This is a genomic window from Kitasatospora sp. NPDC101183, from assembly GCF_044767945.1.
Lineage (GTDB): Bacteria > Actinomycetota > Actinomycetes > Streptomycetales > Streptomycetaceae > Kitasatospora.
In genome coordinates, this window is the sequence record NZ_JBIWOW010000009.1 from 55,181 (window position 1) to 110,019 (window position 54,839).

Sequence of the window (54,839 nt, forward strand, 5' to 3'; positions counted from 1 at the left end):
ATGGGCGGCGGCTTCCCCGCGGCGGCCTTCGGCGGCCGCGCCGACGTCATGGCCCACCTCGCCCCGGCCGGCCCCGTCTACCAGGCGGGCACCCTCTCCGGGAACCCGATCGCCACCGCGGCCGGCCTGGCCCAGCTGCGCGGCTGCACCGACGAGGTGTACGCGACGGTCGACAAGGTCTCCGCCGAGATCTCCGGCCTGGTGACCGAGGCGCTCGCCAAGGAGGGCGTGGCCCACCGCCTCCAGACCGCCGGGAACATGTTCTCGGTCTTCTTCACCGAGGCGCCGGTCACGAACTACGACGAGGCGAAGACCCAGGAGGCGTACCGCTTCACCGCCTTCTTCCACGCCATGCTCGCCGAGGGCGTCTACCTGCCGCCGTCCGCCTTCGAGTCCTGGTTCGTCTCGGCCTCCCACGACGAGCGCGCGATCGAGCGCATCGCCGCCGCCCTCCCGGCCGCCGCGCGCGCCGCTGCCGCCGCCACCGCGTGACCGAGAAGGAGTACGGAAGAGTGAGCGCCAAGGAGATCACCGTCGTCCACGTGATGCGGCACGGCGAGGTCCACAACCCGGAGGGCGTCCTGTACGGGCGGCTGCCCGGCTACCACCTGTCCGAGCTGGGCCGGCGGATGGCCGACCGCGTCGCCGAGGACCTGGCCGGCCGGGACGTCACCCACGTGGTGGCCTCCCCGCTGGAGCGCGCCCAGGAGACCGCCGAGCCGATCGCCAAGGCGCACGGCCTGGAGATCGCCGCCGACGCGCGGCTGATCGAGGCGGAGAACATCTTCGAGGGCAAGACCTTCGGCGTCGGGGACGGCTCGCTGCGCAACCCGGCGTACTGGAAGTACCTGACCAACCCGTTCAAGCCGTCCTGGGGCGAGCCCTACCTGGACCAGGTCGTGCGGATGATGGGCGCGATCGGCGCCGCCCGGGACGCCGCGCGCGGGCACGAGGCGGTCTGCGTCAGCCACCAGCTGCCGATCTGGATCCTGCGCTCCTTCGTCGAGCGCCGTCGGCTCTGGCACGACCCGCGCAAGCGGCAGTGCTCGCTGGCCTCGCTGACCAGTTTCACCTTCGAGGGGGACAGGATCGTCTCGGTCGGCTACCGCGAGCCGGCCCGCGACCTGCTGCCCGCGCACCTGGTGGGCAAGGGCAAGAAGGGCGACAAGCCGGTGGGCAAGAGCTTCGGCGCCTGAACGCTACGCCAGGCCCGCGTAAACGGTGGGTAAGTATGATCTCGGGCCGCCCGGTGACCGCCGGGCGGCCCACTTGCGTCCCAGGTCAGAAGGGGTGCGGCGCGCAGGGCGGGACCCCGGCGAGACCGCCCCGACCTCCATGCGAAACTTTTCACATGTCTGCCATGACGCGCCCCCGTCCCCGTGTCGCCGCAGCAGCCGCCGCCACCGCGGCCGCCGCCGCGCTCGCCCTCACCGGATGCTCCTCCTCGGGCTCCTCGGGCAACGGCGCGGACCAGGTGGGCTTCGTCACCGTCAAGGGCACCAACATCTCCAAGGCCGAGCCCGGCGACCGCAAGGACGCCCCGGACATCGCCGGCGAGACCCTGGACGGCGCCCAGGTCAAGCTCTCCGACTACCGGGGCAAGGTCGTGGTGGTCAACATCTGGGGCTCCTGGTGCGGCCCGTGCCGGGGCGAGGCGGACGACCTCCAGCGCGTCTGGGAGAAGTACAAGGACCAGGGCGTCCAGTTCCTCGGCATCAACACCAGGGACTCGGAGAAGGTCAACGCCATCCGGTTCGAGCAGGAGAAGGGCGTCACCTTCCCGAGCATCTTCGACCCGGCCGGCACCGAGCTGCTCAAGTTCCCCAAGGGCGCGCTCAACCCGAAGTTCATCCCGACGACCCTGATCGTGGACCGCGACGGCAAGCTCGCCGCCCGCGCCTTCGGCGGCACGGTCGACGACGCGCTGGAGTCGATGCTGCAGCCCGTGGTCGCGGAGCCGAAGAAGTGAGCGCCCATACCGCCGCCGCCCACACCGTCGCCCTCGCCGACACCTTCACCACCGTCCAGAGCGGGGCGCTGCTGTTCGCCGCCCCGATCGCGGCGGCGGCGGGCCTGCTGTCCTTCTTCTCGCCCTGCGTGCTCCCGCTGGTGCCCGGCTACCTCTCGTACGTGACCGGCTTCTCCGCCGCCGACCTCGCGGACGCCCGCGGCGCGCGTCGCGGCCGGATGCTGGCCGGCGCGGGCCTGTTCGTCCTCGGCTTCACGGCGGTGTTCGTCTCCACCGGCGCGCTGTTCGGCCAGTTCGGCGACACCCTCCAGCAGCACCAGCGGATCATCTCGATCGTGCTCGGCTCGGTGACGGTCGTGATGGGCCTGGCCTTCATGGGCCTCGTGCCCGGCCTGAGCATGCGCGAGGTGCGCTCGCACCGCCGCCCGGCGATCGGCCTGCTCGGCGCCCCCCTGCTGGGCGTGGTGTTCGGCGTCGGCTGGACCCCGTGCATCGGCCCGACCCTGTCGGCCGTCCAGACCCTCGCGATGAACCAGGCCGACGCGGCGCGCGGCGCCCTGCTGATGACCTTCTACTGCCTGGGCCTCGGGCTACCGTTCATCCTGGCCGCGCTGGCCTTCCGCCGGGCGCTGGGCGCCTTCGGCTGGGTCAAGCGGCACTACCCGCTCGTCATGCGGATCGGCGGCGGCATGCTCGTCGTGGTCGGTCTGCTGCTCGTCACCGGGGCGTGGGACGCCATGGTGAGCGACATGCAGTCCTGGACCGGCGACTTCCAGATCGGAATCTGAGCGTGAGCAAGACCACGACCGAGGCCGAGCAGCCGCCGGCACCGGAGGACACCGCGGCCGAGCGGCTCAGCACCGCGCCGGTCGAGTCGGACGGCCCCACCGGCATAGGGGTGATCGGCTGGCTGCGCTGGACCTGGCGTCAGCTGACCTCGATGCGGGTCGCCCTGATCCTGCTGTTCCTGCTCTCGCTGGCCGCCATCCCCGGCTCGCTGCTCCCGCAGAACGGCCAGGGCAGCCAGGCCGCGCTCAAGGTGACGGCCTGGAAGGCGCAGCACACCACCGTCGCGCCCGTCTACGAGAAGCTCCAGCTGTTCGACGTCTACAGCTCGGTGTGGTTCTCCGCGATCTACATCCTGCTGTTCGTCTCGCTGGCCGGCTGCATCGTGCCGCGCACCTGGCAGTTCGTCGGCGTGCTGCGCTCCCGCCCGCCGGCGGCGCCGAGCAACCTGACCCGGATGCCGGTGTACGCGGCCTGGCGCACCGGGGCCGACGCGGAGGCGGTGAACACCGCCGCGCACCGGCTGCTGCGCCGGCGCGGCTTCCGGGCGCACCTGTCGGGCGGCTCGGTGGCGGCCGAGAAGGGGTACCTGCGCGAGGTCGGCAACCTGCTGTTCCACCTCTCGCTGTTCGCCCTGCTCGGCGGCTTCGCCTGGGCGAGCCTGGCCTCCGGCACGGCCGGCAAGCTGATGATCGAGGGCGAGGGCTACGCCAACACGATCACCCAGCTCGACGACTTCGACGGCACCCCGTTCTACGGCACGGACGACCTCGACCCCTTCTACCTGAAGCTGGACAGCTTCACCGCGCGCTTCCAGGCCACCGGCTCGCAGGTCGGCGCGGCCCGGCAGTTCACCGCGAACGTCCAGTACTCCACCGGCAGCGACCCGACGAAGACGAAGCCCGGCAAGATCGAGGTCAACCACCCGCTGGAGATCGGCGGCAGCAAGGTCTACCTGATCGGCCACGGCTTCGCGCCCGTGGTGACCGTCAGGAACGCCAAGGGTGAGGTCGTCTACCACGGCGCCACGCCGTTCCTGCCGCAGGACGCCAACCAGACCTCCACCGGCGTGGTGAAGGTGTCCGACTACGGCACCGGCCCGGACGGCAAGAAGACCCAGCTCGGCTTCACCGGCAACTTCCTGCCGACGGCGCCGGACAGCTTCGAGCGCACCGGCCCGATCTCGCTCTTCCCGGACGACGCCAACCCGATGCTGGTGCTCAACGTCTGGGCGGGGGACCTCGGCAACGACGCGGGCCGGCCGCAGAACATCTACCAGCTGGAAACCCGCAAGATGACCCAGCTGATGCAGGACGGCCAGCCCGCGAGGGTCCGGCTCAAGCCCGGCCAGGGCTGGGACCTCCCGGACGGCTACGGCACCCTCACCTTCGACGGTTACAAGCGCTTCGCCAGCTTCAACATCTCCCACCGCCCGGGCAACGAGGTCGCCCTGACCGGCGGCGTGCTGGCGATCCTCGGCCTGATCGGCTCGCTGTTCATCCAGCGCCGCCGCATCTGGGTGCGGGCGGTCGTCCTGCCGGGCGGGGGCACCCAGGTGGAGCTGGCGGGCCTCAGCCGCAGCGAGTCGGCGAAGATCGCCGAGGAGCTGGCGGAGCTCGCGGTGGACCTCCAGGACGACGCCCCCGCGACGGACGACGAGGACGACCCCTCGACGGACGAGGCCCTCGAACCACCCACGACGGACGACGACCCGAGCCCCGATCCCGAGGCCCCGGACGCACCCGCGGAACCTGCCCCCGCCGACCAGAACTCCAAGGAGTAGACGGTGCAACTCGCCTCGGTCGACCCACAGCTGGCCGATCTTTCCAACAAGCTGATCTATTCGGCCATGGTGGTCTACACCCTCGCCATGTTCGCCCACATGATCGAGTGGACCTTCGGCAGCAAGGGCGCCGTCGCCGTCCGCTCGAAGGAGCAGTCGGGCAGCCTGTCCGAGACGGTGGCGGAGAGCACGGGGAAGGGCGCCAAGAAGGTCACCGTCACGGTGGCCGGTGCGGGCGGCCGGACCACCACGCTCACCCGCACCGCCGTGGCGGGCGAGGGCGCGACGGTCGTCACCAGCGGCCGCGGCGCGGACGAGGTGGACGGCCCGGGCGCGGCCGGCACCAGCGACCGGGCCGACCTGGCCGGCCGCATCGCCGTCTCCCTCACCGTCCTGGCCCTGCTGCTGCACGGCGCCGGCATCGTCTCCCGCGGCCTGTCGGTCTCCCGCTGGCCGTGGGGCAACATGTACGAGTTCTCCTGCGCCTTCGGCTTCGCCATGACGGCCGCGTACGTGGTGCTGCTGGCCGCCGGCAAGAAGGTGCGCTGGCTGGGCCTGCCGGTCGTGCTGGCCGTGCTGCTGACCCTGGGCATCGCCACCACGGTGCTCTACACCGACTCCGAGCAGCTCGTCCCGGCGCTGCACTCGCCGTGGCTGGCGATCCACGTCTCCACCGCGATCTTCTGCGGCGGCGCCTTCTACGCGGCCTTCATCGCCACCCTGCTCTACCTCGGCAAGGACTCCTTCGAGAAGCGCATCGCCTCCGGTCTGACCACCGGCCCGCTGGGCACCTCGGCCTCGATCTGGCGCCGCCTGCCGGCCGCGTCCACCTTCGACAAGCTGTCCTACCGGATCAACGCGCTGGTCTTCCCGCTGTGGACGTTCACGATCATCGCGGGAGCGATCTGGGCCGAGGCGGCCTGGGGCAAGTACTGGGAGTGGGACCCGAAGGAGACCTGGTCGTTCATCACCTGGGTCGCCTACGCCTGCTACCTGCACGCCCGCGCCACGGCCGGCTGGAAGGGCCGCAAGGCGGCCTACCTGGCGCTGGCGGCCTTCGGCTGCTGGCTCTTCAACTACTACGGCGTGAACATCTTCGTCACCGGAAAGCACTCCTACGCGGGGATCTGACCGGAGGCGCCCACACCCACCGGCCCGGCTTTCCGAAGGAGATAGCCGGGCCGAGTCGTGACAGGGGTGTCAGGGGTGCCAGGGGTATCAGGAGTATTCGCACCGGCCGCCGGCCGGTGCGGGAGGGACTTGAGGAGGAGATCGCGCAATGGAGTGCGACGAGGTCATGCTGACCGTCCGAATCACCGCTCGTGAGCAGCTGCTGCTCCGGCGGCTCGCCCAGGGGCACCGCAGCGACGTGTCCGAGGTGGTGGCCGACGGCCTGCTGGACGTCATCCCCACGCTCAGCTCGCCGCAGGACGCGTACCGGCTGCTCGGGGCCCTGACGTCGCCGGCGCCCTGCGCGCTGACGGTGTGGCTGCCGGCCCCGCTGGCCGACCTGCTGGTGCCGGGGGCGGCCCGGATCGCCCAGGTCACCGAGGTCCGGATCGAGTCGGCCAGCGCGATGCTGGGCGCCGCCCTGCGGCTCTGGCTGGCCCAGGACCCGGTCCGGCTGGCGGCGAACCTCAGCGTGATGCACGCGGGCCGCCCGGCGGCCCTGGCAGCGGCTTAGACAGGGCCTAACCGGCCAGGGGGAGGCGGGCGTCGGATCCGGCCGGCTCGACGAGCAGCCGGCACTCCGCGGCCGTCCTCCCGTCCTGGACGAAGCGGACGAGCACCGGCCCCCGGCGGCCCTCGCGGGGCAGGCCCTCGTGGACGGCGCGGACGAGGCAGGGCCGGTCCGGCTCGATGTAGCGCTCGAACGAGGTCACCAGCTCCACGGGCACCACCGGCTCGGGCCGCAGCAGTTGGGCGGCCTGCCGGGCGGCCTCCAGCACCAGCATCCCGGGCACGTGGTCCTGCCCGGCGTCGAAGAGCACCGGGTGCTCGGCCTCGGGCCGCAGCAGCCAGGTGTCGGGCCGCAGCGTCGGGGCGAGCACCGCGCCGCCCGCGCCCGGTTCGGCCGCGGCGGGGCGCAGGGCCGGGCGGGGGCGCAGCAGGGCGTACGAGGCGGGGGTGAGCACCCGCAGCTGGCCGTCCCCGTGGCCGACGGGGCGGCCGTCCCGGGTGATCTCGGCGCGGACCCTCAGGGAGGCGAGCCGGCCCTGGTGCATCCGGACGTCCTCGCAGCGGGCGGCGAGCATCAGCGAGGCCGGGCCGGGGGTGACGGCGAGCCCGGGCAGGCCGCCCTCGCCGAGGCCGTACGAGAGGTCGGTGAGCGCGAACCGGTGGTCCCGGGGGACGCCGAACCCGGCGTGGCCGATGAGCAGCGCGGCCTGCCGGACCGTCTCGGCGATCAGGACGGGGTCGTGGCAGCGGCCGCCGGGCAGCCGGTAGTGGCCGTGGAGGCGGGGCCACTGGGCGCCGAGCAGGAAGTCGTACGGGCCGGTGGCGCGCCAGCCGGTGAGCAGGACCTCGGAGACGCAGGCGCGGTGCACCAGCTGCCGGGAGACCGTCCGGTCGTGGAAGTCGTAGACCGTGGACGCGTTGCCGCCGGGGTGGGCGTACGGGTCCGGGGCGTCCGGCTCTACGATCGGTGGCATGACTGGCTCCCCGGTCAGGGTGTCGGTCGAGCGTCCGCTCCGGACGCTCGGAGCAAAACATACATACCACCCGGTATGTGTTCTGTGGCTGGGGTCACCTCGGTCGAGAAGTTCTACGTACCCCCTCTGGTCTGCGAAAACGCTGGTCGGGAGACCCCCGACCTTGGGTGGGGGGCCGTCCCCGCTGAACGGCGGGGTCGACGGGGGCGCTAGGTTAGATACCAACCATGCGGTTTCGGCCATCGCCGTGCGCATGCGAGGCGCTGCTCGCCGCAGTCGACGGCGTGCTGACAGCAGCCGGACGGGGTGGGGATCGCGTCCGGCCGAGTCCAAAGGGGCGGGGGCCAGTGGTCAAACAGGTACGCGCGGAACGGACCAGGAGCGCCGTGTTGGTCGCGGCGGCGAACACCTTCGCGGAGGTGGGCTTCGAGAGCGCCAGCCTGGTCGGGATCAGTCGCCGGGCGGGCGTGAGCAAGGGGGCGCTCTACTTCCACTTCGTCTCCAAACAGGCGCTCGCGGACGGCGTGCGCGCCGCCGCCGGGCGGGAGATCGGCTCGGCCGCGCTGCGCGCCCTGCGCACCGAGGGGCGACCGCTCCAGGGGCTGATCGACCTCTCGCACGAGCTGGCCGGGATGCTGCGCGAGGACGTGGTGGTCCGGGCCGGCGTGCGGCTCGGGCGGTACGCGGCCCGCCACGAGGGGCTCTGCCCCCAGGGCGGGGACGCCCCGCCGGGCACCGACTCCACCTGGCGCAGCCTCACCGCCGTCGTCCACCGCCTGCTGGAGCGGGCCCACGACGCCGGGGAGCTGTGCCCCGGGGTGGACCGGCGCGCCGCCGCCGAACTGCTCACCGCCGTCGCCGCCGGTCAGGTGCTGCTGGCCGGGGGCCGCCCGGAGCGGCTCGGCCCGGAGGGCGTCCGCCGGGTCTGGACGGCGCTGCTGCCCGCCCTCGTCCCCCTGGAGCGGGTGGGCGCCTACGCCTACTGAGCGCCCGCCGTGCGGTCGGCCACGCTCAGCCGGGCGAGCGCGTGCGGCTGGACGAGGCCGGGCAGCAGCAGGGTCCACATGGAGGTCATCCGCTCGACGAGGTCCTGCCGGTCGGTGAGCACCTGGGAGCTGAGCTGGATGCCGGTGACGGCCCCGGTGATCACCCCGGCGGCGGCCGCCGGCTCGATGCCCGGGTGGAGGTCCCCGGCGGCCTTCGCCTGCCCCAGCAGCTCGGCCACCAGGTCCATCCAGCCCTGGTAGGCCGCGCGCTGGGGCTGGGTGAAGCTGCCGTGCTCGATGGTGAGCCGGATGCTGCCGCGCACCAGCGCGTCCTCCTGGAGGGCGTGCGCGAAGGCGTACCCGAGGTCGATCAGCCGCTGCACCGGGCCGTCGGAGTCCGGCTCCCAGGAGGCGATCCAGATGCCCTGGCCCTCGATGACGGCCAGCGCCAGCTCCTCCTTGGAGCGGAAGTGGAAGTACAGCGCGCCCTTGGTGACGCCGGCGCGCTCCAGGATCTCGGCCATCGTGGCGGCGGCGTAGCCCCGCTCGTCGAAGACCTCGGCCGCCGCGAGGAGCACCGCCTGGCGGGTCGCCAGTGCGCGGGCCTGCCTGGCCATCGCAGCCTCCCTGGTAGTTCCGGTGCCCCGGCCGCCGGTCCGGGGGTCACCGGTCCGGGGGCGGCCGGCGGTGCGGTGTGGCCGCGGACCGTCCGCTAGGCATCCTACCGAGCCGGTTCCGCTTGTCGGGGCCGGTTGTACGGGCGGTGGACGCGCTGTGCGCGCGGGCCCGCACGCCGAGACGGCCGGCCACCCGTTACGGGGTGACCGGCCGTCCGGAAGGCGGGATCAGGCGGCCTGCTGCCAGCTGACGGGGGAGTAGTACGCCGGGCGGCGCTCCAGGCGCTGCCAGTTGGCGATGGGCTCGACCGGTGCGGAGGCCGCGGCCTGCTGGGCGACGGCCGCGCGGGCGGCCAGCACGGCGGTGAGGGCGGCGAGCTCCTCGACGGACAGGGAGCCGCGCACGATGCGGACGAGAGGTTCGGCGGAAGCGGTCATGATCTGGTTTCTCCCCCGGTGGCGGTTGGTGTGTGGTGGCACTCGGAGCGGCCCGCGGCGCGGTGGCGCCGTGCTACATCGGCGGGTTGCCGTGCTTGCGGCTGGGCAGGTCGGCGTGCTTGGTGCGGAGCATCGCGAGGGCGGAGGCGATCACCTGGCGGGTCTCCGCCGGGTCGATGACGTCGTCCACGAGGCCGCGCTCGGCCGCGTAGTACGGGTGCATCAGCTCGCTCTTGTACTCCTTGATCTTCTGGGCGCGCATGGCGTCCGGGTCCTCGGCGCCGTTGATCTCGCGGCGGAAGATCACGTTGGCCGCGCCCTCGGCGCCCATGACGGCGATCTCGTTGGTCGGCCACGCGTAGGAGAGGTCGGCGCCGATCGAGCGGGAGTCCATCACGATGTACGCGCCGCCGTAGGCCTTGCGCAGGATCAGCGAGATGCGCGGCACGGTGGCGTTGCAGTACGCGTACAGCAGCTTGGCGCCGTGGCGGATGATGCCGCCGTGCTCCTGGTCGACGCCGGGCAGGAAGCCGGGCACGTCCAGCAGGGTGACGATCGGGATGTTGAAGGCGTCGCACATCTGGACGAAGCGCGCGGCCTTCTCGGAGGCGTTGATGTCGAGCACGCCGGCCAGCGACTGCGGCTGGTTGGCGATGATGCCGGTGACGTGGCCGTCGACGCGGGCCAGCACGCAGAGCACGTTGGTGGCCCAGCGCTCGTGGACCTCCAGGTACTCGCCGTGGTCGACGATCTCCTCGATCACCTTGCGCATGTCGTACGGGCGGTTGCCGTCCGCCGGCACCAGGTCGAGAAGGCTGTCGTTGCGGCGCTCGACCGGGTCGTCGGTGACGACGACGGGCGGCATCTCGCGGTTGTTCTGCGGGAGCATCGAGAGGAGGAAGCGGACCTCCTCGATGCAGGACTGCTCGTCGTCGTAGACGAAGTGGGAGACGCCGGAGACGCCCGCGTGGACGTCGGCGCCGCCGAGGCCGTTCTGGGTGATCTTCTCGCCGGTCACGGCCTGGACGACGTCCGGGCCGGTGATGAACATCTGCGAGGTCTCGCGGACCATGAACACGAAGTCGGTCAGCGCGGGCGAGTACGCGGCGCCGCCGGCGCAGGGGCCGAGCATCACCGAGATCTGCGGGATGACGCCGGAGGCCTTGGTGTTGCGCTGGAAGATGCCGCCGTAGCCGGCCAGGGCGGTGACGCCCTCCTGGATGCGGGCGCCGGCGCCGTCGTTGAGGCTCACCAGGGGCGCGCCGGCCGCGATGGCCATGTCCATGATCTTGTGGATCTTCTGCGCGTGGGCCTCGCCCAGCGCTCCGCCGAAGATCCGGAAGTCGTGGGCGTAGGTGAAGACGGTCCGGCCGTGGACGGTGCCCCAGCCGACGATCACACCGTCGGTGTGCGGCTTCTTGGCCTCCAGGCCGAAGCCCTGGGCGCGGTGGCGGCGCAGCGGCTCGACCTCGTGGAAGGAGCCCTCGTCCAGCAGGAGCTCGATGCGCTCCCGGGCGGTCAGCTTGCCCTTGGCGTGCTGGGCCTCGGTGGCCTTGTCGCTGGGGCCGCGGAGCACCTTCTCGCGCAGTGCGTGCAGCTCGGCGACCCGCCCGCGGGCGTCGGCCGGGGTCTCGGGGACCTCGTCGCCGACCGGCGCCTCATGCACAACCGTCATCTCGAACCACTCCAAGGGTGAGGGAACTGTCCGACAGCCAACGTCTGCTGTGCCCCCGGCTGCGAATCACTTTCTTCACTTATGACTGTACGAGGGGCCGAGGGTCGGTTTCGGCGTCGATTCCGTACAAGGTCGGGTTCGTTTAGCTGTGGCTCCTGCACAGAAGCGGACGGGCCGGAGTGTGAGCGGTCGGTGTCCGTTCGAATACGCGGGGTTGGCGCGAAGATGATGGTCTGATGATCTGAGCATGAAGGAACGTGCAGGTCAGCGCCGTCCGGACGGGCCGTGGGCTGGGGTTTCGGGGTGTCGGCGCCCGTCGGCCGTCGACCGCCGCCCGAGTCGGGGCGATGCGGGCCGAAGGGCCCCCGATCGTAGGGAAGCGCCAAAAACGCCACAGCCCACCCGGGGCCGTCCGGGTGGGCTGTTGGAGGGAGTGGAGGTCAGGGCTTCTGGCCGTCCTCGGGCTCGTCCCTGCCGCGCAGCTCACGCTCGCGGCGGCGCAGATCGGCCTCCCACTCCTTGAGCATCTCCTCGTGGTGCTCGTCGCTCTTCTTCAGCTCGTTCAGCGAGGCGAGGAACGCGGGGTCGTCGTCCGGGGCGACCTGCCGGGCGCCGCGCCCGGCGGGGTGCGGGGAGCCGTCGGCGGTGGCCGGCGCGGTGCGCAGGAAGCCGCGCTGCTTGCCCGCGATCAGCCAGGCGATCGGGCCCAGCGGCGGGAAGAGCAGCACGATGAGCACCCAGACGACCTTCGGCAGGTGCTTGACCTCGTCCTCGGGGGTGGTGAGGCAGTCGATGAACGCCCACACCCAGAGGGCGAGCGGAAGGACGATGGTCAGAAGAATCCGCAGCATGGCGGCGATCTCCCCCCGAACGACGGCGGTGGTGGGCGGCGGCGGGCGCCCGACCCGGGCCCCTGACCGGGCCAGGCTATCTGGTGGCGGATACTGACAGGCATGGCATACGACGATCTCCGCTCCTTTCTGCGGGCCCTCGACCGCGAAGGCGACCTCAAGCGCATCAAGGCGGAGGTTGACCCCCACCTGGAGATCGGCGAGATCGTCGACCGGGTGCAGAAGGCCAAGGGCCCGGCGCTGCTCTTCGAGAACGTCAAGGGCTCCTCGATGCCGCTGGCGATGAACGTCTTCGGGACGGAGCGCCGCCTCGCCAAGTCCCTGGGCCTGAAGGGCCCGGAGGACATCTCCGAGAAGATCGCCGGCCTGCTCAAGCCCGAACTGCCGCAGGGCTTCACCGGGTTCCGGGACGCCTTCGGCAAGCTCGCCTCGATGGCCCACGTCCCGCCGCGCAACGTCAAGGACGCGCCGGTGCAGGAGGTCGTCCTCACCGGGGACGACGTGAACCTGGACGACCTGCCCGCGCTGTTCACCTGGCCGCTGGACGGCGGCTCCTTCTTCAACCTGGGCCTCACCCACACCAAGCACCCCGAGACCGGCATCCGCAACCTGGGCCTCTACCGGCTCCAGCGGCACGACCGCCGCACGATCGGCATGCACTGGCAGATCCACAAGGACAGCCGCAACCACTACGCCGTCGCCCAGAAGCGCGGCGAGCGCCTGCCCGTCGCGATCGCCTTCGGCTGCCCGCCGGCCGTCACCTACGCCGCCACCGCGCCGCTGCCCGGGGACATCGACGAGTACCTGTTCGCCGGGTTCATCGCGGGCGAGCGGGTGCGGATGGTCGACTGCAAGACCGTGCCGCTGCAGGTCCCCGCGGACGCGGAGGTGGTGATCGAGGGCTGGCTGGAGCCCGGCGAGATGCTCCCCGAGGGCCCGTTCGGCGACCACACCGGCTTCTACACGCCGCAGGAGCCGTTCCCCGCGCTGACGATCGACTGCGTGACGATGCGGCGCCGCCCGATCCTGCAGTCCATCGTGGTCGGCCGGCCGCCGACGGAGGACGGCCCGCTGGGCAAGTTCACCGAGCGGTTCTTCCTGCCCCTGCTCAAGATCATCATCCCGGACATCGTCGACTACGACCTGCCCGAGGCCGGGGGCTTCCACAACTGCGTGATCGTCTCGATCGACAAGAAGTACCCCAAGCACGCCCAGAAGACGATGCACGCCATCTGGGGTGCGCACATGATGTCGCTCACCAAACTGATCATCGTGGTGGACTCCGACTGCGACGTGCACGACTACCAGGAGGTCGCCTGGAGGGCCTTCGGGAACGTCGACTACAGCCGCGACCTCACCGTCGTCGAGGGCCCGGTCGACCACCTCGACCACGCCTCGTACCAGCAGTTCTGGGGCGGCAAGGCGGGCATCGACGCGACCCGCAAGCTCCCCGAGGAGGGGTACACCCGGGACGGGGGCTGGCCGGAGATGGTCTCCTCGGACCCCGAGACGGCCGCGCTGGTGTCGCGCCGCTGGAAGGAGTACGGGCTGTGAGCACGGCCGCTGTCGAAACCCCGGGGCGCACCAAGGCGTTCCTGCGCCTGGTGATGATCGAGCACTCGGTGTTCGCCCTGCCCTTCGCCTACATCGCGGCGCTGACGGCGATGTTCCTCGCGGACAGGCGGGTGCACTGGGGCCAGCTGTTCATCGTCACCGTGTGCATGGTCGGTCTGCGGACCTTCGCCATGGCGGCCAACCGGATCATCGACCGGGAGATCGACGCGCGGAACCCGCGGACGGCGGGGCGCGAACTCGTCACCGGCGCCGTCTCGTTGAGGACGGCGTACATCGGGTCCGCGGTCGCGCTGGTGGTCTTCCTCGGCGCGGCGGCGATGCTCAACCCGCTCTGCCTGGCGCTCGCGCCCGTGGCCGTGGTGCCGATGGTCGTCTACCCGTACGGGAAGCGGTTCACCAACTTCCCGCAGGCGATCCTCGGCCTGGCGCAGGCGATGGGCCCGGTCGGCGCCTGGCTCGCGGTGACCGGCAGCTGGTCCTGGGACGCGGTGGTGCTGGGCGCGGCGGTCGGCATCTGGATCGGCGGCTTCGACCTGATCTACGCCTGCCAGGACGTGGAGTCGGACCGCGAGCACGGGGTGCTCTCCGTCCCGGCCCGCTTCGGCGTGCCCGCGGCCATCCGGGGGGCGCGGGTCTGCCACCTCCTGACGACGCTGCTGCTGGTGTGGTTCGCCGTCCTGACCCACGCCGGGGTGGCCTTCTGGCTCGGCCTGGCCGTGGTCGCGGGCGCCTTCGTCTACGAGCACACCATCGTCCGGCCGAACGACCTCTCCAAGCTCAACCGGGCGTTCTTCCAGACGAACAGCTTTGTCGGCGTCTCGCTGTTCTTCTTCGCCCTGCTGGACCTGCTCGTCCGCGGTCTGGGCGTCTGACGCCACCGGCCGGGGTGAGGGACGGCTCTCCCGGCCGACACGACTGGCTGTTCGATTGCTGTGCGTGAGCGATCCAACGCATGATGTGACGCCCCGTCAGATTGAACCGTGTGCGAAAGGGCGTCCATGCACCCCTCCCTCAACCCTGCCGTCCTCGCCGGGCTCCGCCGGCCCCGGCCGTATCCGGCGGTGTCGATCCTGATGCCCACGCACCGGCGGGAGCCGGACAACGCGCAGGATCCGATCCGGCTGCGCAACCTGGTCGCCGAGGCGAAGGAACGGGTCCAGGCGGACCCGGCGGTCTCGCGGGCCGACCGGATCGACGTGCTGGAGCAACTGGACCGGGCCGTGGCCGAGGTCGACCTCGTGCACTGCGAGGACGGCCTGGCGGTCTTCGCCGCGCCCGGGGAGCACCAGGTCTGGATCTTCGACCGGACGGCCCCCGCCCGAGTGGTGCTGTCGGACACCTTCCTCACCAGGAACCTGGTGTCGGCCCAGGCCGCCCAGCCGCCGTCCTGGGTCCTGGCCGTCGCGGCCGACCGGGTGGTGCTGTGGAGCGCTGACCGGGAGCGGGCCGTCGAGGAGCACGGCCACGGCTTCCCGCTGGAGCGCGTCTACGACGAGCCCGACCCCGAGCGGCTGGAGCGTACGGGCGGTGCCCCGAGCACCTTCCGCGAGGAGGCGACCCGGACGTTCCTGCGCCAGGCCGACGCCGAGCTGGGCAAGGTGCTCGCCGCCGACCCCCGCCCGCTGTACGTGGTCGGCGAGGCCCCCGCGCTCGCCCTGCTGGACGCCGTCGGCACCATCGCCCAGAAGGCCACCGCCCAGATCCAGCACGGCGGCCTCGCCCAGGCCGGCGCCGAGGCCGTCCACCAGGTCGTCGCGCCCGCCGTCCGGGCCCACGCGGAGCGGCAGGTCGCCGACACCCTGGCCCGGCTCGACAAGGCCCGGGGGCGCCAGGAGTTCGTCGCCGGCCTGGACGAGGTCTGGCAGGCCGTCGGCACCGGCCGGATCGCGCTGCTGGTCGTGGAGGAGAACTACCGCCGCACCGTCCGCGACGACGGGGAGCACCTCGTGGACGCGGAGGCCGAGGAGCCGGGGGCGCGCGAGGACATCGTCGACGAGGTGATCGAGCGCGGCCTCGACACGGACGCCGAGATCGTCTTCGTCCCGGACGGCACCCTCGCCGACGCCCGGCGGATCGCCGCCGTGCTGCGGTACTGAGGAAACCGCGCCGCCGCCCGCCACGACCGGCGACCGGCGACCGGCGACCGGCAGTTCGAACTCGCGGCCCGCCGGGGGGAATTCCCCGGCGGGCCGCCTCGTTGCCCCGGAGCCCCCCGAACCCCGACCCCTGGGAGCATCGTGTCCGAAACCCCGCAGGCCACCACCACCCTTTCCGCCCTCCCGGCGCTGAGCGCTCAGGCCGAGCGCCTCGTCGAGCTGGGGGTGCACGAGACGGCGGGGCTCTCCGCCGCCGAACTCTGGGCCTTCGCCGAAGCCGCGGAAGGCGAGGGTGGGGCCGAGGGCGCCCTGCTGTGCGTCCACCCCGACCGGGCCCCCGCCTCCGCCCTGGCGCCGCTGCTGCGGGCCGACGGCAAGCCGGGCTTCGTCGTCGTCGACATGCCCGACGTCGACCTCTTCGCCCCCCTCGACACGGTCGCGGTGCCCGACGCCCCGCTCTACCTCCTCACCGGCCTCGACCGGGGCGACCACATGGCCAACTGGAGCCCGGACGAGGCCCTGCCCGCCCTCACGGCGGAGTCCCGGACGCCGCTGCTGCTCGCCGAGGGCGTCCACTGGGTGCTCCAGCAGCCCGGGGCACTGGAGCGCAACCACTGCTTCATGACCATCGGCTCCCGGCTGCGCAAGGCCAACGGCGCCCTGGACGCCCGCACTCCGGCCCTCTGGTTCAGCAACGGCACCGGCCGCGACGGCCGTGAGCGCCGCAACGCGCCCAAGGTCGGCTGGTGCTGGGCGGGCAACCGCCACACCTGGCTGGGCTTCGCCTCCGCGACGGGGCGCCGGGCCTCGTAGTCGCGAGGAGGGCCGACACTGCTCGATGGGGTTGCGGTTCGGCGCAGTTGAGGCCTCGCCGCGGGTGCGGATCAGGGAGCCGCGCAGACCTCCGGCGGCCGCCAGTCGTACGTCGGCGCCAGGCCGCTCAGCAGGAAGCGGGCGGGGAGGAGGCCCGCCAGGGTGAGGGCGGTGTCGCGGGCGAGGACGGCGGCGGGGCCGCGGAGGGCGACGAGGGCGCCGACGCGGTGGGAGCCGGAGACGATGCGGGTCGTCCGGGGGAGGCGGGCGGCGGTGTAGGCGGGGAGGGCGTCCTCCCGCGCCAGGCAGGCGGCGAGGACGACGGCGTCCTCGATCGCCTGGCAGGCACCCTGGCCCTGGAACGGGGACATCGCGTGGGCCGCGTCGCCCAGGAGTGCGACGCGGCCGCTGTGGTGGGCGGGCAGAGGGTCGGTGAGCGCCCAGACGTCGTGGCGCAGGATCCGCTCCGGCTCGGCCGCGCGGAACAGTTCGGGCAGCGGCGCGCACCAGCCGCCGTACAGGCGCAGCAGTTCGGCCTGCTCGTCGGCCGCGCGGGCGCCGGCGGGGGCGAGGGCGGCGCCGTAGGTGTAGACCCGGTCCCCGGCGAGCGGGATGACCCCGGCGAGGCGTCCTCGGCCCCAGACCTCGCCCGCAGCCGAGGGGCGGCGGCCGGGGGTGTGGACGACGGTGCGCCAGGTGGTGAAGCCGGAGTAGCGCGGCCCGGGGTGGTGGGGGAAGAGCGCGGCTCGGGTCGCGGAGCGGATGCCGTCGGCGGCGACGACCAGGCCGGCGGTGGTCTCGCCCTCGCCCGTACGGACGACCGCCGGCCGGCCGCCCTCGTCCCCGGGGGTGACGAGGGTGGCGGGGGAGCCGGTACGGACGGTGCCCGGCGGCAGGGCGTCGCCGAGGGCGTCGATGACCTCGGCCCGGGCGACGGCGGCGATCGGGTCCCCGAAGCGGTGCTCGACGGCGGCCGTGCCGGCGCGGGCGAGCCAGCGGCCGGAGGGGCGGCGGAGCCCGAAGGCGGGGTGGGGCGTGGCGAGGGCGCGCAGGCGGGGGCCGACGCCGAGGCGGTCGAGGGCGCGCAGGGCGTTGGGGGCGAGGGTGAGCCCGGCGCCGACGGGTTCGAGGGAGGCGGCGCGTTCGTGGACGGTCACGGGGACGCCCCGGCGGTGGAGGGCGAGGGCGGCGGTGAGGCCGCCGATTCCGCCGCCGATGACGATCGCGCGGTCGATGTTCTCGTGGTTCACGGCAAGCTCCTCACTACAGCTGTAGTTTCGATGCCCGCTCACCGTACTACACCTGTAGTTACTTGGGGGCGGCCCGGGGAACCGGCCATGATCGGACGCATGACACCGCCGCCCCCGACCCCGCCCCGGGCCACACCCCCGCCCTCGCGCCCGACCCTGATCGCCGACGCCGCCATCGCCTTGGTCGCCGAGCGCGGCCTGCGCGGCCTCACCCACCGGGCCGTGGACGAGGCCGCCGGCCTGCCCACCGGCTCGACCTCCAACCTCGCCCGGACCAGGGCCGCCCTGCTCGAACTCGCGCTCGTCCGGATCGCCGAGCGGGAGTCCGCCGAGTTCGTCGACCCGGCCCTGCGGGGCTCGCCGCGCGCCGCGCTCGCCGAGGTCGCCGCCGAGGGCCTGCACCGGGCGGTGACCACCGGCCGGGCGCTCACCGTCGTGCGCATCGAACTCGCCCTGGAGGCCGCCCGCCGGCCCGAACTGCGAGAGGTCTACGACCGGTTGGGCGCCCGCTTCCACGAGGCCGCGACCTTCCTGCTCGCCGGCTGCGGCTCGCCCGAGCCCGCCGCGGACGCCCGTCGCCTGATCCGCTGGTGCGACGGGGTGCTGTTCAACGCGGTGGTCGGCAGCGGCCACGGGCACCCGCCGACGGCCGCCGAACTACGGGCGGAGGTGTCGCACTACCTGGGCGTGCTGCTCGGCCCGGAGACCTGAGCGGCGGGCGATGTCGAGATCCCGCCCCCGGCCCCGTCCCCGTGGTGGACGGCGCCGGACGGGCGGCCGGTGCTGCTGGCGGAGCAGAACCGGGCCCGCTGGGACGGCCTGCTGATCAGGCGCGGCTTCGACGCGTTCCAGCGCGCGGGCACGGGCCCGTACTCGGTGCAGGCCGCGATCGCCGCCTGCCACGCGAAGGCGCGGCGGTACGAGGACACCGACTGGGGGACCATCGCCGCGCTGTACGAGCGGCTGCTGGTGCTGACGCCCTCCCCGGTGGTGGCGCTGAACCGGGCGGTGGCCGTCTCGATGGCCCGGGGCCCGGCGGCGGCGCTGGAGCTGGTGGACGAGCTGGCGGCGGAGCCGGCCCTGCGCGGCTACCACCTGCTGCCGAGCGTGCGGGGCGACCTGCTGTTCCGGCTGGGGCGGGCGGCGGAGGCCCGGGCGGAGTTCGAGCGGGCGGCGGAGCTGACCTCGAACGAGCGGGAGCGAGAGCTGCTGCGCGAGCGGGCCGCCGGGTTGTCCGGGTTGTAGCGCCCCCGGGCGCCGCGCGAGAAGTCGGTTCCGCCGACTTTCCGCGCCTGGCAGGCTGCCGCACATGGTGATCACCGAACCCTCGCCGGACGGAATCGTTCTGGCCGTCCGCCCCGATCTGACGGACGCCGAGCTCAACGGGCTGTTCGCGGCCTCCTGGCCGGACCACCGGCCGACCGCCTTCGCACCGCTGCTGGCGCGGAGCCTGTTGTGGGTCGGGGCGCGGCGGGGGGGGCGGCTGGTCGGGTACGTCAACGTCCTCGGCGACGGCGGGCTGCACGCGTTCGTGCTCGACACGACCGTGCATCCGGACGAGCGGCGCCGGGGCCTCGGGGTGCGGCTGGTGACGGCGGCCGCCGGGGAGGCGCGGGCGCGCGGGGCCGAGTGGCTGCACGTGGACTACGAGCCGCACCTGGAGTCCTTCTACGGGCGGTGCGGCTTCCGCTCCACGGCCGCCGGGCTGCTGCGGCTCACGCCGTAGCGAGCTCCAGGGCCGGGCGGACCTTGGTGAGCAGCAGGTCGAGGAACTGGTCGGGGTGGCGGAACCCCGCGAAGTGGCTGGCGTCGCGGATCAGGGCGAACTCCTTGACCGGCGCCGTCACGTCCTCGACGAGGCGGCGCGCGGGCTCCGGCGGGGTGAGGACGTCGGCGTCGCCCTGGAAGACGAAGAACGGGATCCGGAACTCCGTCCCCTCGGCCCGCTCGTCGACGTCCGCCGCCTGGAGCTGGAGCCCCAGCGAGGCGTGCATGGCCTTCATGTACGACCGCAGGCCGCGCAGGGTGTGCAGGGGCGAGAACCAGAGGCCGCGCACGACGACGGTCTTCATGGTGTCGAAGGAGAGCGGGTCGGTGGTGATGAGCAGCTTGTTGAACTCGTCGGCCTGCGCGGTGGTCCTGGCCGTCCGGTCGGAGCCCATCGCCAGGACGGCGGCCAGCTGCTTCTTCCTGCCCGCCGCGCGCAGCCGCGCCACCAGGGCGTCGTAGGCGGTGCGGTTCCGGCCGCCCTCGATCACGTTCTGGTCGGTGCCGACGTAGGCGGAGAACAGCTCCGGGTGGCGGCGGGCGAGTCGCAGGCCGGTGACGGTTCCGAAGGAGTTGGCGACGAGCAGCACCTTCTCGACGCCGAGGCGCTCCCGGGCGTGCCGGACGACCTCCAGGGCGTCGCGCTCCAGCTGGTCGAGGGTCAACTCGCCCTGCGCCTCGGGGGCGTTGGCGAAGGTGAAGCCGGCGCCGCGCATGTCCCAGCGGACGATCGTGAAGTGCCGCTCCCAGGCCCGGGTGCGCGGGAGGTGGATCAGGTGGGAGGCGCCGGGCCCGCCGTGGATCTCGACGATCACCGGGTTGCGGCGGTCCTCGCCGCGGACGGAGACCCAGACGTCGAGGCCGTTGATCCGGACGAAGCCGGACTCGTCGATCCCCTGCGGGGTGGTGATCCTCAGCTGCTCGGCGAACCGGGCGCGCTTGAGCTGCCGGTAGCCGAGGAGGCCGGCGGCGGGAGCGGTGAGGACGGCGGCGGTGGCGATGGAGAGGGTGGCGAGCATGAGTGTATCCCCCAAACTGTTTAGTGCATCAGCAGTTCCGATGTGTTTAAGGTATACACAGTTCTGGGGCGCGTCAACGGGTGGCGCCGCGAAAGACGGAGAAGGGGAGCCGAGGATGGCCAAGGAGAAGCCGCGCGACCTGCGCGCGGGCATCGCGCTGCTGTGGGGCGAGCAGGAGCAGCCGACCCGCGGCCCCAAACCGAGCCTCACCCCGCGGCGGATCGCCGCGAGCGCGGTGGCGATCGCCGACGCCGAGGGGCTGGAGGCGGTCTCGATGAGCAAGGTGGCCGCGGGGTTCGGGGTGTCCGCGATGGCGCTCTACCGCTACGTCCCGGGCAAGGCCGAACTCGTCGAGCTGATGGTCGAGGAGGTGCTCGCCGCGGTGCCGGACCTGACGGCGGCCGGCGACGGCTGGCGGGAGCGGACGATCGCCTGGGCCCGTGCCTCCGAGGCCGTCAACCGCGCCCACCCCTGGCTGCTGACGGCGACCGCCATGCGCCGTCAGCTCATGGGCCCGCACCAGATCGGCTGGCTCGACGCGGCGCTCGTCGCCCTGGAGCCCACCGGCCTCGGCGCCGTCGAGCGGCACCGGATCTTCGTGCTGGTCGCCGGGCTGGTGCGCACGATCACGCAGCAGCAGGCGGACTTCGACGAGGAGCACAGCCGCGAGTGGGGCCGCCTCACGGGCGAGGTGCTCGAGCGGCACGCGGACCGGTTCCCGGGCTTCACCCGGGCCGTCGCGGGCGGCGCCTTCGGGCCGGACCCGGTCGATCCGCTGGAGTTCGGCCTCGGGTGCATCCTCGACGGGGTCCAGCTGCTCATCGATCAGGCGCTCACCGGTCAGGGGCTCACCGGTCAGGCGCTCACCGGCCAGGCGCTCATCGACCAGGGGTGAGGCCTGCCTCCCGCTCCCGCCAGGCCCGCTCCCACGCCCGGGTCAGCGCGGGGTAGACGACCACGTACCGGAACGGCGCGATGAACGCCATGTAGAGCCGCCCGAACAGGCCGTTGGGCTTGACCAGTACGGCCATCCGCAGCTCGTACCCTCCTTCCGGCGTCGGCACCCAGCCGAGGTGCATCACGGCGTGGCAGGTCCGGTTGGCGATCTCCCGGGCGAGCTCGTCCGGCAGCTCGTACATCGAGGTGAACGGGCTCTCGGCAGGCAACTCGACGGCCGTCGCGGCGAGTTCGGCCGGCAGTCGCTCGCGCAGCGGGCGGGCGCGGGTGCCCGGGCCCCGGTCGCGGTCCCAGCCGAACAGGGCGCCGAGCTTCCAGCGCGCGGCGAACAGGAGGCGCGTCGGCAGGTTCCGCCGGGCGAAGCCGCCGGTGCGCATCGCGGCGAGCATCTCCGGGAAGTCGTCCGGCCCGGCGCCGGGGGTGCGGAAGGACCAGACGTCCTCCACCTGGAAGTCCCGGGTGAACTCGTGGATGCGCCACGGCTGTCGGGTGTGCGCGCTGCGGGGGAGCTGCATGGTCGGCCTCGCCTCTCCTGCTCGTTATACGCTGGCGTACAACAGAGGCTAGACCGATGTATACGGCCCCGTATATTCGACGGGCGAGTGAGGTGGAGCACATCGTGGGCGCAGCACGCACCCCGCGTGACCGGTGGGTGGAGGAGGGGCTGACCGTCCTCGCCGACTCCGGCCCGGACGCCGTCCGCGTCGAGGCGCTCGCCAAGCGCCTCGGCGTCACCAAGGGCGGGTTCTACGGCCACTTCGCCGACCGCGACGCCCTGTTGACGGCCATGCTCGACGCCTGGGAGCGCGAGGCCATCGACGAAGTGCTCGCCCGGATCGAACGCGAGGGCGGCGACCCGAGGACCACCGTCCTGCGCGCCCGCGAACTCACCTTCTCCAGCGACCGGCTGCTCCCGCTGGACCTCGCCGTGCGCAACTGGGCCCGCCGGGACGCGGCGGTCGCCGAACGGCTCCGCCAGGTCGACAACCGCCGCTTCTCCGTGCTGCGCGGCATCCTCGCCGCCCACTGCCCCGACCCCGCCGAGGTCGAGGCCCGCTGCCTCCTGCTCTACTGCCTCGCCATCGGCCACCACTCGCTGCCCGCCGACCACGAGGGCTTCACCCGCGCCGAAGTCCTCGCCAAGGCGGCCGAGTTGATCCTCGAACCCCTGCCCGGCAGGCCCTAGAACCGATCTGCGTGGTCCCCCGCCCAGCTGCGGAAGTCGCGCGCCGGGCGGCCGGTGACGGCCGGGACGGTGTCGACGACGGCCTCCGGGTCGCCGATGCGCGCGTGGAGGTGGTCGAGCGCGCCCTCGACGATCGCGGGCGGCCAGCCGGCGGCCAGCATCCGCGCCCCGGCCTCCTCGCGCGGGATCTCCTCCCAGCGGACCGGCCGCCCCGTCGCCTCGCCGATGAGCCGGACCTGCTCCGCCTGGGTGAGCGGCCCCGGCCCGGTGAGGACGTACCGGGCGCCGGCGTGCCCCTCCCCGGTCAGCGCGCGGACGGCGACCGCCGCGATGTCCCGCTCGTCCACCGGGTTCAGCGCGGCCTGCCCGCCGAAGCCCCGCACGACGCCGCGGGAGCGGATCTCCTCCGCCCAGCGCAGCGCGTTGGCCGCGAAGCCGTACGGGCGCAGCGCGGTGTGCGCCACCCCGCTGAGGTCGAGCAGCGCCTCGACCTCACCCTCCGGCCGGCCGGGTGACCGCGGACCGGCCCCGGGGACGTCCTGGACGGCCGCCGAGGAGAGGAAGACCACCCGCCCGACCTCCGAGGCCAGCGCCTTCACCGCCTCCGCGGCGCCCTCGGGCGGCAACGGCCAGACCAGGAAGGCCGCGTCGGCCCCGCGCGCCGCCTCCCGCAGGGTCTCCGGGCGGCGCAGGTCGCCCCGGACGAACCCCGGCCGCCGGGCCCGCCCGTCATCCCTGGTCAGGGCCCGCACCCGGACCCCGGCGGCCGCGAGCTGCGCCGCCACCTCGCTCCCGACCACCCCGGAGGCTCCCGTCACCAGCACCGTGGACACCTCGTCAGTTCGCTTCGTCGTCATGCCTCCGACCATAGGAGCGTGCGGCCCGGCGGCCCATGCGCCCGGGTCTCTCCTTCCTGCGCGATCGTCTACGGTCGGACGGGTGGACGTGCTGAGCGACGTGATCGCGACATTGCGGACGGGGGAGCCGCGCTCGGCCCGGGTGGCCTGGCGGGCGCCCTGGGGGCAGCGGTTCCCGGACGCGCCGGGGGCGGGCTTCCAGGTGGTCCTGCGCGGCGACTGCTGGCTGCTGCCGCAGGCGGGGGAGCCGCTGCGACTGGCCACCGGGGACGTGCTGTTCCTCCCGCGCGGCGGCGGGCACGCGCTCGCCGACGACCCCGGCCGCCCGGTCGCCGAACCGCGCTGCGAGGAGCCGGACGGACCGGCGCGCCCGGAGCTCGCCTCGGACACCGTCACCCTCTGCGGCGCGTACCAGCTCGACCCGCTGCACGCCCACCCGCTGCTCGCCGACGTCCCCGACGTGCTGCACCTGCCGGCCGGCGACGGGCGGCATCCGGAGCTGCGGGCGGCGGTCGGGCTCCTCGCCGGGGAACTGGAGTACCCCCGCCCGGGGGCGGCGGCCGTCGTCCCGGCGTTGCTGGACATGCTGCTGCTGTTCGTCCTGCGCGCCTGGTCGCAGCAGGGCCCGGCCGACGGGGCGGGGCGCGGCTGGGCCGTCGCGCTCGCCGATCCCGCGCTGGCCCGCGCCCTCCAGGCCGTGCACGCCGAACCGGGCCGGGCCTGGACGGTCGAGGCGCTCGCCGCCGAGGCCCGGCTCTCCCGCGCGGCCTTCGCCCGCCGGTTCACCGCCGTGGTCGGGCGGACGCCGCTCGCGTACGTCACCTGGTGGCGGATGGCGCTGGCCGCGCGCCTGCTGCGCGACTCCGAACTCCCGCTGGGCGTACTGGCCTCCCGGGTCGGGTACGCCTCGGAGTTCGCCTTCTCGCACGCGTTCAAGCGCCGGCACGGCGTGGCCCCCGGGCGGTACCGCAACGCGCTGCGCCGAGGCGCGGACCTCGCCGACGCGCAGTCCGGATAAGCCGGTGCGCGCGCCCTCCCGCGGTGCCAGACTCCGACCCGTACGCCGCACCCCCCGGAGGAGAGCCGTGATCGGCAAGCTGCAGTGCCTGGTGATCGACTGCCCCGAGCCGGCCGTGCTCGCCCGCTTCTACGCCGCCCTGCTCGGCGGCGAGGTGGACCGTCCGGACCGCCGCTGGTCGCTCGGCGAGGACTGGTCGACCCTGCACCTCGACGGCGGCGCGGTGCTCTGCTTCCAGGGCGTCGCCGACCACCGGCCGCCGCGCTGGCCCTCGGCCGAGCACCCGCAGCAGGCCCATCTGGACGTCGACGTGGCCGACCTCGACGAGGCCGAGCGCCAGGTGCTCGCCCTGGGGGCCGTGCGCCTGCACGACGCCGGGGCGTGGAGGATCTACGCGGACCTCGCGGGCCACCCCTTCTGCCTGATCAGGGGCTGACGCCCCCCCGAGGCGGTGCGGGCTCAGCCCCGCAGCAGCTCCATCTCGACCTCCCGGTGCGTCCCGCCCCCGGGCACCGGCAGCCGCAGCCCGGTCGGCGCGAACCCCGCCTTCGCGTACGCGGCCTGGGCGCGCGGGTTGTCCTCGTGGACGAACAGCCGCACCCGCGTCACCGCCGGATCGTCCAGCGACCAGGACCACTGGGCCGCCGCCCGCACCAGCTCCCGGATGAGCCCGGTGCCCCGCGCCTCGGGCCGGACGAACACCCCGACGAGGTGGATCTGCGGCTCCTCGATCACATCGCCTTCGAGGGCGCCCTCCCCGCCGGGCAGCTCGACCAGCGCGGTGACGGTGCCGAGCCAGCGCCCGTCCGCGGCCTCGGCGACGAACTGCCGGGCCCCGGGCGCCCCTTCGGCGGCGTTGGCTGCGCGGGCCCGCCAGAACTCGTCGGGCCTGGCGGAGGCCTGCTCGTGGGTGTCGAGGAAGGCGACGGCGGCGGCCGGGTCGCGCAGCGCGTCCAGGCGGATCCGCCGGACCTGCTCCCAGTCCTCGGCCCTGATCTCTCTGATGATCGTGCTCATCACACGATGATTCCATCGGCCCAGGTGAGGGCCGCAAGGGGATTTCCCGGACGCCCTACGAGATCTTCCGGATCTGCCGCACCGCGAGCAGCACCAGCAGCGCCGTCAGGGCCAGGAAGACGCCCGACTCGATCGCCTGGAGGGGCCAGAACCGGTCGGCGGGCTGGAACTCCATCACGTTGGTGTAGGGCCCGGGGCCCAGGCTGTTCCCGGCGATGTTCCGGCCGCAGTCGGCCGCGCCCGGGCTGCCGGGCGGCGGGCAGCCGAGGATGCCGTCGTTCAGCACCGTCTCCCCGGCGGAGTTGCGCACGGTCTGGGCGAACACCCAGTCCCCGGCCTGCCGGTTGGGGAACAGGCCGCCGTCCGCCGCGTACTCCACCGTCCTCGTCGCCATGGCGTTCGGCCGCACCAGCAGTTCGACCAGGGCGCGCACCACGGCGAACGCGGCCAGCGAGATCCCCATCGCCGGGAGCACCTTGCGGCTCACCGTGCCCGCGTAGACGCCCAGCGCCAGGGCGAACAGCGTGTACGCGACCGGCACGACGCCCTGCACGTCGAAGAGCATGTACTCGAGCCGCCCCGGCCCCGCGTTCGTCAGCGGTTCGAGCCACCAGGCCACGCCGAGCGCGTAGACCACCGCCAGCAGCACCGAACCGCCGCCCACCAGGCCGAGCTTGGTCAGCACCCAGTGCCGCCGGCTGACCCCCTGCGTCCACACCATCCGGTGGGTGCCGTTCTCCACCTCGCGGGAGACCAGCGGCGCGCCGAAGAACAGCCCCATCAGCACGGGCAGCAGCAGGAACAGGATGGCGGCGTAGAGCAGCCCGCCGTACTTGTTGTCGAAGCGACGGGTGAGCTGCTCGCAGCCGCCGCCGTCCGGCGCCAGGGTGGTGTGGCCGAGTCTGCCGAGGCAGTCGGCGAGCCCGAGGTCGTGGTAGGTGCCACGCATCGCGAGGCCGGTGGGCAGCATCACCGCGGCCAGGACGGCGAGGGTGACGAGCGCCCAGAGGAACTGCTTGCGGTGCTGGCGCCAGATCAGCCAGGTCATGCGGCCACCTCCGTGGGGAGCCGGTCGGCGCCGGCGCCGAGGTAGGCGAGGACGAGGTCTTCGAGGGTGATCGGGTGGACGGCCCAGACGTCCTCGTCCACCGGGCCGTCGGTGCGCACCAGCAGCGTGGACTGCCGGTCGGTGTGCCCGGCCTGGACGACGGAGGCCACGCCCCGGATCGGCCCGGGGTCGATCCGGGGGCCGACGATCCTGGCGTGCTCGGCCAGCAACTCATCTGCCGGGCCCACGAGTTGGACGTGCGAGCGGTTGAGCACCAGCAGGTGGTCGCAGGCCCGCTCCAGATCGACGAGCAGGTGCGAGGAGAGCAGCACGGTGGTGCCGAACTCGGCGACGGCGCCCATCAGTTCCTGCATGAACGCGTGCCGCGCCAGCGGGTCGAGCGCGGCCACCGGCTCGTCCAGGAGCAGCAGCCGGGGCTGCTTGGCGAGGGCCAATGCCAGGGCCACCTGGGCGCGTTGGCCTCCGGAGAGCCTGCCCACCGGCCGGTCCAGCGGGATGTCGAGCCGGGCGAGCCGGTCCCGCGCGGTGGCCGCCTCCCAGCGGCGGTTGAGCTTGCCGCCCATGGTGATCAGGTCGGCGCCGGTGAAGTCCCGGTAGAGCGGGGTGTCCTGGGCGACGAAGCCGAGGTCGGCCATCACCTCGGCCCCCTCCCTCGGGTCCCGCCCGAACAGCCGCACCTGCCCGGCGTCCGGCCGCAGCAGCCCGACCGCCAGGTGCAGCAGCGTGGACTTGCCCGCCCCGTTCGGGCCGACCAGCGCGGCGATGCAGCCCGCCGGGAGGTCGAACGAACAGTCCTGGAGCGCCCAGGACTTGCCGTACCTCTTCCCCAGTCCTTGCGCCTGCAAGGCGAATTCCGTCATGTCTTCCCCCAATTGAGCGTGGCTCGCATCGTGGTGTCGATCAGCGCGGCGATGTCCTCGTGCGTCAGCCCGGCGGCCTCGGCCCTGCCCAGCCAGGCCACCAGGTCCTCGCGCAGCTCGGCCTGGTTGGCCAGCGCGGGCCCGGCCAGGGTGCCGACCAGGAAGGTCCCCACCCCCGGCCGGCCCTCGGCCAGGCCCTCCAACTCCAGTTCCCGGTACGCCTTCAGGACGGTGTTGGGGTTGATCGCCAAGGCACGCGCGACTTCGCGCACCTTCGGCAGCTGGTCGCCGGGCTCGGCCAGCCCGACCCGCAGCGCCTGCTTCACCTGCAGCACGAGCTGCATGTAGGTGGCCACCCTGGAGCGGCCGTCGAGGACGAACTCGATCACTTCCTGTTCTCCTGTCTTACGACAGTAAGACAGCATGGGCGCAGATAGGTCAAGTCGTCAATCGGAAACGGCTGTTGAGCAGTGGGACGAAACGGACGATCAGCTCAGGACGAGCCGGTCACCGAGGCGCAGCCGGCCCGGCGCGGCCACCTCGGCGAGCGCGTCCAGCCGCCCGTCGTGGGCGTGCACGATCGCCTTGAGGATCTCCGGCGCGTGCGGCAGCCCCGGCTGCGGCGCGGCGGTCATCGCGCAGCGCTCGCTGGAGCGGATGAACGCCAGCCGGGCCGCGCCCGGCCCCTCGCCGTGCGCCTCCCGGCCGAACCACTCGTCCTCGACGAACGGCGGCGTGCCCGGCGGGGTGCGCAGCACGATGTTCGGACGGAACCGCCGCTCGTCCACGGCGGTGAACGGCGCGGCCTCGCGGATCCAGTCCAGGGTGGCGGTGCTGAGCACGCTCACCGGCAGGTCGTCGAAGTGCGAGACGCCGTCCTCGCGGGCGAGTTCGACGTCCGGGCGCTGGAGGTACGCGCGCAGGAAGGCCGTCGGGTCGGAGACCGGGCGGCCGAGCGGGTCGAACAGCTCCGGGCCGTCGATCCGGCGGCCGAGGCGGGCGGACAGGCGCAGCAGGCCGTCCATCCGGCGGAAGCGCCGCGGGCTGCTCTTGCCCGAGCCGAGCCGGCCGGCCGCGTCGCGGACGGCGTAGAGGCGGTCGCCGGCGAGGCCGCGCACGTCCACCTCGACGGAGTCGAGCCGCTCGCCGCCGGTGGATTTCACGGGGTAGCGCCAGAGTCGCTCGATCACTCCGATGATCTCAGCCATGGCCGGAAAGCCTAGCGGCGGCTCCCGGGGATGGTCTAGACCAAGTGCACGGGCCCGCGAACGGCCCGGGGAAAGGCTTCGTCCGCGGCCTCAGCCCAGCCGCGCCACCGCCCGCACAGGAGCCCCGTCCGCCGCCACCAGCCTCAGCGGGAACAGCGACACCTCCACCGGGCGCCCCGCCTCCTGCGCCTCCAGCAGCAGCCGCAGGTCGGTCAGGTTCTCCGCGATCACCCCGCCGCCCGGCGCCCCCAGCAGCACCCGGTGCGCGGCGAGCGTCGGCTCCTCGGAGGCGGGCCGGTCGCGCTCGTCGTGCTCGTCGGTCAGGTCCGCCAGCAGCGCGGCCACCGCGGGGTCGTCCGGCCCCGGTGGCGGCGTGGGGTCGACGCTCAGCGCGTCCACCCCGACCGTGCGCACCCCGGCGGCCACGATCGCCTCGGCGGCCTCCGGGGCCAGGCTCGGGTGGGCGAGGTAGGTGTCGGTGCCCCAGTGCCGGGCCCAGCCCGTGGCCAGCAGCAGGACGGACCCCTCCCCGCAGCGCTCCAGGGCGGGCGCCAGCGCCTCGGCGGTGACGACCGCCCGGGGCTCCAGCCCCCGCAGGTCCGCCACCACGGCCGGCCCGGCGAACCGCTCCAGCGGCAGCCCGTCCAGCGTCGGCCAGGTGACGTCCACGTGGTACGGCGCGTCCACGTGCGTCCCGGACTGCGACCCGAGGTGCAGGGCCAGCACGTTCACCCCGGCGGTGGCGGTGGTGAGCGCGGGCGCCAGCACCACGGCAGGGTCGCCGGGGTACACGGGCATCGCGGTGGTCACCTGGTGCGTGAGGTCGACGAGGGTCGCTGCCATGCCCCCCATCCTCCCAGGGGCGGGCCCCGCGCGGACCGTCTCGGCGACCTCCGCCGCCCGCGCCCCTTCCGCCCCCGCCCACCCCGGGGCGGATCTCCCAGGTGGCGCACCCCGCCCCGCGCGTGAGGCCCGACAGAATTGCCCCATGGGAACAACGAAGCGTCAGCCGTGGGTGGTCGGGGTCTCGGGCGCGTCGGGGACGCCGTACGCCGCGTCGGTGATCCGCGCGCTGCTCGCCGCCGGGGAGGCGGTGGACCTGATCGTCAGCCGCGCCGCCCGGCTCACCATCCTCGACGAGACGGGCATCTCCTTCCGCGACGCCCACTGGCGCGCCGACCTCGCCGCCTGGCTCGGCACGGAGGACGGGCTCGACGACGTCCGCTACTGGCCCGCCGGGGACTTCGCGGCCGGCCCGTCCAGCGGCTCGTACCCCGCCAAGGGCATGCTCGTCGTCCCCGCGACCACCGGCGCCGTCGCCGGGATCGCGCTCGGTCTGAGCAAGGACCTGCTCCAGCGCGTGGCCAGCGTCACCCTCAAGGAGCGCCGTCCCCTGGTCGTGTGCGTGCGCGAGACACCACTCAACGGGGTGACGTTGAAGCACCTGGTGGAGCTCGACGCGCAGGGCGCCGTCGTGCTCCCCGCCTCGCCCGGGTTCTACGCCGGCGGCTCCACCGTCCGCGAGCTGGTCGACTTCGTCGCCGGAAGGGTCCTGGACGCCGTCGACGTGCCCCATTCCCTGTACCTGCGCTGGGAGGGGGAGTTGGGCGCGGCGGCCCGTAAACCCGCCGCCGGGGAGGCCTCACCGGCTGAGGGGGAGTAAGGAGACCGAGGGCGGGAGAGTATCTTCTCTGCGATATCCGGGTCGGTCAGCGCGAAGCGCCTTTGAATCCGGATAATGATCTGTGGGTCTGGTGAGGTTCGGAAGGACGCGGACGGTATATGGACACGGTGGACAGACAGCTCATCCAGGCGCTCCGGGAGAACGGCCGGGCGTCCTACGCCGAGCTGGGCCGACTGGTCGGCCTCTCCGGGCCGAGCGTCACGGACCGCATCAACCGCCTGGAGCAGGCCGGTGTGATCACCGGCTACCGCGCGACGGTCAACCCGGCCTCGCTCGGTTTCGGAGTGACGGCCCTGATCGGCCTTCAGCTCACGGACGCCGCCGACCACGAGGACGTGGCGTTCCGGCTGAAGGACCTCAACGAGGTCGAGGACTGCTGGTTCATCGCCGGCGACGACTCGTACATGCTCAAGGTCCGGGTGGCCGACGTGGCCGGCCTGGAGTCGGTGGTGAAGCGGATCTCGGGCACGAAGGGCGTAGCCCGCACCCGCACCACCGTCGTACTCTCCACGAAGTGGGAGAACCGCGTGAGTGAGCTGCCCCCGGTAGGAGAGTGACGACGATGGCCCTGGTCGGTCTGGAGGAGCTGCGCGCCGCCCGGCAGCGCATCTCGGGTGTGGTGGTCCGCACCCCGCTGGTCCCCGCCCCCTGGGCGGCGGACGGCGAGCGGCGGCTCTGGCTCAAGCCGGAGAACCTCCAGCCGACCGGGGCCTTCAAGACCCGGGGCGCGTACAACCGCCTGGCGGCGCTCACCGCTGAGGAGCGCGCCCGGGGCGTGGTCGCCCAGTCGAGCGGCAACCACGCGCAGGCCGTGGCGTACGCGGCGCAGCTGCTCGGGATCAAGGCCGTGATCGTGATGCCGGACACCTCCCCGGCCGTGAAGGTCGACGCGACGCGCTCCTTCGGCGCCGAGGTGATCCTCGTCGCCCCGGCCGAGCGGGACACCCTGCCCGGCGAGCTGGCCGGGAAGCACGGCTACGTCTGGGTGCCCCCGTACGACGATCCGTTCATCATCGCCGGCCAGGGCACGGTCGGCCTGGAGATCGCCGAGGACGCCCCGGCCGAGCTGGACACCGTCCTGGTGCCCGTCAGCGGCGGCGGCCTGATCGGCGGCACGGCCGCCGCGCTCAAGCTCACCCGCCCGGGAATCCGGGTGATCGGCGTGGAGCCCGAGCTGGCCGCCGACGCCCAGGCGAGCCTGCGCTCCGGCCGCCGCGTGGAGTGGCCGGCCGCCGACACCTACCGCACCATCGCGGACGGGCTGCGCACCCCCTCGGTCGGCGTGCTGCCGTACGAGCACCTCACCGCCTACGTGGACGACGTGGTCACCGTCACCGAGGACGAGATCCGCGCCACCGTCGCCCTGCTGGCCCGCCGCGGTCGGCTGGTCGCGGAGCCCTCCGGCGCCGTCGCCCCGGCGGCGTACTTCCACCGGGCCGCCGAGACCGGCGGACAGGTGGTGGCGGCCGTGGTCAGCGGCGGCAACATCGAGCCCGCACTGCTCGCCGAGCTGCTGTCCGCATAGGCGTAACCTCGTCTCCGGCAAGGAATCGAAAGTCGGAGGAGGCGGAGCACCGCATGGACGCAGGGCTGAAGCGCGAGCTGGAGGCGAAGGTCTACGCGGGTGAGCGGCTGACCCGCGAGGACGGGATCGCGCTCTACGAGAGCGACGACCTGGCCTGGCTGGGCGGTCTGGCCCACCACGTGCGGACGGTGAAGAACGGCGACGTCGTCCACTTCAACGTCAACCGCCACCTCAACATGACCAACGTGTGCAGCGCGTCCTGCGCGTACTGCTCGTTCCAGCGCAAGCCGGGCGAGAAGGACGCGTACACGATGCGCATCGAGGAGGCCGTCCGCCTCGCCAAGGCGATGGAGAGCGAGTCCCTCACCGAGCTGCACATCGTCAACGGCCTGCACCCGACCCTGCCCTGGCGCTACTACCCGCGCTCCCTGCGCGAGCTGAAGGCCGCCCTGCCGAACGTCTCGCTCAAGGCCTTCACCGCCACCGAGATCCACTGGTTCGAGAAGATCAGCGGCCTGCCCGCCGACGAGATCCTCGACGAGCTGATGGACGCCGGCCTGGAGTCGCTCACCGGCGGCGGCGCGGAGATCTTCGACTGGGAGGTCCGCCAGCACATCGTCGACCACGACACCCACTGGGAGGACTGGTCGCGCATCCACCGCCTGGCGCACTCCAAGGGCCTCAAGACCCCGGCCACCATGCTGTACGGCCACATCGAGGAGCCCCGCCACCGGGTGGACCACGTGCTGCGGCTGCGCGAGCTGCAGGACGAGACCGGCGGCTTCCAGGTCTTCATCCCGCTGCGCTACCAGCACGACTTCCACGACTCCAAGGACGGCGTCGTGCGCAACCGGCTGATGGCCCGCACGGAGATGGCCACCGGCGCCGAGGCGCTCAAGACCTTCGCCGTCTCCCGCCTGCTGTTCGACAACGTCCCGCACGTCAAGGTCTTCTGGGTGATGCACGGCGTCACCACCGCGCAGCTGGCGCTCAGCCACGGCGCGGACGACATGGACGGCTCGGTGGTCGAGTACAAGATCACCCACGACGCGGACAACTTCGGCACCCCGAACAAGCTCGGCCGCGACGACCTGCTCGGCCTGATCCGCGACGCCGGCTTCCGCCCGGTCGAGCGCAACACCCGTTACGAGATCATCCGCGAGTACGACGGCCCGGACCTGACGCGCCGCGAGACCCCGCAGGCCATGCGCCTCTGACCCCACCGCGAAGCCCCCGTCACCCGCGCCGGCCCCCGGCCCGGGTGACGGTCTTCACGGCCTCCGCACGCCGCCCGGGTTTACCAACGGGTACGCCGTTTGGCAGGATCAGGTTCATGTCCGGTCCTCACAGCGCCACCACGTACCCGCCGTACGACCCGGTGCCCGAGCCGGTGTACGAGGTGCCGCAGCAGCAGGAGTACTACTCCTACGGCGAGTACCAGGCCTACGGGCAGTCCTACGAGCAGCCCTTCGGACCGTCCTACCAGCAGACCCCTGACGGGTACTTCGAGGCGTACGACCAGCCCTTCCAGGCACACCCGGTGCACGAGCAGTACGAACCGTACGAGCGGTACGAACCGTACGAGGCCCACCTGCCCGGCGAGGCGTACGAGCCCGAACCGCTGTACGCCCCGGAACCGGACGCCTTCGAACCGGACGCCCACGACCCCGGGCCGGACCCGGTGGTCACGCTCGCGCCCGAGCCCGCCGCCCCCGGCGGCTCCCGCGCCGCCGCCCGCGGGCACCGCCGCAAGGCGAAGAAGAAGCGCCAGGGCAAGGCCGTGATGGCCGGCACCGCCCTGCTCGTCGCGGCCGCCGCCGGCTGGTACACCGTCGGCCAGGACGACGCCCGCCCCGGCCTCGCCGCCGCCGGAGGCCCTGCCCAGGACTCCACCAGCCGCCCCGACCGGGCGACCCCCGAACCCGCCGCCGTCCAGGCCGCCGACGCCCGGCAGGCCCAGCCCGCCGCCGCCGGCCGCAGCCAGACCAGGGCCGACGCCTCGGTGGCCGCGATACCCGGCCTCGGCCCGGCCTTCAGCGCGAAGATCCCGGCCGGGACGAACCAGGTGCTGGTCGCCACCGGGCAGGACAAGAACACCGACAAGAACTCCGTGGTCCTGTGGACCCGCACCCCCGAGGGCCGCTGGCTGGCCGGCGAGACCTGGCAGGGCCACAACGGCAAGAACGGCTGGACGGCCGACCACAACCAGGGCGACCTGCGCAGCCCGATCGGCGTCTTCTCCCTCACCGACGCGGGCGGGCGCCTGGACAACCCGGGCAGCAAGGTCCCGTACGACAAGGACCCGAGCTTCGTGGTCTCCGGCACCGGCTTCTTCGGCGACCAGCTGGCCGGCTCCTTCGACTACGTGATCGCGATCAACTACAACCGGGTGGCCGGCAGCTCCCCGCTCGACATGCGCCGCCCGATGGGCGCGTCCAAGGGCGGCGGCATATGGCTGCACGTCGACCACGACGGCCCCACCCACGGCTGCGTCTCGATACCCGAGGACAAGATGGCCCAGCTGATCCGCACCCTGGACCCCGCCGCACACCCCGTGATCGTGATGGGCGACACCGTCTCACTGGCCGCCTGACCTCGGAGAAGGCCCCCGCCGAAGGCCCCGGAAGCCGTGCGGGACAAGGCCCCTTGTGGGTCTCCTACAGTTCGCAGCCGATGATCCTGTGCCGGTCACGCCCATCTGACCAGCGGGTAACCCGGTTCCATGGCAGCATGAGCGGTTCGCGCATTGTGGCACTCGGGCACTACCAGCCCCCCAAGGTCCTCACCAACGGCGACCTGGCGGCGCTCGTCGACACCGACGACGAGTGGATCCGCAGCCGGGTCGGCATCCGGACCAGGCACATCGCCGAGGCGGAGACCGTGGTCGACCTCGCCACCGAGGCCGCGCAGAAGGCGCTGGCCCGCAGCGGCCGCACGGCCGACGAGATCGACCTCGTCGTGGTCGCCACCTGCACCGCGATCGAGCGCAGCCCCCACACCGCCGCCGCCGTGGCCGCCCGCCTGGGCGTGCGCGCGCCCGCCGCGTACGACATCAACACCGTCTGCTCCGGCTTCTCCTACGCGCTGGCCACCGCGGACCACGCGATCCGCGCCGGCGCGGCCCGCCGCGCGCTGGTGATCGGCGCCGAGCGGATGTCCGACACCCTCGACTGGACGGACCGCTCCACCTGCGTGATCTTCGGCGACGGCGCCGGCGCCGCGGTGGTCGAGGCCCAGGAGGAGGGCGCCGAGCCCGGCATCGGGCCGGTGGTCTGGGGCTCCGAGCCGGAGAAGGGCGACGCCGTGGTGATCTCGGGCTGGGACCCGGTGATCAGCCAGCAGGGCCAGTCCGTCTTCCGCTGGGCCACCACCCAGCTCGCCCCACTCGCCCGCCAGGCCTGCGAGCGGGCCGGGATCGACCCCTCCGAGCTCAAGGGCTTCGTCCCGCACCAGGCGAACCTGCGGATCATCGACGCGATCGCCGCCAAGCTGGGCCTGGCCGACGCCGTGGTCGCCCGCGACGTCGTCGACTCCGGCAACACCTCGGCCGCCTCGATCCCGCTCGCCTTCTCCAAGCTCGTCGAGCGCGGCGAGCTCACCCCGGGGGACCCTGTCCTCCTCTTCGGCTTCGGCGGCGGCCTCGCCTACGCCGGCCAGGTCGTGCGCTGCCCGTAGGCCCCGCACTGCCCGTGGGCCCCGCACCGCCCCGGAGGCGAGCGGGCGAGCAACAGACATGCCGGTGGGCGGCACCCCGTGCGAAGGGTGCCGCCCACCGGCATGTCTGGCGCGCCTGCGGCACGTCGGCGGACCTCCCCCGAGGACACGGCCGCCGTCCGTCGTCCCCGGACAGGAGGCCGGGGCTGCGCGCGGAGCGGATGGTGTGGAGGGTGGGGGGATCGGCCTACTTGGGCGCCTTCTTGCCGGTGACGCCCAGGTACACCAGGGGAGCGAGGTTGGGCTTGAGGTCCTTGACCTTGACGCCCCAGGAGGTGAAGGCCTTCTGGTGCTCGGCCGCCGAGGCGAGCAGCGAGACCAGGGCCCCGGCCACGGCGTTCGGGTCGAGCGACTTGTCGGCCTGACCCTTCGCCTGGAGTTCCTTGACGGCCTCCGCGAGCGGCTTGGCGACCGCGTTGAGGACGGTCATGCGGATCTTGAAGAACCGCTTGTCCCCTTCCGCGGCACCGAGCGTGACCACTCGGAGAATGGCGTCGTTCTTGCGCCAGAAGGCGAGGAATCCGTCGACCAGTTCTTCCGAAGTGGTCGGGCCGGACTTCCCTGCCCAGGACTTTCCGGCCACCAGCTCTTTGAGGGTGTCGGCGTCCTTGGCCATTTCCTCGGCGATTTCGAGGACTGCGCCCTCGACATCCGGGAAGTACTGGTAGAAGGTCGCGGGGGAGGTACCCGCCATACGGGCGACGTCGATGACCTTGACGTCCCGATAGGGCGACGTGCTGAGCATCTCGCGGAGGCAGTCGAGCAGCTTCTGCCGCGTCTCCTGTCCGCGTCGCCCGGCGACGCGACCGTCGACGGTGCGAACTTGTCCTGTCATGCCGTCAGCTTACAGTGGCACGATCTTGGCGCGATTCGGTGATGCGACTATTACTCCGCACGGGGGTTGTTAAGCGGTCCGAACCCCTTGGACGGATATTCACGGCTCTCGGACGGTTCGGTTGTCGCCCCCCCGTGTGCCTTTGACCCCACAGCGTGACGGCGAGTCCGCTGAGGGGTGGTCGAGTGACAGAGCGTGACGGTTTTTGCCGTGAACTGCCACGGTTTCGTGCGGAGTGTCCGAGGGCGGGGCCGCAAGCGACTTACGGAGCGGGCGTCAGAATCCGGCCTTTCCGTCATCACTGACCAGCGAACCGTTCCCCGGGGCTCCTGGGCGGGGGAGGTTGGAGATGCGCGCGGCGGCAATGGAGAATCGGGTCCGGCACCACGCGGTAGGTGCTGACGACGGGGAGGTGGCAGCGGAGTGGACCAGCTGACGGCGCACGATCCGAGGCGGATCGGGCCCTTCGAGGTGCTGGGGCGGCTGGGCGCGGGCGGGATGGGGCTGGTCTACCTGGCGCGCTCCGCCTCGGGGCGCAGGGTGGCCATCAAGACCGTCCGGGGGGAGCTGGCGGAGGACGAGCTGTTCCGGGTCCGCTTCGCCCGGGAGATCGCGGCGGCCAAGACGGTCGGCGGCTTCTACACCGCGGCCGTGGTGGACGCCGACGCGGACGCCCGGGTGCCCTGGCTGGCCACCGCCTACATCCCCGCGCCCTCCCTGGAGGACCTGGTCGAGGAGTGCGGCCCGCTGCCGGTGGACGCCACCCGCTGGCTGATCGCCGGCATCGCCGAGGCCCTGCAGTCGATCCACGCGGCCGGGCTGGTCCACCGCGACCTCAAGCCCTCCAACGTCCTGGTGGTCGAGGACGGCCCGAAGGTGATCGACTTCGGCATCGCCGCCGGGGTCTCCAGCACCCGGCTGACCATGACCAACGTCGCGGTGGGCACACCCGCCTACATGTCCCCCGAGCAGGCCAAGGACAGCCGCAACGTCCGCGGCGCCAGCGACGTCTTCTCGCTCGGCTCGCTGATGGTCTTCTGCGCCACCGGGCACCCACCCTACCGGGGCTCCAACCCGGTGGAGACGGTGTTCCAGCTGCTGCGCGAGGAGCCGGACTTCTCCGGCATGCCGCACGAGCTGATGGACCTCGTCCGCGCCTGCATGCGGCCCTCGCCCGAGCACCGGCCCACCCCGGCTCAGATCCAGGCCGAGCTGGCCCCGCACCTGTTCTCCCGGGACGACGCCGCCGGCGAGGCCGGGGACTGGCTGCCCGCCAACGCGCTGGCGCTGATCGAGAGCAAGCGCCGCCCGCAGCGCCCGGTGCCCGAGCCGCAGCCGCCGCACCCGGCGCCGCACGCCCCTCCGTACGTCCCGCCGCAGCCCGAGCCGGAGCGCCCCGCCCACGGCCCCCGGGTCGGCGGCCGGCACGCGGGCCTGGGGGAGGAGCACGGGCCCGTGCACGCGCCCGGCCCGATGACCGAGGACGGCATCCCGACCTCCAAGATCCACGCCCCGGGCCGCCCGCAGCCCCCGGCGGGGGCCGTGGAGGTGCGGCTGTCCGGCGCCTCCGTACGGATAGGCCCCGGCCCTCGCGCCGAGCACGAGCAGACCGGCCGGGGCAGCGCCCCCGCCGAGACCGACTGGGTCCGCCGGACGGGCCAGATCGGCCAGGGAGGCCCTGGCGGCGTCCGGCCGACGCCCGCACCCGCCCCCGTCGCGCCGCCCGCCCCGGCCGTGCGCTGGCGCCCCTGGCGGTTCCGGATGTCCAACGACGTCTGGGGCACCCCGGTGGTCGCCGGCGGCACGCTCTTCGTCTCCAGCTTCGAGGTGCACGCGCTGGACATCGCCTCCGGCGAGCGCCGCTACAAGACCCGGGACGTCGCCTGGGCCCTCGCGGTGGACTCCGGCCTGATGCACGCCGCGGACGGCCCGCACCTGTTCATGGTGGACGTCGCGGACGGCGCCGAGCGCTGGCGCTCCTCGCTGGACGGCTGGGTCTACTCCCTCTCCGCCGCCGACGGCGTGCTCTGCTGCGGCGTGCGCGGCGGTGGCGTCCAGCTGCGCTCGGCCGCGACCGGCGCGGAGCTGTGGCGCGCCGACGACGCCCAGCAGGACTACGAGAACCCGCAGGCCGGCCCCGTCCTGGTGGCCGGCTCCGCGTACTACCACGGCGCCGGGCGGCTGCGCTGCGTGGACCCGCGCGGCTCCGGCCTGCGCTGGTCCGTCGCGGTCGGCGAGGACGTGCCCTCGCACCCGGTCGAGCGCGGCGGCGTGCTGTACGTGACGGCCGGCACGCGGGTGTACGCGCTGGACGCGGCCACCGGCGCCGAGCACTGGCGCTTCGAGGCCCCGGTGGTGCTGTTCACCCCGCCCGCGCTGGACGCGGACACCGTCTACGTCGCCGACTACCTGGGCACCGTCTACGCCCTGGACGCGGCCACCGGCCGGGACCGCTGGCGGGCCCTCACCGGCAGCCGCCAGGGCGCCGAGCCGGTCGTGGTCGGGGACGGCATGGTGCTGGTAGGCAGCGGCGAGGTGCTGTACGCCTTCGAGGCGGCCACCGGCCGCGAGCGCTGGCGCTACACGGCGCGCGGCGAGATCGTCGGGTCCCCGGCGGTCGCGGACGGCCTGGTGCACCTGGGCAGCCGGGACCACTCGCTGCACACCCTGGACCTGGCGAGCGGTCAGCTGCGCTGGGAGCTGGGCACCAAGGGCGAGCTGACGGGCTCCCCGGTGGCCGTCGGCGGCCGGGTCTTCGTCGGCTCCAAGGACCGCTGCGTGTACGCGCTGGACGCCTACTACGGCACGGCGGTGCCCAACCGCTGAGGCGTCAGCGGTGGTGGTGGCGCCAGCCCTCCCAGGCGGAGGCGATCATCTCGGTCACGTCGTACCGGGCGTGCCAGTCCAGCTCGCGGCGGATGGCCTCGGCCGAGGCCACCACCCGGGCCGGGTCGCCCGGGCGGCGCGGGGCGATCCCCGGGGTGGTGTCGAGCCCGGTGACCTCGCCGATCAGGGCGAGCATCTCGCGGACGCTGACGCCCTCGCCCCGGCCGATGTTGAGCGTCAGCGAGGTGTTCCCGGACGGGTCGGCGGCCAGGCGGCGGGCCGCCGCGACGTGGGCGGAGGCCACGTCGGCGATGTGGATGTAGTCGCGCACGCAGGTGCCGTCGGGGGTCGGGTAGTCGTCGCCGAAGACCATCGGGGCCCGGCCGCCGGTGATCCGCTGGAAGACCATCGGGACGAGGTTGAACACCCCCGTGTCGGCCAGTTCGGGCGCGCCGGCCCCGGCGACGTTGAAGTAGCGCAGCGAGGCGGTGGCGATGCCGTACGCCCGTCCGGCCGACCTGACCAGCCACTCGCCGGCGAGCTTGGTCTCGCCGTACGGGTTCATGGGCGCGCAGGGGGTGGACTCGGTGACGAGGTCGACGTCCGGCATGCCGTAGACGGAGGCCGAGGAGGAGAACAGGAACCGCCGTACGCCCTCGGCCGCGGCGGCCTCCAGGACGGTCTGCAGGCCGGTCATGTTCTCGCGGTAGTAGAGGAACGGCTGCTCGACGGACTCGCCGACCTGCTTCTTCGCGGCGAAGTGCAGGATGCCGCTCACCCCGTGCTCGCGGATCGCGGCGGTGACGGCGGCGCGGTCCAGCGTGGAGCCCTTGACCAGCGGCACCTCGGCCGGGAGGCGCCCGGCGTCCCCGGTGCTGAGGTCGTCCAGGACGGCCACCCGCTCTCCCGCGTCGAGCAGGTGGCGGACCACGTGCCCGCCGATGTATCCGGCCCCACCAGTGATCAGCCACGTCATGGCCCAGATCCTAGGCCGTTTGCGATTCCACACCACCCTCTCGGGCGAGTCAGGCGGCAAACCAGGACAAAACGGTGGAATGCTGGCGGGGATTTCCGTGCCCACGGCATTCCCGCGCCCGTGGGCGGGGTGACGATTCGGAGGCCGCCAGGTGAGCCGCAAGAAGGAACACAACCGCCCCCTGCCCGCCGGCCCCCGGCCGACCGGGCCGAAGGCCGTCCACAGCCGCCTGTTCGCGCCCGGCGCGGTGGCGGTGGCGGCCGTGCTGGCGCTGGCCGGGTGCAGCAGTTCCTCCTCGTCCGCCTCCTCCCCCTCGGGGGGAGCCTCCGCGAGCGCCTCCGGCTCCAAGCAGGCCTCGGCGGCCCCCGGGGCCCAGCCCGGCGGGGCCAACCAGCTCCAGGACGCCTACCAGAAGGTGATCGCGGACGTGCTGCCCTCTGTGGTGCAGATCACCACCGGGGACAGCCTCGGCTCCGGGATCGTCTACGACGACAAGGGCGACATCGTCACCAACGCCCACGTGGTCGGCTCCGCGACCACGTTCACCGTCACCCTGGCCAACAGCAGCAAGACCCTCGACGCCACCCTGGTCGCCAGCTACCCCGACTCCGACCTCGCGGTGATCAAGCTCAGCAGCCCGCCCAGTGGCCTCAAGCCGGCCGTCTTCGGTGACTCCGGCAAGGTCCAACTGGGCCAGATCACCCTCGCCATGGGCAGCCCGCTGGGGCTCTCCAGCTCCGTCACCCAGGGCATCGTCTCCGCCACCGGCCGGACGGTCTCCGAGCCGAAGGGCGGCGGCTCGCCGGGCGCCACCATCGGCAACATGGTCCAGACCTCCGCCGCGATCAACCCGGGCAACAGCGGCGGCGCGCTCGTCAACCTGGACAGCCAGGTGATCGGCATCAACACCCTGGCCGCCACCGAGCCGCAGACCAACGGCGCGGCGGCCCCCGGCATCGGCTTCGCGATCCCGGCCTCCACCATCACCGGCATCGCCGACCAGCTGATCAAGCAGGGCAAGGTCACCAACTCCGGCCGGGCCGCGCTCGGCATCGTCGCCCGGAGCAGCTTCAACCAGCAGTTCCAGCCGGCCGGCGCCGTCATCGTCTCCGTCACCCAGGGCGGGGCCGCCGCCGCGGCCGGGCTCCAGGCCGGGGACGTGATCACCAAGATCGGCGACACCCCGGTGGACTCGCTGAACGCGCTCACCACCGCGCTCGCCTCGCTCACCCCGGGTGCCAAGGTCACCGTCACCTACACCCGGGACGGCAGCGGCAAGACGGCCGACGTCACCCTCGGCACGCTGGAAACCCCGTAACCCCGGTACGGCGACCCGCCCCGCGCCACCGCGCAAGGGTTCCGCGGGGCGGGTCGCCGTACCGGCTCCGGCGCGTCAGCGGCGGGCCGTGCGGGTGTGCCAGGGCAGCTCGACGGTGACGGTGGTCGGGCCGCCCTCCGGGCTCTCCACCAGGAACACCCCGTCCACCGCGCGGACCCGCTCGGCCAGGCCCGCCAGCCCGCTGCCCGGGTAGGGCGCGGCCCCGCCCCGTCCGTCGTCCTGGACCAGCACCATCAGCTGGTCCTCCGAACGCCACAGCTCCACCGAGGCGGAGCGGGCGCCGGAGTGCTTGGACACGTTGGTCAGCAGCTCGCTGACGGTGAAGTACGCGATGCCCTCGACGGCGGAGTCCGGCCGCTCGGGCTCGCCGTCCGGGCCGAGCAGGTCCACGCTCACCCTGACCCCGCCGGGGACGGTGCAGCGGGCCGCGACCGACGACAGCGCCGCGTCCAGCCCCCGGTCGGTGAGCACCGCGGGGTGGATGCCGCGGGCGAGGTCGCGCAGCTCCTGGAGGGCGAGCTTCACCTCGCCGTGCGCGTTGTCCACCATCCGGGTGGCCGCCGCCACGTCCTCCGGGCCGTCCACCTCGCGCAGCCGCTCCTTGGCCATCCCCAGGTCCATCGCCAGCGCCACCAGCCGGGCCTGCGCGCCGTCGTGGAGGTCCCGCTCGATCCGGCGCAGGTCGGCGGCGGCGCCGTCGACCACGATGCCCCGGTCGTCCTCCAGCTCGCGCACCCGCTCGGCCAGCGCGCCGGGGAAGAGCAGCGACTCGATGAGGATGCGGTCGATCGCCGCCAGGGCGCGCACCACCCAGGGCAGCAGCGGCCAGAGCACCACGATCGAGACCAGGGTCAGGGTGAAGCTGATGATCCCCCAGGGCAGCATCAGCACGTTGTAGAGCGCGGAGCGCCAGGCCAGCAGGTCGGTCAGGTGCGCGGTGGTGTAGCCGACCAGCCCCTCCCGGCGCGGGCTCACCGGCTCCGGCTCCTCGATCGCGGAGCCGTACGCGTTCCGGGCCCGCTGGCGGCCCAGCCGGCCCATCGCGCGGGAGCCGGAGAGGCCGAGGGCCAGCAGCGGCAGGCCGATGACGGTGACGGCCGTGCCCAGGCCGACCGAGAGCATCGTGATCGACAGGACGAAGCCGGCGATGCCCAGCGGCAGGTTGGCCATCAGCTGCCCGGCCTGGCGCCACATCCTCGCCCCGTACAGGGGCGGGCGCTCCATGCGGGCGTCCTGCTCCCGGATCGCGTCCACGGCTCGGTGGTGCACGGATTTCATGCGGGTCTACCGTCCCTCACGGTCGGGCCGGCGTACGGGCCGGGGTGTCAGCTTTCTGAGCAAGCTTCCCGAACCGGGGGTGGGGAGTGCCATGGGGGTGATACATCTTCCCGGGCGGGGGTTATCCCCACCCCCGCGTTCGGGCGGCCGGGGTGTCCCCCGGGTGTCCACCAGGTGTCTTGCGGAGCGGGCAGGGTTCGGGCGGAGCCGAGCCGTCCCCTTAGACTCACGCATTGGCCGTGGTCGAAACGGTGTGGGCGACGTCGCAGGGCCGCCGCGAGGGCGGGCCGGCGACCGAGGTGGAGGGCGAGGGGCATGGAGGGGCAGCACGCGGCTGCCGCCGCGGCGGACCCTGCGGTCGGCAGCGGCTACTTCGACGCGTACGCCGCGATGGGCCTGCTGGCCGTCGTCGGGGTGCTGTTCGTCGCCGTGGCGTTCACCGCCAACCGCCTGCTGCGGCCGGTCGTGTACTCGCCCGAGAAGCTGCTCGCCTACGAGTGCGGCGTGGACCCGGTGGGGGAGGACTGGGCACACACCCAGGTCCGCTACTACGTGTACGCCTTCCTGTACGTGATCTTCGCGGTCGACGCGATCTACCTGTTCCCGTGGGCGACGGTCTTCGCCGCGGCCGGGTACGGCGCCGGGACGCTGATCGAGATGTTCCTCTTCATCGGGTTCCTCGCGGTCGGCCTGCTCTACGCCTGGAAGAAGGGCGTTCTGGAATGGACGTGACGCACGACCACGGGCACGACCACGGGCACGGCGCCCAGGGCGGCCCCGTCCCGCTCGGCCTGCCCGACCCGTCGCAGCCCGGCCCCGCCGCGCTCGAACGGCGCTCGCTGGGGCCGCTGGCCCGCCTCGCGCCGGACCCGGTCAAGGTGGTGCTCAACTGGGGCCGCCGCTACAGCCTCTGGTGCTTCAACTTCGGCCTGGCCTGCTGCGCGATCGAGTTCATCGCGGCGTCCATGGCCAAGCACGACTTCATCCGGATGGGTGTCATCCCGTTCGCCCCCGGCCCCCGCCAGGCGGACCTGATGATCGTCTCCGGGACGGTCACCGACAAGATGGCGCCCGCCGTCAAGCGCCTCTACGAGCAGATGCCCGAGCCGAAGTACGTCATCTCCTTCGGCGCCTGCTCCAACTCCGGCGGCCCGTACTGGGACTCGTACTCGGTCACCAAGGGCGTCGACCAGATCATCCCGGTGGACGTGTACGTCCCCGGCTGTCCGCCCCGGCCGGAGGCGCTGCTCCAGGGCATCCTCAAGCTGCAGGAGAAGATCGCCGCCGAGTCCCTGCCCGGCCGCTACACCGCGCCCGCGTCGGCGCTGCGCCGTCCGCTGGTGGCGGGGCCGACTGCCGATGGAGGAGTGTCGTGAGCACGGCGGAGCAGGACGCGGCGTCGGTCGGCGAGTGGGCGACCGGCGCCGAGGCGTACGGGCTGGTCACCGTTGACGTGCCGGCCGAGCACTGGATCGAGGCGCTCACCAACGCCCGGGACGTGCTGGGCCTGGGCTTCTTCGACTGGATGAGCGCCGTCGACGAGCTGGCCGAGGGCTTCTCCGTCGTCGCGCACCTGGCCGCCGTCGAGGCGCCGGGCGTGCGGCACCTCGCGCTGCGCACCCGGGTGCCGCGCGGGGCCGCCGCCCTGCCGAGCGCCGTCGGCGTGTACGCGGGGGCGGCCTGGCACGAGCGCGAGACGCACGAGATGTTCGGCATCGACTTCCCCGGGCACCCGCACCTGATCACCCTGCTGCTGCCGGACGGCTTCGAGGGGCATCCGCTGCGCAAGGAGTTCGTGCTCGCCGCCCGGGTCGCCAAGGACTGGCCGGGGGCCAAGGAGCCGGGCGAGTCCGACCACGGCGGCGGGCCGGCGCGGCGCAAGATGCTGCCGGCCGGTGTGCCGGACCCGAACGAGTGGGGGCCGCTCAAGGGCACCCTGCCGCCGGTCGCCGAGCGGCCGGCGCGCGGTGCGCGGGCGGCGGGCGCGGCGGCGCGCACGCCCCGGGCGGGTGCTGCGGGTGCGGCGGGTGCGGCGGGTGCCGCCGCCGAGGGCGCGGCCGAGGTGCGGGCGGACAGGCCGCGTCGGACGCGGTCGGTGTCCGAGGGCTCGGCGAGCCAGGCGAGCCAGGCGGGCGAGGCGGGCGAGGGCGCTGCGGGCGCGGAGGGCGCTGCGGCTGAGGGCGCTTCGGCGGGGGGCGCCGAGAGCGCTCCTCCCGTACGGGCCGACCGGCCCCGGCGGACCAGGTCCGTCTCGGACGGGTCGGCCAGTCAGGCGGCCCCGGCGGGCGAGTCGGCCGAGTCGGCCGAGCGGCAGGCGCCGCCCGCGAGGACGCGGTCCTCGGACGCGCCCTGGCACAACCCCGTGCCGGCGCACGAGGAGAAGCCGTCGGGCCAGAAGGCCCCGGAGGAGACGCCCTCGGCCGAGAAGGACACCGAGACGGACGCTGAGAAGGACGCCGAGAAGGACGGAGACGGCGCGTGAACCTGCTCGACACGGTGCTGCGCTGCGTCGCCACCCTCGTCGTCTTCCTGACGTTCCCGCTGATCATCGGCCAGACCGAGCACAAGGTCATGGCGCACATGCAGGGCCGCCTCGGCCCGATGTACGCCGGCGGCTTCCACGGCTGGGCGCAACTCGTCGCCGACGGCGTGAAGTTCGCGCAGAAGGAGGACATCGTCCCCTCCGGGGCGGACCGCCGGATCTTCCAGCTGGCGCCCGCCGTCTCCCTGCTGCCGTACCTGTTCGTGCTGCTGGCGATCCCCATCGGCCCGGACGGCTTCGTCGGGCAGGCGATCGACGCCGGGCTGTTCTTCGTGCTGGCCGTGATGGGCGTCGGCGTGATCGGCAAGCTGATGGCCGGCTGGGCCTCGGCGAACAAGTTCTCGCTGCTCGGCGGCCTGCGCACGGCCGCGCAGCTGATGTCGTACGAGCTGCCGATGGTGCTCGCGGCGGCCTCGGTGGCGATGGCCGCCGGCACGCTCTCGCTGCCCGGGATCGTGGACTCCTGGCAGTGGTACTGGCTGCCCTGGCAGGTCATCGGCGGCTTCGTGTTCTTCACGTCCGGCCTGGCCGAGCTGCAGCGCCCGCCGTTCGACATGCCGATCGCCGACTCGGAGATCATCTTCGGCGCGTACACCGAGTACACCGGGCTGCGCTTCGCGCTGTTCCTGCTGTCGGAGTACGTCGGCATCCTGGTGGTCTCCGCGCTGACGGCGGTGCTGTTCCTCGGCGGCTGGCACGGGCCGATGGCGGACCAGCTCGGCTGGCTCTGGATGCTCCTCAAGACCTTCGCGCTGGCCTTCGTGGTCATCTGGCTGCGGGTCACCTACCCGCGTCTGCGCGAGGACCAGCTGATGCGCTTCGCGTGGGCGGTCCTCGTCCCGCTGGCGCTCGTGCAGTTGGCCCTCACCGGCATCATCAAGGTGGCGATCTCATGAGCGAGCGAAGCGAGCGAATCATCAGAAGGTGCGTACGGGCGAGTGCCCCTGCTGAGCGAAGCGAGGCGGGCGCATGAGTTTTCCCGGTGTCGGCCTTGCCAAGGGGCTGGCCGTGACGCTGCGGACGATGACGAAGAAGAGCGTCACGGCGCAGTACCCCGACGTGCAGCCGGTGCTGCCGCCGCGTTCGCGCGGCGTCATCGCGCTGCTGGAGGAGAACTGCACGGTCTGCATGCTCTGCGCGCGCGAGTGCCCGGACTGGTGCATCTACATCGACTCCCACAAGGAGACGCTTCCGGCCGCCGAGCCGAACGCCCGCGCCCGTACGCGCAACGTGCTCGACCGGTTCGCCATCGACTTCTCGCTCTGCATGTACTGCGGGATCTGCATCGAGGTGTGCCCCTTCGACGCGCTGTTCTGGTCGCCGGAGTTCGAGTACGCGGAGACGGACATCCTGGAGCTGACCCACGAGCGGGACAGGCTCCGCGAGTGGATGTGGACCGTCCCGGCGCCGCCGGCGCTGGACCCGGCGGCCGAGGAGCCGAAGGAGATCGCCACCGCGCGCAAGGCGGCGGACAAGCTGGCTGCGGCCGCGGCTGCTGCTGCGGCTGTCGAGGAGAAGGGTGACGACGCATGACCGGTGCTGCCACGCTCCTCGCGGCGACCGGCTCGTTGGAGCCGGCCGCCCGTTCGTTCCTGTCCCCGACCGGGCAGGAGATCGTCTTCCTGCTGGTCGGCGTCGCCGTGCTCGGCTCGGCCCTGGTCGCCGTCACCACGAAGCAGCTGGTGCACGCCGCGCTGTGGCTGGTGGTCGCGCTCGGCGGGCTGGCGGTGGAGTTCCTGCTGCTGACGGCCGAGTTCATCGCCTGGGTGCAGGTGCTGATCTACCTCGGCTCGGTGGTCGTGCTGGTGCTGTTCGGGCTGATGCTCACCAAGGCGCCGATCGGGCGCTCGCCGGACGCCGACTCCAAGAACCGCTGGGTCGCCCTGGTCGTCGCGCTGGCCTCGGCCGGGACGCTGGTGACGCTGGTCGTCGACGCCTTCCGGACCTCCTGGATCGACCTCGGGGCGGGCGGCGGTTCGGCCTCCGTGACCGGGGCCAGCCTGTTCCGGCACTGGGTGCTGCCCTTCGAGGCGCTGTCCGTGCTGCTGCTGGCCGCGCTGGTCGGCGCGATCGTGCTGTCGCGCGGGGCCGGCCGGCGGGTGCCGCCGCCCCGGGCGGGGAGGCTGCGGGCCGGGCGTCCGGTCGGCTCCAACAGGACGGTGGCCGCGAGCGCGCCCGCCGCCCGGGAGGCTTCGGTGGCCCCGTCGAGCCCGTCGAGCCCGTCGAGCCCGTCGAGCCCGTCGAGCCCGTCGAGCCCGTCGAGCCCGGGGGAGGAGAGCTGATGCACCTCGTCTACCCCGCCGTCCTCTCCGCGCTGCTGTTCAGCGTCGGCGTGTACGGCGTCCTCGCCCGGCGCAACGCCGTCCTGGTGCTGATGTCCGTCGAGCTGATGCTCAACGCCGTCAACCTCAACCTGGTCGCCTTCGACGCCTGGCTGCGCGACTCGCTGCACGCCGGGCAGGCGCTCACCCTGTTCACCATCACCGTCGCCGCCGCCGAGATCGGGCTGGGGCTCGCCATCGTCCTGCTGCTGTTCCGGGCCCGGGGCACCGCGGACATCGACCGGGCCACCGCGCTCGGCGACCCGGCCGAGGCGCTGCCCGTCGAGGAGGCCCCGTCCGTCGAGGGGGCGCCGGCCGGAGCCGAGGCGCTGAAGGGCCAGGCCACCGCATGAACCTCGCCCTGCCCGCACTCGTCCCCGCGCTGCCCGCGCTGGGCGCCGCCGCCACGCTGGCCGTCGGCAAGAAGGCGCCCGGGCTGGCCCGGCCGCTGGCCGTGGTGCCCGTCGCCGTCTCGGCCGTGCTCGCGCTGGTGGTCGCCCTCCAGCTCGGCAGCGGCCAGGCCCTGGACGCCGCCACCCGGCTCACCCCGACCGGCGGACCGGACATCGCGCTCGCCCTCCACCTGGACGGCTTCACCTCGCTGATCTCAGTGCTGGTCGGCCTGGTCGCCACCTGTGTGCAGGTCTACTCGACCTCCTACCTGGCCAAGGACCCGCGCTACCCCTCGTACGCGGCGCTGGTCTCGCTGTTCACCGCCGCGATGTTCCTGGTGGTCTACTCGGGCGACCTCATCGTGCTGCTGGTCGGCTGGGAGGTCATGGGCGTCTGCTCGTACTTCCTGATCGGCCACCACTGGGAGGGCGCCGACGCCCGCTCGGCCTCGCTCAAGGCGTTCCTGGTCACCAAGCTCGGCGACGTGCCGTTCCTGTTCGGGATCTTCCTGCTCGCCTCGGACGCCGGGAGCTTCCGGATCTCCGAGGTGCTGACGGCCGCGGGCGAGGGGCGGCTCGGGCACCCGACGCTGACCGCGCTGCTGCTGCTCGCCGGGGTCGCCGGCAAGAGCGCGCAGTTCCCGCTGCACACCTGGCTCCCGGACGCGATGGCCGGCCCGACGCCGGTGTCCGCGCTGATCCACGCCGCCACCATGGTCGCGGCCGGCATCTACCTGGTCGCCCGGCTGCTGCCGGTGTTCCTCCAGTCGGGCGCGGCGCTGGTCGTGCTCGCGGTGATGGCCGCCGTGACGATGATCGGCTCGGCGCTGTGCGCGCTCGCCCAGGACGACCTCAAGAGGGTGCTCGCCTACTCGACCGTCGGCCAGCTCGGCTACATGGCCGGGGCGCTGGCCACCGGGGACCGCGAGGCCGCCGTCTTCCACCTCGTCAGCCACGGCGCCTTCAAGGCGCTGCTGTTCCTGGCCGCCGGGGTGGTGATCCACGCCGCGCACACCAACTCGATCTCCGCGATGTCCCGCATCCCGGGGCTGCGCAAGCGCGTGCCGGACGCCCACCTGCTGATGGGCGTCGCCCTGGCGGCCCTGGCCGGGCTGCCGCCGCTGTCCGGCTTCTTCAGCAAGGAGGCGGTGCTGACCGCCGCCGAGCACGCCGCGCACGGCGAGGCGCTGACCAACGGGGTCGGCCCGGCCTCGGCGGTGCCGCAGGCCGCCGGGTGGATCGTGCTGATCTCGGCCGCGCTCACCGCGCTGCTCACCGCCGCGTACGCCGTCCGGCTGTTCCTGGTCGCCTTCCACAGCCCGGGCGCGGCGCTTCCGGCCGCCTCCGCCCCGGTGGCCGTCGGGCAGCACGAGGCCGACGCGCCGTACTCGCCCGAGCCGGACGAGGCCGACCCGGCCCGCGTCGAGCCGCCCGCGATGCGCTGGCCGCTCTGGGTGCTGGCCGTTCCGACCGTGGGCTTCGGCATGGCCGGCGGCGCCTGGGGCTGGCTGCCCTCGCTGCTGGACGGCGGCTCGCTGCGGCCCACCGGGGTCACCGGCGTGACCGGCACCGGGCTCGCCCTGGTCGGCGGGCTCGCCGCGTACGGCGCCTGGCGCTCGGCCACCGCCCGGCTGGACACCGGCCGGCCCGCCGTCGCGGGCCGGGTGCCCGAGCAGGGCGGGGCCCCGGTCGCCGAGGTGATCGTCGCCGACCCCGGGCGCACCCTGCTCGGCCCGCTGTTCGGGCCCGCCCGGCACGGCTTCGGCGTCGACCGGCTCTACCACGCGCTGTTCGTCCGCCCCGTGCTCGCGGCGTCCGGGCTGGTCCGCTTCCTGGACCGCGAGGTCGTCGAGGGCTACGTGCAGGGCACCGGGATCGGCGCCAACCTGCTCGGCCGGGCCGTCCGGCTCGCGCAGACCGGCAACGCGCAGACCTACCTCAGCGCCCTGCTCGCCGGCGTCGTCCTGCTGGCCGTCCTGGTGGCGGTGTAGCCCGTGCCCTCGCTCCCCGCCCCCGTCCCTTCCCCCACCAGGAGCCACCGATGAACGAGGTCCTCATCGCCCTCCTGGTGCTGCCGCTGCTCGGCGCCGCCCTCACCCTGGCCCCGGTGTTCGGGCCGGACCGGGCCGTCGCCGACCGGCGGGCGCTGCGCCTGAACACCGTCGTCACCGGCGCGGTGCTCCTGCTCGCGCTCGCCCTCGCCGCCGGCTTCGACCACGACGCGCCGGCCCGGATGCAGGCCACCACCGACGTGTCCTGGATCCCGGCCCTGCACGTGCGCCTCCACCTCGGCGTGGACGGCGTCTCGCTGCCGCTGATCGTGCTGACCGCGCTGCTGACCCTCCTCTGCGCGCTGTACTCGGAGAAGCGGCTGCCGAACGGGGAGGGCAGGCCCTCGGCCCGGGCCTTCGTCGGGCTGTTCCTCCTCCTCGAGGTCGGCATGCTCGCCACCTTCGCGGTGCTGGACCTCCTGCTCTTCTTCACGGCCTTCGAGATCGTCCTGATCCCGATGTACTTCCTGATCGCCCGCTGGGGCAGCGGCGCCAAGGTGCCCGCCGCCAACCGCTTCATCCTCTACACGCTGCTCGGCTCGGCCGTGATGCTGCTCGGCTTCCTGCTGATCGGCGGCAAGGCCGGCACCTTCGACATGCAGGCGCTGGCCGCCGCGCACGGCAAGGGCCTGAGCCACACCACCCAGGTGATCGCCGCGCTGGCGATCCTGGTCGGGCTCGCCGTCAAGGCCCCCGCCTGGCCGCTGCACAGCTGGCTCCCCGACGCGCACACCGCCGCCCCGACGGTGGGCTCGGTGCTGCTCGCCGGCGTGATGCTCAAGATGGGCACGTACGGTCTCGTCCGCGTCCTCCTCCCGGTCGTGCCGGACGGCGCCACCACGCTCGCCCCCTACCTGGGGGCCTTCGCGGCGGTCGGCATCGTCTACGGTTCGCTGGCCTGCCTGGCGCTCGCCCGCCCGGGCGCCAAGGGCGACCTCAAGCGCCTGATCGCCTACTCCTCCGTCGGCCACATGGGCTTCGTCCTGCTGGGCATCGCCTCCCTCACCCCGGTGGGCGTCAACGGCGCGCTGTTCGCCAACATCGCCCACGGTCTGATCACCGGTCTGCTGTTCTTCGTCGTCGGGGCGCTCAAGGACCGCTACGGCACGGCGGACCTCGACACCCTCGCCGGCGCGACCGGGGCCGCGCTGTACGGCCGCGCGCCGAGGATCGGCGTCCTGCTCGCCTTCGCCGCCGTGGCCAGCCTCGGCCTGCCCGGCCTGGCCGGCTTCTGGGGCGAGCTGCTCGCCATGCTCGGCGCGTTCGACCCGGCGGCCGGCCTGTCGCGCCCCGCCTTCGTCACGTACATGGTGCTGGCCGGTCTCGGCACCCTCCTCACCGCCGCCTATCTGCTGATCGTGGTCAAGCGCGTCTGCATGGGGGACCCGAAGCAGCCCGCACCGGTGGCCGAGGTGGCCGACCTGCGCCCGTACGAGGCCGTCAGCTGGACGCCGCTGGCCGCGCTGACCCTGGTGGCCGGCCTCTGGCCCGCGCTCCTGCTCGGGCTCTCGGACCCGGCCGTCAAGCACCTCCTCGGGGGTGGCTGAGCGTGCTCGCAGCCCACACCGCCGCCGCCCACACCGCAGCCCAGACCGCCGCACTCGGACCTCACTCCACGGGGCAGCACACTGTGACCTCCCTCGCCGTAGCCAACCCGGGCAGCCTGATCCAGTCCGTCGACTGGGTGGCGATCGCGCCGCCGCTGATCGCCGCCGTGGCCGCCGTCGCCGTGCTGGTCACGGACCTGTTCCTGCCCGACCGGCACAAGAAGTGGCTCGGCCGCCTCACCGCGGCCGGGCTCGCCCTCGCCCTCATCGCACTCCTCCCGCTCACCGGAAAGTCACCCCGAGCGACCTTCTGCGTGCAGAACGTAGCAGGGGGGTCCGACAACGGCGGCTGCTCCTACGTGGCCGACCACTTCGCCCTGGTGTTCCAGCTGCTCGCCCTCGGCGGCGCGCTGATCGCGGCGCTGCTCTCGATGCACACGGTCGAGGACGAGAAGCTGCCGCGCGGCGAGTACTGGTTCCTGCTGCTCTCCAGCGCCACCGGCGCCGCCCTGCTGCCCGCCTCCCGCGACCTCGCCACCATGGTGGTCGCCCTGGAGGTCGCCTCGCTGCCCGCCTTCGCGCTGGTCGCGCTGCGCCGCGACGGCCGGGGCGCGGAGGCCGCGCTCAAGTTCTTCGTCTCCTCCGTCACCGCGACGGCCGTGATGCTGCTCGGCATCGGCTTCGTCTACGCGGCGAGCGGCAGCCTGCACCTCGGCGCCGTCGCCCAGGGCCTGGAGCACGCCCCCGCCCAGCTGAGGACGCTGGCCGAGGCGGGCGCGGTCCTGACCCTCGTCGGCTTCGCCTTCAAGGTCGCCGCCGTCCCGTTCCACTTCTGGGTGCCCGACACCTACACCGGCGCCCCGCTGCCCGTGGCCGGCTACCTCTCGGTGGTCGGGAAGGCGGCGGGCCTGTCCGGCCTCGCGCTCGCCACCACGATCGCCTTCCGCCCGTACGCCCACACCTGGGGCCTGGCGCTGGCCGTGCTCGCGGCGGCCACCATGACGGTGGGCAACGTCGGCGCGCTGCGGCAGCGCTTCGACACCCGCTACAGCGCGGTGCGGCTGCTCGCCTGGTCCTCCGTCGGCCAGGCCGGGTACCTGCTGGTGCCGCTCGCCGCCGCCGGCTACGCGCCCACCGGCACCGACCCGCTGGGCGCCACCGCCGCGTACGCGCTGATCTACGGCGTGGTGAACCTCGGCGCCTTCGGGGTGGTCGCGGCCGTCGGCCGCAGGGCCGGGGTCAGCGTGGACGACTTCAAGGGCCTGTTCTCCCGCAGCCGCTGGACGGCGCTGGCGCTCGCCTTCTTCCTGCTCTGCCTGGCCGGCCTGCCCCCGGGCCTGATCGGCCTCTTCGGCAAGGTCGTGGTCTTCCGCGCGGCCGTCGACGCCGGGCTGGGCTGGCTGGCGGTCGTGATGGCCGTCAACGTGGTCGTCGCGCTGTCCTACTACCTCCTCTGGACGGCCCGGCTGTTCGCCCCGGTGGCGCAGGGCCCGGGCAGCGGCGAGGCTGTCGGCGACGCGGTCGGCCGGCGCCGGCTGCCGGTCGGCCTGGCCGCCACGCTGGGGCTCACCGCCACGGCCGCCGTGGTCCTCTCGGCGGCTCCCCAACTGGTCCTCCAGGTGACCGGCGGCTCGCTGTTCTGAGCCGCCGTCGGGTGGTCCACCGGGGTGCCGGCCGGGGCTCCGGGGCGGTGTCGCGTCGGTCACAAGGGAACAAGGCCGCTGATCCCGCCCGTTGTCCGGTCAAGAGGGACGAGGCGGAAAGGGCTTCCCCACCGGCACCATTGGAGGGCCTGACGTGCACAGCCGGCACAACGGACTGAGGACCGCCGTACTGCTCGGTGGCCTCTCCGCGCTGATCCTGGTGATCGGCGGATTCTTCGGCCGGACCGGCTTGGTGGTGGCCCTGGTGGTCGCCCTCGGCACCAACGCCTACGCCTACTGGAACAGCGACAAGCTCGCGCTGCGGGCCATGCGGGCGCGGCCGGTCAGCGAGTTCGAGGCGCCGCAGCTGTACCGCATCGTGCGCGAGCTCTCCACCTCGGCCCGTCAGCCCATGCCCCGGCTCTACATCTCCCCGACCCCGGCCCCCAACGCCTTCGCCACCGGCCGCAACCCGCGCAACGCGGCGGTCTGCTGCACCGAGGGCATCCTGCGGATCCTGGACGAGCGCGAGCTGCGCGGCGTGCTCGGGCACGAGCTGAGCCACGTCTACAACCGGGACATCCTGATCTCCTCCGTCGCCGGGGCGCTCGCCTCCGTGGTGATGTTCCTGGTGAACTTCGCCTGGCTGATCCCGTTCGGGCGGGACGAGGACGACGACGGGCCGGGCCTGTTCGGGATGCTCGCCATCATGATCCTCGGGCCGATCGCCGCCGGGCTCATCCAGATGGCCGTCAGCCGCTCCCGCGAGTACCAGGCCGACGCCGACGGCGCCCGCATCACGGGCGACCCGCTGGCCCTCGCCAGTGCCCTGCGCAAGCTCGACGCCGGCACCCGCCAGCTGCCGCTCCCGCCGGAGCCGCAGTTGCAGACGGCGAGCCACATGATGATCGCCAGCCCCTTCCGCCCGGGCGAGGCCGGTGCCCGGCTCTTCTCCACCCACCCCCCGATGGGCGAGCGCATCGCCCGCCTGGAGCGGATGGCGGGCTACGGCCGGTAGGCCCTGCGGGGTCAGGGCCCGAGGGTGTCGAGGGCGAGCCGCAGGCGGTGGACGCCCTCGACGACCTGGGCGGGGCTCTCGGCGGCGGCGTAGCTGAGGCGCAGATGGGGCGCCGGGGGCTCGGCCGGGTGGTACGGGCGGCCGGGGGAGACCTGGACGCCGGTGCGCAGCGCCGCCACCGTGAGGGCGCCGTCGTCGGTGCCGTCCGGGAGGCGGAGCCACAGGTGGTACCCGCCGGGGCTGTGCGAGACGGCGACCCCGGGCAGTTCGCGGCGCAGGGCGGCGAGGGCCGCCGTGCGGCGGTCCCGCAGTTCGGTGCCGAGGGTGCGCAGGTGGCGGGCCCAGCCCGGGTCGGCGACGAGTTCGAGCGTCGCCTCCTGGAGCGGCCGGGGCACGAAGAAGCTGTCCACCACCTGCGTGGCCCGCAGCCGGGCCAGCGCGGGGCCGCGCGCGGTGAGGGCGCCGACGCGCAGGTTGGGGGAGGCGGCCTTGGTGAGCGAGCGCAGGTGCACCACGACCCCGTCCGGGTCGTCGGCGGCGAGCGGCCGGGGCAGCGGCGGGGCGTCCGCGTGGACGAGCAGCCGGGCGAAGTCGTCCTCGATCACGAACGCCCCGGCGGCCCGGGCGATCCCGAGGACCTGTGCCCGCCGCTCGGCGGAGAGCACCGCGCCGGTGGGGTTCTGGAAGAGCGGCTGGC

At 73.4% G+C, this 54,839-nt stretch carries 56 protein-coding genes and 1 pseudogene (2 of these 57 running past the window's edge); 38 read left to right on the top strand and 19 right to left on the bottom strand.

The genetic code is table 11. The features are described 5' to 3' along the window. The 7 genes from hemL to ACIRRS_RS14480 all read left to right on the top strand — a co-directional run. Positions 1-492 carry the final stretch of a glutamate-1-semialdehyde 2,1-aminomutase gene (gene hemL, locus ACIRRS_RS14450; protein WP_402969841.1) on the top strand. The gene continues 837 nt to the left of window position 1, outside the view, so only the last 492 of its 1,329 coding nucleotides appear in the window; the start codon falls outside the window, past its left edge; the stop codon is at positions 490-492. Between the two features lie 53 nt (positions 493-545). Continuing rightward, positions 546-1,196, top strand: a complete 651-nt coding sequence (locus tag ACIRRS_RS14455; protein ID WP_402970461.1) for a histidine phosphatase family protein — start codon at positions 546-548, stop codon at positions 1,194-1,196. Between the two features lie 164 nt (positions 1,197-1,360). Then, the gene (locus tag ACIRRS_RS14460; protein WP_402969844.1) at positions 1,361-1,969 is read left to right on the top strand and encodes a TlpA family protein disulfide reductase; all 609 of its coding nucleotides are present in this window, start codon (positions 1,361-1,363) and stop codon (positions 1,967-1,969) included. Beyond that, a complete protein-coding gene (locus ACIRRS_RS14465) occupies positions 1,966-2,757 on the top strand; it encodes a cytochrome c biogenesis CcdA family protein (protein ID WP_402969847.1) in 792 nt (263 codons plus the stop codon). The genes ACIRRS_RS14460 and ACIRRS_RS14465 overlap by 4 nt, the downstream gene beginning before the upstream one ends. Before the next feature lie 2 nt (positions 2,758-2,759). Then, a complete protein-coding gene (locus ACIRRS_RS14470; RefSeq protein ID WP_402969849.1) occupies positions 2,760-4,538 on the top strand; it encodes a cytochrome c biogenesis protein ResB in 1,779 nt (592 codons plus the stop codon). 3 nt (positions 4,539-4,541) lie between these two features. Then, complete coding sequence (gene ccsB, locus ACIRRS_RS14475; protein WP_402969852.1) at positions 4,542-5,669, top strand: c-type cytochrome biogenesis protein CcsB; 1,128 nt, start codon at positions 4,542-4,544, stop codon at positions 5,667-5,669. A 166-nt stretch (positions 5,670-5,835) separates the two neighbouring features. Beyond that, a complete protein-coding gene (locus ACIRRS_RS14480; RefSeq protein WP_402969855.1) occupies positions 5,836-6,222 on the top strand; it encodes a hypothetical protein in 387 nt (128 codons plus the stop codon). Positions 6,223-6,229: 7 nt separating this feature from the next. Here ACIRRS_RS14480 and ACIRRS_RS14485 read toward each other — a convergent pair whose 3' ends face one another. Next, entirely contained in the window at positions 6,230-7,192 is a 963-nt protein-coding gene (locus ACIRRS_RS14485) for a ScbA/BarX family gamma-butyrolactone biosynthesis protein (protein ID WP_402969858.1), read from the bottom strand. A 227-nt stretch (positions 7,193-7,419) separates the two neighbouring features. Here ACIRRS_RS14485 and ACIRRS_RS14490 point away from each other — a divergent pair, with 227 nt between their 5' ends. Next, positions 7,420-8,178, top strand: a complete 759-nt coding sequence (locus ACIRRS_RS14490) for a ScbR family autoregulator-binding transcription factor (RefSeq protein ID WP_402969861.1) — start codon at positions 7,420-7,422, stop codon at positions 8,176-8,178. On the opposite strand, the gene ACIRRS_RS14495 is transcribed toward ACIRRS_RS14490, so the two are convergent. From ACIRRS_RS14495 to ACIRRS_RS14510, 4 genes are all read right to left on the bottom strand, one after another. Then, the gene (locus tag ACIRRS_RS14495; protein WP_402969864.1) at positions 8,172-8,795 is read right to left on the bottom strand and encodes a ScbR family autoregulator-binding transcription factor; all 624 of its coding nucleotides are present in this window, start codon (positions 8,793-8,795) and stop codon (positions 8,172-8,174) included. The two genes, ACIRRS_RS14490 and ACIRRS_RS14495, sit on opposite strands and share 7 nt — an antisense overlap. Positions 8,796-9,023: 228 nt before the next feature. Next, complete coding sequence (locus ACIRRS_RS14500) at positions 9,024-9,233, bottom strand: acyl-CoA carboxylase epsilon subunit (RefSeq protein WP_402969867.1); 210 nt, start codon at positions 9,231-9,233, stop codon at positions 9,024-9,026. A 73-nt stretch (positions 9,234-9,306) separates the two neighbouring features. After that, on the bottom strand, positions 9,307-10,908 hold the full coding sequence (locus tag ACIRRS_RS14505; RefSeq protein WP_402969870.1) for an acyl-CoA carboxylase subunit beta: 1,602 nt from the start codon (positions 10,906-10,908) through the stop codon (positions 9,307-9,309). A gap of 440 nt (positions 10,909-11,348) precedes the next feature. Beyond that, positions 11,349-11,759, bottom strand: coding sequence for a PLD nuclease N-terminal domain-containing protein (locus ACIRRS_RS14510; RefSeq protein WP_402969873.1), 411 nt, complete (start codon positions 11,757-11,759; stop codon positions 11,349-11,351). Between the two features lie 102 nt (positions 11,760-11,861). Between ACIRRS_RS14510 and ACIRRS_RS14515 the strand changes: the two genes are divergently transcribed. From ACIRRS_RS14515 to ACIRRS_RS14530, 4 genes are all read left to right on the top strand, one after another. Continuing rightward, positions 11,862-13,313, top strand: a complete 1,452-nt coding sequence (locus ACIRRS_RS14515; protein WP_402969875.1) for a menaquinone biosynthesis decarboxylase — start codon at positions 11,862-11,864, stop codon at positions 13,311-13,313. Continuing rightward, a complete protein-coding gene (mqnP, locus tag ACIRRS_RS14520; protein ID WP_402969878.1) occupies positions 13,310-14,206 on the top strand; it encodes a menaquinone biosynthesis prenyltransferase MqnP in 897 nt (298 codons plus the stop codon). Before ACIRRS_RS14515 ends, mqnP begins: the two co-directional genes overlap by 4 nt. Before the next feature lie 126 nt (positions 14,207-14,332). Then, complete coding sequence (locus ACIRRS_RS14525) at positions 14,333-15,430, top strand: chemotaxis protein (protein ID WP_402969880.1); 1,098 nt, start codon at positions 14,333-14,335, stop codon at positions 15,428-15,430. A 141-nt stretch (positions 15,431-15,571) separates the two neighbouring features. Further along, a complete protein-coding gene (locus ACIRRS_RS14530; RefSeq protein ID WP_402969883.1) occupies positions 15,572-16,243 on the top strand; it encodes a DUF5701 family protein in 672 nt (223 codons plus the stop codon). A gap of 71 nt (positions 16,244-16,314) precedes the next feature. Here the strand turns inward: ACIRRS_RS14530 and ACIRRS_RS14535 are convergent, their stop codons facing one another. Further along, positions 16,315-17,493 carry an FAD-dependent monooxygenase gene (locus ACIRRS_RS14535; protein ID WP_402969886.1) on the bottom strand — a complete coding sequence of 393 codons (1,179 nt, stop codon included), beginning with the start codon at positions 17,491-17,493 and terminating at the stop codon, positions 16,315-16,317. Positions 17,494-17,592: 99 nt separating this feature from the next. On the opposite strand from ACIRRS_RS14535, the gene ACIRRS_RS14540 reads away from it, so the two are divergent. From ACIRRS_RS14540 to ACIRRS_RS14550, 3 genes and pseudogenes are all read left to right on the top strand, one after another. Then, the gene (locus tag ACIRRS_RS14540) at positions 17,593-18,204 is read left to right on the top strand and encodes a TetR/AcrR family transcriptional regulator (RefSeq protein ID WP_402969889.1); all 612 of its coding nucleotides are present in this window, start codon (positions 17,593-17,595) and stop codon (positions 18,202-18,204) included. Between the two features lie 39 nt (positions 18,205-18,243). After that, a pseudogene (locus tag ACIRRS_RS14545) lies at positions 18,244-18,738 on the top strand (RNA polymerase subunit sigma-24); the annotation flags it as partial. Between the two features lie 64 nt (positions 18,739-18,802). Continuing rightward, on the top strand, positions 18,803-19,219 hold the full coding sequence (locus tag ACIRRS_RS14550; RefSeq protein ID WP_402969892.1) for a GNAT family N-acetyltransferase: 417 nt from the start codon (positions 18,803-18,805) through the stop codon (positions 19,217-19,219). On the opposite strand, the gene ACIRRS_RS14555 is transcribed toward ACIRRS_RS14550, so the two are convergent. After that, positions 19,209-20,279, bottom strand: coding sequence for an alpha/beta fold hydrolase (locus ACIRRS_RS14555; protein WP_402969895.1), 1,071 nt, complete (start codon positions 20,277-20,279; stop codon positions 19,209-19,211). The two genes, ACIRRS_RS14550 and ACIRRS_RS14555, sit on opposite strands and share 11 nt — an antisense overlap. Before the next feature lie 115 nt (positions 20,280-20,394). Here ACIRRS_RS14555 and ACIRRS_RS14560 point away from each other — a divergent pair, with 115 nt between their 5' ends. After that, positions 20,395-21,174 carry a TetR/AcrR family transcriptional regulator gene (locus tag ACIRRS_RS14560; protein WP_402969898.1) on the top strand — a complete coding sequence of 260 codons (780 nt, stop codon included), beginning with the start codon at positions 20,395-20,397 and terminating at the stop codon, positions 21,172-21,174. On the opposite strand, the gene ACIRRS_RS14565 is transcribed toward ACIRRS_RS14560, so the two are convergent. Further along, positions 21,158-21,751 (bottom strand): DUF2867 domain-containing protein, encoded by a 594-nt coding sequence (locus ACIRRS_RS14565; RefSeq protein ID WP_402969901.1) that lies wholly within the window; start codon positions 21,749-21,751, stop codon positions 21,158-21,160. The two genes, ACIRRS_RS14560 and ACIRRS_RS14565, sit on opposite strands and share 17 nt — an antisense overlap. A 104-nt stretch (positions 21,752-21,855) precedes the next feature. On the opposite strand from ACIRRS_RS14565, the gene ACIRRS_RS14570 reads away from it, so the two are divergent. Then, complete coding sequence (locus ACIRRS_RS14570; RefSeq protein WP_402969904.1) at positions 21,856-22,422, top strand: TetR/AcrR family transcriptional regulator; 567 nt, start codon at positions 21,856-21,858, stop codon at positions 22,420-22,422. Here ACIRRS_RS14570 and ACIRRS_RS14575 read toward each other — a convergent pair. Then, positions 22,419-23,279 (bottom strand): NAD(P)H-binding protein, encoded by an 861-nt coding sequence (locus ACIRRS_RS14575; RefSeq protein WP_402969907.1) that lies wholly within the window; start codon positions 23,277-23,279, stop codon positions 22,419-22,421. The genes ACIRRS_RS14570 and ACIRRS_RS14575 overlap by 4 nt on opposite strands. An 82-nt stretch (positions 23,280-23,361) precedes the next feature. On the opposite strand from ACIRRS_RS14575, the gene ACIRRS_RS14580 reads away from it, so the two are divergent. Next, entirely contained in the window at positions 23,362-24,297 is a 936-nt protein-coding gene (locus ACIRRS_RS14580; RefSeq protein WP_402969910.1) for an AraC family transcriptional regulator, read from the top strand. Positions 24,298-24,364: 67 nt separating this feature from the next. Further along, entirely contained in the window at positions 24,365-24,733 is a 369-nt protein-coding gene (locus ACIRRS_RS14585; RefSeq protein ID WP_402969912.1) for a VOC family protein, read from the top strand. 23 nt (positions 24,734-24,756) lie between these two features. Here the strand turns inward: ACIRRS_RS14585 and ACIRRS_RS14590 are convergent, their stop codons facing one another. The 6 genes from ACIRRS_RS14590 to ACIRRS_RS14615 all read right to left on the bottom strand — a co-directional run bounded on the left by ACIRRS_RS14590 (position 24,757) and on the right by ACIRRS_RS14615 (position 29,294). Beyond that, the gene (locus ACIRRS_RS14590; protein ID WP_402969915.1) at positions 24,757-25,314 is read right to left on the bottom strand and encodes a GNAT family N-acetyltransferase; all 558 of its coding nucleotides are present in this window, start codon (positions 25,312-25,314) and stop codon (positions 24,757-24,759) included. A 55-nt stretch (positions 25,315-25,369) separates the two neighbouring features. Further along, entirely contained in the window at positions 25,370-26,362 is a 993-nt protein-coding gene (locus tag ACIRRS_RS14595) for an ABC transporter permease (RefSeq protein WP_402969917.1), read from the bottom strand. Further along, a complete protein-coding gene (locus ACIRRS_RS14600) occupies positions 26,359-27,243 on the bottom strand; it encodes an ABC transporter ATP-binding protein (RefSeq protein WP_402969920.1) in 885 nt (294 codons plus the stop codon). Before ACIRRS_RS14600 ends, ACIRRS_RS14595 begins: the two co-directional genes overlap by 4 nt. Further along, complete coding sequence (locus ACIRRS_RS14605) at positions 27,240-27,632, bottom strand: GntR family transcriptional regulator (protein ID WP_402969922.1); 393 nt, start codon at positions 27,630-27,632, stop codon at positions 27,240-27,242. The genes ACIRRS_RS14600 and ACIRRS_RS14605 overlap by 4 nt, the downstream gene beginning before the upstream one ends. Positions 27,633-27,731: 99 nt before the next feature. Then, the gene (locus ACIRRS_RS14610) at positions 27,732-28,451 is read right to left on the bottom strand and encodes an MOSC domain-containing protein (protein ID WP_402969925.1); all 720 of its coding nucleotides are present in this window, start codon (positions 28,449-28,451) and stop codon (positions 27,732-27,734) included. Positions 28,452-28,541: 90 nt separating this feature from the next. Further along, on the bottom strand, positions 28,542-29,294 hold the full coding sequence (locus ACIRRS_RS14615) for a cyclase family protein (protein WP_402969927.1): 753 nt from the start codon (positions 29,292-29,294) through the stop codon (positions 28,542-28,544). A gap of 145 nt (positions 29,295-29,439) precedes the next feature. Between ACIRRS_RS14615 and ACIRRS_RS14620 the strand changes: the two genes are divergently transcribed. From ACIRRS_RS14620 to ACIRRS_RS14645, 6 genes are all read left to right on the top strand, one after another. Further along, the gene (locus ACIRRS_RS14620) at positions 29,440-30,114 is read left to right on the top strand and encodes a UbiX family flavin prenyltransferase (protein WP_402969930.1); all 675 of its coding nucleotides are present in this window, start codon (positions 29,440-29,442) and stop codon (positions 30,112-30,114) included. 119 nt (positions 30,115-30,233) lie between these two features. Further along, complete coding sequence (locus ACIRRS_RS14625; protein ID WP_030055719.1) at positions 30,234-30,692, top strand: Lrp/AsnC family transcriptional regulator; 459 nt, start codon at positions 30,234-30,236, stop codon at positions 30,690-30,692. 5 nt (positions 30,693-30,697) lie between these two features. Continuing rightward, positions 30,698-31,660, top strand: coding sequence for a threonine/serine dehydratase (locus ACIRRS_RS14630; protein WP_402969933.1), 963 nt, complete (start codon positions 30,698-30,700; stop codon positions 31,658-31,660). A 53-nt stretch (positions 31,661-31,713) separates the two neighbouring features. Then, positions 31,714-32,877 (top strand): aminofutalosine synthase MqnE, encoded by a 1,164-nt coding sequence (gene mqnE, locus ACIRRS_RS14635; RefSeq protein ID WP_402969936.1) that lies wholly within the window; start codon positions 31,714-31,716, stop codon positions 32,875-32,877. 116 nt (positions 32,878-32,993) lie between these two features. Beyond that, positions 32,994-34,253 carry a L,D-transpeptidase family protein gene (locus ACIRRS_RS14640; RefSeq protein ID WP_402969939.1) on the top strand — a complete coding sequence of 420 codons (1,260 nt, stop codon included), beginning with the start codon at positions 32,994-32,996 and terminating at the stop codon, positions 34,251-34,253. A 137-nt stretch (positions 34,254-34,390) separates the two neighbouring features. Beyond that, positions 34,391-35,335 carry a beta-ketoacyl-ACP synthase III gene (locus ACIRRS_RS14645; protein WP_402969942.1) on the top strand — a complete coding sequence of 315 codons (945 nt, stop codon included), beginning with the start codon at positions 34,391-34,393 and terminating at the stop codon, positions 35,333-35,335. 226 nt (positions 35,336-35,561) lie between these two features. Here ACIRRS_RS14645 and ACIRRS_RS14650 read toward each other — a convergent pair whose 3' ends face one another. Beyond that, positions 35,562-36,209, bottom strand: coding sequence for a TetR family transcriptional regulator (locus ACIRRS_RS14650; protein ID WP_031063307.1), 648 nt, complete (start codon positions 36,207-36,209; stop codon positions 35,562-35,564). A gap of 423 nt (positions 36,210-36,632) precedes the next feature. On the opposite strand from ACIRRS_RS14650, the gene ACIRRS_RS14655 reads away from it, so the two are divergent. Further along, a complete protein-coding gene (locus ACIRRS_RS14655; RefSeq protein ID WP_402969945.1) occupies positions 36,633-39,035 on the top strand; it encodes a PQQ-binding-like beta-propeller repeat protein in 2,403 nt (800 codons plus the stop codon). A gap of 4 nt (positions 39,036-39,039) precedes the next feature. Here the strand turns inward: ACIRRS_RS14655 and galE are convergent, their stop codons facing one another. Next, the gene (galE, locus tag ACIRRS_RS14660; protein ID WP_402969948.1) at positions 39,040-40,011 is read right to left on the bottom strand and encodes a UDP-glucose 4-epimerase GalE; all 972 of its coding nucleotides are present in this window, start codon (positions 40,009-40,011) and stop codon (positions 39,040-39,042) included. Between the two features lie 181 nt (positions 40,012-40,192). On the opposite strand from galE, the gene ACIRRS_RS14665 reads away from it, so the two are divergent. Continuing rightward, on the top strand, positions 40,193-41,329 hold the full coding sequence (locus ACIRRS_RS14665; protein WP_402970464.1) for a S1C family serine protease: 1,137 nt from the start codon (positions 40,193-40,195) through the stop codon (positions 41,327-41,329). Positions 41,330-41,404: 75 nt separating this feature from the next. Here ACIRRS_RS14665 and ACIRRS_RS14670 read toward each other — a convergent pair whose 3' ends face one another. Further along, positions 41,405-42,574, bottom strand: coding sequence for a sensor histidine kinase (locus ACIRRS_RS14670; RefSeq protein WP_402970466.1), 1,170 nt, complete (start codon positions 42,572-42,574; stop codon positions 41,405-41,407). 369 nt (positions 42,575-42,943) lie between these two features. On the opposite strand from ACIRRS_RS14670, the gene ACIRRS_RS14675 reads away from it, so the two are divergent. The 11 genes from ACIRRS_RS14675 to htpX all read left to right on the top strand — a co-directional run bounded on the left by ACIRRS_RS14675 (position 42,944) and on the right by htpX (position 54,142). Beyond that, positions 42,944-43,360: an NADH-quinone oxidoreductase subunit A gene (locus ACIRRS_RS14675; RefSeq protein ID WP_402969951.1), complete on the top strand. Its 417-nt coding sequence runs from the start codon at positions 42,944-42,946 to the stop codon at positions 43,358-43,360. Then, the gene (locus ACIRRS_RS14680; RefSeq protein WP_402969954.1) at positions 43,351-44,004 is read left to right on the top strand and encodes an NADH-quinone oxidoreductase subunit B; all 654 of its coding nucleotides are present in this window, start codon (positions 43,351-43,353) and stop codon (positions 44,002-44,004) included. Before ACIRRS_RS14675 ends, ACIRRS_RS14680 begins: the two co-directional genes overlap by 10 nt. Then, positions 44,001-45,110, top strand: coding sequence for an NADH-quinone oxidoreductase subunit C (locus ACIRRS_RS14685; protein ID WP_402969957.1), 1,110 nt, complete (start codon positions 44,001-44,003; stop codon positions 45,108-45,110). Before ACIRRS_RS14680 ends, ACIRRS_RS14685 begins: the two co-directional genes overlap by 4 nt. Continuing rightward, positions 45,107-46,066 carry an NADH-quinone oxidoreductase subunit NuoH gene (nuoH, locus tag ACIRRS_RS14690; protein ID WP_402969960.1) on the top strand — a complete coding sequence of 320 codons (960 nt, stop codon included), beginning with the start codon at positions 45,107-45,109 and terminating at the stop codon, positions 46,064-46,066. The genes ACIRRS_RS14685 and nuoH overlap by 4 nt, the downstream gene beginning before the upstream one ends. Before the next feature lie 73 nt (positions 46,067-46,139). Further along, the gene (locus ACIRRS_RS14695) at positions 46,140-46,703 is read left to right on the top strand and encodes a NuoI/complex I 23 kDa subunit family protein (RefSeq protein ID WP_402969963.1); all 564 of its coding nucleotides are present in this window, start codon (positions 46,140-46,142) and stop codon (positions 46,701-46,703) included. Further along, positions 46,700-47,452: an NADH-quinone oxidoreductase subunit J gene (locus ACIRRS_RS14700; protein ID WP_402969966.1), complete on the top strand. Its 753-nt coding sequence runs from the start codon at positions 46,700-46,702 to the stop codon at positions 47,450-47,452. The genes ACIRRS_RS14695 and ACIRRS_RS14700 overlap by 4 nt, the downstream gene beginning before the upstream one ends. Continuing rightward, positions 47,452-47,844 carry an NADH-quinone oxidoreductase subunit NuoK gene (nuoK, locus tag ACIRRS_RS14705; RefSeq protein ID WP_402969969.1) on the top strand — a complete coding sequence of 131 codons (393 nt, stop codon included), beginning with the start codon at positions 47,452-47,454 and terminating at the stop codon, positions 47,842-47,844. Before ACIRRS_RS14700 ends, nuoK begins: the two co-directional genes overlap by 1 nt. Next, the gene (locus ACIRRS_RS14710; RefSeq protein ID WP_402969972.1) at positions 47,841-49,874 is read left to right on the top strand and encodes an NADH-quinone oxidoreductase subunit L; all 2,034 of its coding nucleotides are present in this window, start codon (positions 47,841-47,843) and stop codon (positions 49,872-49,874) included. The genes nuoK and ACIRRS_RS14710 overlap by 4 nt, the downstream gene beginning before the upstream one ends. Before the next feature lie 50 nt (positions 49,875-49,924). Further along, the gene (locus tag ACIRRS_RS14715) at positions 49,925-51,481 is read left to right on the top strand and encodes a NuoM family protein (protein ID WP_402969974.1); all 1,557 of its coding nucleotides are present in this window, start codon (positions 49,925-49,927) and stop codon (positions 51,479-51,481) included. A gap of 83 nt (positions 51,482-51,564) precedes the next feature. Further along, positions 51,565-53,124 (top strand): NADH-quinone oxidoreductase subunit N, encoded by a 1,560-nt coding sequence (locus tag ACIRRS_RS14720; RefSeq protein ID WP_402970468.1) that lies wholly within the window; start codon positions 51,565-51,567, stop codon positions 53,122-53,124. Positions 53,125-53,278: 154 nt separating this feature from the next. After that, positions 53,279-54,142 (top strand): zinc metalloprotease HtpX, encoded by an 864-nt coding sequence (htpX, locus tag ACIRRS_RS14725; protein WP_402969977.1) that lies wholly within the window; start codon positions 53,279-53,281, stop codon positions 54,140-54,142. A gap of 11 nt (positions 54,143-54,153) precedes the next feature. On the opposite strand, the gene ACIRRS_RS14730 is transcribed toward htpX, so the two are convergent. After that, a protein-coding gene (locus ACIRRS_RS14730) for a PLP-dependent aminotransferase family protein (RefSeq protein ID WP_402969980.1) crosses the window boundary here: on the bottom strand, positions 54,154-54,839 show its 3' portion. 769 nt of this gene lie beyond the right edge of the window; only the last 686 of its 1,455 coding nucleotides appear in the window; its start codon lies beyond the right edge, outside the window; its stop codon occupies positions 54,154-54,156.

Bases quoted from the DNA above. Each gene is read 5' to 3' on its own strand.
- ACIRRS_RS14460 (WP_402969844.1), top strand. From the start codon at position 1,361: ATGACGCGCCCCCGTCCCCGTGTCGCCGCAGCAGCCGCCGCCACCGCG.
- ACIRRS_RS14505 (WP_402969870.1), bottom strand. From the start codon at position 10,908: ATGACGGTTGTGCATGAGGCGCCGGTCGGCGACGAGGTCCCCGAGACC.
- ACIRRS_RS14650 (WP_031063307.1), bottom strand. From the start codon at position 36,209: ATGACAGGACAAGTTCGCACCGTCGACGGTCGCGTCGCCGGGCGACGC.
- ACIRRS_RS14510 (WP_402969873.1), bottom strand. From the start codon at position 11,759: ATGCTGCGGATTCTTCTGACCATCGTCCTTCCGCTCGCCCTCTGGGTG.
- ACIRRS_RS14640 (WP_402969939.1), top strand. From the start codon at position 32,994: ATGTCCGGTCCTCACAGCGCCACCACGTACCCGCCGTACGACCCGGTG.
- ACIRRS_RS14525 (WP_402969880.1), top strand. From the start codon at position 14,333: ATGCACCCCTCCCTCAACCCTGCCGTCCTCGCCGGGCTCCGCCGGCCC.
- ACIRRS_RS14550 (WP_402969892.1), top strand. From the start codon at position 18,803: ATGGTGATCACCGAACCCTCGCCGGACGGAATCGTTCTGGCCGTCCGC.
- ACIRRS_RS14565 (WP_402969901.1), bottom strand. From the start codon at position 21,751: ATGCAGCTCCCCCGCAGCGCGCACACCCGACAGCCGTGGCGCATCCAC.
- ACIRRS_RS14710 (WP_402969972.1), top strand. From the start codon at position 47,841: ATGAACCTCGCCCTGCCCGCACTCGTCCCCGCGCTGCCCGCGCTGGGC.
- ACIRRS_RS14680 (WP_402969954.1), top strand. From the start codon at position 43,351: ATGGACGTGACGCACGACCACGGGCACGACCACGGGCACGGCGCCCAG.
- ACIRRS_RS14495 (WP_402969864.1), bottom strand. From the start codon at position 8,795: ATGGCCAGGCAGGCCCGCGCACTGGCGACCCGCCAGGCGGTGCTCCTC.
- ACIRRS_RS14590 (WP_402969915.1), bottom strand. From the start codon at position 25,314: ATGAGCACGATCATCAGAGAGATCAGGGCCGAGGACTGGGAGCAGGTC.
- ACIRRS_RS14480 (WP_402969855.1), top strand. From the start codon at position 5,836: ATGCTGACCGTCCGAATCACCGCTCGTGAGCAGCTGCTGCTCCGGCGG.
- ACIRRS_RS14540 (WP_402969889.1), top strand. From the start codon at position 17,593: ATGACACCGCCGCCCCCGACCCCGCCCCGGGCCACACCCCCGCCCTCG.
- ACIRRS_RS14515 (WP_402969875.1), top strand. From the start codon at position 11,862: ATGGCATACGACGATCTCCGCTCCTTTCTGCGGGCCCTCGACCGCGAA.
- ACIRRS_RS14575 (WP_402969907.1), bottom strand. From the start codon at position 23,279: ATGACGACGAAGCGAACTGACGAGGTGTCCACGGTGCTGGTGACGGGA.
- ACIRRS_RS14555 (WP_402969895.1), bottom strand. From the start codon at position 20,279: ATGCTCGCCACCCTCTCCATCGCCACCGCCGCCGTCCTCACCGCTCCC.
- ACIRRS_RS14455 (WP_402970461.1), top strand. From the start codon at position 546: ATGCGGCACGGCGAGGTCCACAACCCGGAGGGCGTCCTGTACGGGCGG.
- ACIRRS_RS14485 (WP_402969858.1), bottom strand. From the start codon at position 7,192: ATGCCACCGATCGTAGAGCCGGACGCCCCGGACCCGTACGCCCACCCC.
- ACIRRS_RS14600 (WP_402969920.1), bottom strand. From the start codon at position 27,243: ATGACGGAATTCGCCTTGCAGGCGCAAGGACTGGGGAAGAGGTACGGC.
- ACIRRS_RS14490 (WP_402969861.1), top strand. From the start codon at position 7,420: ATGCGGTTTCGGCCATCGCCGTGCGCATGCGAGGCGCTGCTCGCCGCA.
- ACIRRS_RS14615 (WP_402969927.1), bottom strand. From the start codon at position 29,294: ATGGCAGCGACCCTCGTCGACCTCACGCACCAGGTGACCACCGCGATG.
- ACIRRS_RS14715 (WP_402969974.1), top strand. From the start codon at position 49,925: ATGAACGAGGTCCTCATCGCCCTCCTGGTGCTGCCGCTGCTCGGCGCC.
- ACIRRS_RS14695 (WP_402969963.1), top strand. From the start codon at position 46,140: ATGAGTTTTCCCGGTGTCGGCCTTGCCAAGGGGCTGGCCGTGACGCTG.
- ACIRRS_RS14700 (WP_402969966.1), top strand. From the start codon at position 46,700: ATGACCGGTGCTGCCACGCTCCTCGCGGCGACCGGCTCGTTGGAGCCG.
- galE (WP_402969948.1), bottom strand. From the start codon at position 40,011: ATGACGTGGCTGATCACTGGTGGGGCCGGATACATCGGCGGGCACGTG.
- mqnE (WP_402969936.1), top strand. From the start codon at position 31,714: ATGGACGCAGGGCTGAAGCGCGAGCTGGAGGCGAAGGTCTACGCGGGT.
- ACIRRS_RS14670 (WP_402970466.1), bottom strand. From the start codon at position 42,574: ATGGAGCGCCCGCCCCTGTACGGGGCGAGGATGTGGCGCCAGGCCGGG.
- ACIRRS_RS14500 (WP_402969867.1), bottom strand. From the start codon at position 9,233: ATGACCGCTTCCGCCGAACCTCTCGTCCGCATCGTGCGCGGCTCCCTG.
- ACIRRS_RS14610 (WP_402969925.1), bottom strand. From the start codon at position 28,451: ATGGCTGAGATCATCGGAGTGATCGAGCGACTCTGGCGCTACCCCGTG.
- ACIRRS_RS14675 (WP_402969951.1), top strand. From the start codon at position 42,944: ATGGAGGGGCAGCACGCGGCTGCCGCCGCGGCGGACCCTGCGGTCGGC.
- ACIRRS_RS14620 (WP_402969930.1), top strand. From the start codon at position 29,440: ATGGGAACAACGAAGCGTCAGCCGTGGGTGGTCGGGGTCTCGGGCGCG.
- ACIRRS_RS14625 (WP_030055719.1), top strand. From the start codon at position 30,234: ATGGACACGGTGGACAGACAGCTCATCCAGGCGCTCCGGGAGAACGGC.
- ACIRRS_RS14645 (WP_402969942.1), top strand. From the start codon at position 34,391: ATGAGCGGTTCGCGCATTGTGGCACTCGGGCACTACCAGCCCCCCAAG.
- nuoK (WP_402969969.1), top strand. From the start codon at position 47,452: ATGCACCTCGTCTACCCCGCCGTCCTCTCCGCGCTGCTGTTCAGCGTC.
- ACIRRS_RS14560 (WP_402969898.1), top strand. From the start codon at position 20,395: ATGGCCAAGGAGAAGCCGCGCGACCTGCGCGCGGGCATCGCGCTGCTG.
- ACIRRS_RS14595 (WP_402969917.1), bottom strand. From the start codon at position 26,362: ATGACCTGGCTGATCTGGCGCCAGCACCGCAAGCAGTTCCTCTGGGCG.
- ACIRRS_RS14630 (WP_402969933.1), top strand. From the start codon at position 30,698: ATGGCCCTGGTCGGTCTGGAGGAGCTGCGCGCCGCCCGGCAGCGCATC.